This is a genomic window from Amycolatopsis methanolica 239 (assembly GCF_000739085.1).
Lineage (GTDB): Bacteria > Actinomycetota > Actinomycetes > Mycobacteriales > Pseudonocardiaceae > Amycolatopsis_E > Amycolatopsis_E methanolica.
The window spans coordinates 1,292,252-1,348,182 of record NZ_CP009110.1 but is presented as its reverse complement, the minus strand read 5'-3'; the positions used below and the strand labels follow the sequence as shown (position 1 = coordinate 1,348,182).

The 55,931-nt window shown below is 71.9% G+C and carries 55 protein-coding genes and 1 pseudogene (2 of these 56 running past the window's edge); 27 read left to right on the top strand and 29 right to left on the bottom strand.

The window, feature by feature from the left end; genetic code table 11:
• From AMETH_RS06550 to AMETH_RS06535, 4 genes are all read right to left on the bottom strand, one after another.
• Positions 1-604 carry the 5' portion of an ABC transporter ATP-binding protein gene (locus tag AMETH_RS06550; protein WP_223843071.1) on the bottom strand. Its footprint begins 131 nt before the window's first position, so the window shows 604 of its 735 coding nt (coding positions 1-604); its start codon is at positions 602-604; its stop codon lies beyond the left edge, outside the window.
• Positions 601-1,647: a branched-chain amino acid ABC transporter permease gene (locus AMETH_RS06545; RefSeq protein ID WP_017987260.1), complete on the bottom strand. Its 1,047-nt coding sequence runs from the start codon at positions 1,645-1,647 to the stop codon at positions 601-603. Before AMETH_RS06545 ends, AMETH_RS06550 begins: the two co-directional genes overlap by 4 nt.
• 73 nt (positions 1,648-1,720) lie before the next feature.
• Positions 1,721-2,728, bottom strand: coding sequence for a branched-chain amino acid ABC transporter permease (locus tag AMETH_RS06540; RefSeq protein WP_223843070.1), 1,008 nt, complete (start codon positions 2,726-2,728; stop codon positions 1,721-1,723).
• Positions 2,725-3,969: an ABC transporter substrate-binding protein gene (locus tag AMETH_RS06535; protein WP_017987258.1), complete on the bottom strand. Its 1,245-nt coding sequence runs from the start codon at positions 3,967-3,969 to the stop codon at positions 2,725-2,727. Before AMETH_RS06535 ends, AMETH_RS06540 begins: the two co-directional genes overlap by 4 nt.
• A gap of 216 nt (positions 3,970-4,185) precedes the next feature.
• Between AMETH_RS06535 and AMETH_RS06530 the strand changes: the two genes are divergently transcribed.
• From AMETH_RS06530 to AMETH_RS06515, 4 genes are all read left to right on the top strand, one after another.
• Positions 4,186-5,364 carry a CaiB/BaiF CoA transferase family protein gene (locus AMETH_RS06530; protein WP_017987257.1) on the top strand — a complete coding sequence of 393 codons (1,179 nt, stop codon included), beginning with the start codon at positions 4,186-4,188 and terminating at the stop codon, positions 5,362-5,364.
• Positions 5,361-6,170: an HpcH/HpaI aldolase/citrate lyase family protein gene (locus AMETH_RS06525; protein ID WP_017987256.1), complete on the top strand. Its 810-nt coding sequence runs from the start codon at positions 5,361-5,363 to the stop codon at positions 6,168-6,170. The genes AMETH_RS06530 and AMETH_RS06525 overlap by 4 nt, the downstream gene beginning before the upstream one ends.
• On the top strand, positions 6,167-6,982 hold the full coding sequence (locus AMETH_RS06520; RefSeq protein ID WP_017987255.1) for a cyclase family protein: 816 nt from the start codon (positions 6,167-6,169) through the stop codon (positions 6,980-6,982). The genes AMETH_RS06525 and AMETH_RS06520 overlap by 4 nt, the downstream gene beginning before the upstream one ends.
• Positions 6,983-7,061: 79 nt before the next feature.
• Positions 7,062-8,465 (top strand): MmgE/PrpD family protein, encoded by a 1,404-nt coding sequence (locus AMETH_RS06515; RefSeq protein WP_026153870.1) that lies wholly within the window; start codon positions 7,062-7,064, stop codon positions 8,463-8,465.
• 57 nt (positions 8,466-8,522) lie between these two features.
• Here the strand turns inward: AMETH_RS06515 and AMETH_RS41340 are convergent, their stop codons facing one another.
• The 3 genes from AMETH_RS41340 to AMETH_RS39020 form a co-directional block, all read right to left on the bottom strand.
• The gene (locus tag AMETH_RS41340; RefSeq protein ID WP_017987253.1) at positions 8,523-8,852 is read right to left on the bottom strand and encodes an MDR/zinc-dependent alcohol dehydrogenase-like family protein; all 330 of its coding nucleotides are present in this window, start codon (positions 8,850-8,852) and stop codon (positions 8,523-8,525) included.
• A gap of 408 nt (positions 8,853-9,260) precedes the next feature.
• Complete coding sequence (locus AMETH_RS39025; protein WP_026153869.1) at positions 9,261-9,452, bottom strand: alcohol dehydrogenase catalytic domain-containing protein; 192 nt, start codon at positions 9,450-9,452, stop codon at positions 9,261-9,263.
• Complete coding sequence (locus AMETH_RS39020) at positions 9,428-9,571, bottom strand: hypothetical protein (protein WP_209436854.1); 144 nt, start codon at positions 9,569-9,571, stop codon at positions 9,428-9,430. The genes AMETH_RS39025 and AMETH_RS39020 overlap by 25 nt, the downstream gene beginning before the upstream one ends.
• A gap of 131 nt (positions 9,572-9,702) precedes the next feature.
• Here AMETH_RS39020 and AMETH_RS06505 point away from each other — a divergent pair, with 131 nt between their 5' ends.
• Positions 9,703-9,915: a hypothetical protein gene (locus tag AMETH_RS06505; RefSeq protein ID WP_017987252.1), complete on the top strand. Its 213-nt coding sequence runs from the start codon at positions 9,703-9,705 to the stop codon at positions 9,913-9,915.
• Positions 9,916-10,477: 562 nt separating this feature from the next.
• On the opposite strand, the gene AMETH_RS06500 is transcribed toward AMETH_RS06505, so the two are convergent.
• The 6 genes and pseudogenes from AMETH_RS06500 to AMETH_RS06480 form a co-directional block, all read right to left on the bottom strand.
• The gene (locus AMETH_RS06500) at positions 10,478-10,975 is read right to left on the bottom strand and encodes a DUF4262 domain-containing protein (RefSeq protein WP_017987251.1); all 498 of its coding nucleotides are present in this window, start codon (positions 10,973-10,975) and stop codon (positions 10,478-10,480) included.
• Positions 10,976-11,072: 97 nt separating this feature from the next.
• The gene (locus AMETH_RS42880; RefSeq protein ID WP_323807001.1) at positions 11,073-11,396 is read right to left on the bottom strand and encodes an aromatic-ring hydroxylase C-terminal domain-containing protein; all 324 of its coding nucleotides are present in this window, start codon (positions 11,394-11,396) and stop codon (positions 11,073-11,075) included.
• 378 nt (positions 11,397-11,774) lie between these two features.
• Positions 11,775-12,816, bottom strand: a pseudogene (locus AMETH_RS42875) (FAD-dependent oxidoreductase); the annotation flags it as partial.
• A gap of 8 nt (positions 12,817-12,824) precedes the next feature.
• A complete protein-coding gene (locus tag AMETH_RS06490) occupies positions 12,825-14,756 on the bottom strand; it encodes a maleylacetate reductase and hydroxyquinol 1,2-dioxygenase domain-containing protein (protein WP_017987248.1) in 1,932 nt (643 codons plus the stop codon).
• A gap of 353 nt (positions 14,757-15,109) precedes the next feature.
• On the bottom strand, positions 15,110-16,966 hold the full coding sequence (locus AMETH_RS06485) for a glycoside hydrolase family 92 protein (RefSeq protein ID WP_017987247.1): 1,857 nt from the start codon (positions 16,964-16,966) through the stop codon (positions 15,110-15,112).
• Positions 16,967-17,009: 43 nt separating this feature from the next.
• On the bottom strand, positions 17,010-17,237 hold the full coding sequence (locus AMETH_RS06480) for a hypothetical protein (RefSeq protein ID WP_017987246.1): 228 nt from the start codon (positions 17,235-17,237) through the stop codon (positions 17,010-17,012).
• A gap of 86 nt (positions 17,238-17,323) precedes the next feature.
• Between AMETH_RS06480 and AMETH_RS06475 the strand changes: the two genes are divergently transcribed.
• From AMETH_RS06475 to AMETH_RS06440, 8 genes are all read left to right on the top strand, one after another.
• Complete coding sequence (locus AMETH_RS06475) at positions 17,324-18,274, top strand: GlxA family transcriptional regulator (protein ID WP_026153868.1); 951 nt, start codon at positions 17,324-17,326, stop codon at positions 18,272-18,274.
• 15 nt (positions 18,275-18,289) lie between these two features.
• Positions 18,290-19,486 (top strand): cysteine desulfurase-like protein, encoded by a 1,197-nt coding sequence (locus AMETH_RS06470; RefSeq protein ID WP_026153867.1) that lies wholly within the window; start codon positions 18,290-18,292, stop codon positions 19,484-19,486.
• 113 nt (positions 19,487-19,599) lie between these two features.
• A complete protein-coding gene (locus tag AMETH_RS06465; RefSeq protein WP_017987243.1) occupies positions 19,600-20,925 on the top strand; it encodes a purine-cytosine permease family protein in 1,326 nt (441 codons plus the stop codon).
• Positions 20,926-20,940: 15 nt separating this feature from the next.
• On the top strand, positions 20,941-22,491 hold the full coding sequence (locus AMETH_RS06460) for a hydantoinase/oxoprolinase N-terminal domain-containing protein (protein ID WP_017987242.1): 1,551 nt from the start codon (positions 20,941-20,943) through the stop codon (positions 22,489-22,491).
• The gene (locus tag AMETH_RS06455) at positions 22,488-23,564 is read left to right on the top strand and encodes a DUF917 domain-containing protein (protein WP_017987241.1); all 1,077 of its coding nucleotides are present in this window, start codon (positions 22,488-22,490) and stop codon (positions 23,562-23,564) included. The genes AMETH_RS06460 and AMETH_RS06455 overlap by 4 nt, the downstream gene beginning before the upstream one ends.
• Positions 23,561-24,655 carry a DUF917 domain-containing protein gene (locus tag AMETH_RS06450; RefSeq protein ID WP_017987240.1) on the top strand — a complete coding sequence of 365 codons (1,095 nt, stop codon included), beginning with the start codon at positions 23,561-23,563 and terminating at the stop codon, positions 24,653-24,655. Before AMETH_RS06455 ends, AMETH_RS06450 begins: the two co-directional genes overlap by 4 nt.
• The gene (locus tag AMETH_RS06445) at positions 24,652-25,362 is read left to right on the top strand and encodes an SDR family oxidoreductase (protein ID WP_017987239.1); all 711 of its coding nucleotides are present in this window, start codon (positions 24,652-24,654) and stop codon (positions 25,360-25,362) included. The genes AMETH_RS06450 and AMETH_RS06445 overlap by 4 nt, the downstream gene beginning before the upstream one ends.
• Positions 25,363-25,411: 49 nt before the next feature.
• Complete coding sequence (locus tag AMETH_RS06440; RefSeq protein ID WP_017987238.1) at positions 25,412-26,275, top strand: trypsin-like serine protease; 864 nt, start codon at positions 25,412-25,414, stop codon at positions 26,273-26,275.
• Here AMETH_RS06440 and AMETH_RS06435 read toward each other — a convergent pair.
• Positions 26,259-27,038 carry a putative hydro-lyase gene (locus AMETH_RS06435; protein ID WP_017987237.1) on the bottom strand — a complete coding sequence of 260 codons (780 nt, stop codon included), beginning with the start codon at positions 27,036-27,038 and terminating at the stop codon, positions 26,259-26,261. The two genes, AMETH_RS06440 and AMETH_RS06435, sit on opposite strands and share 17 nt — an antisense overlap.
• A gap of 55 nt (positions 27,039-27,093) precedes the next feature.
• Here AMETH_RS06435 and AMETH_RS06430 point away from each other — a divergent pair, with 55 nt between their 5' ends.
• Together AMETH_RS06430 and AMETH_RS06425 are read left to right on the top strand one after the other, a co-directional pair.
• Positions 27,094-28,155, top strand: coding sequence for a DUF917 domain-containing protein (locus tag AMETH_RS06430; RefSeq protein ID WP_017987236.1), 1,062 nt, complete (start codon positions 27,094-27,096; stop codon positions 28,153-28,155).
• On the top strand, positions 28,152-29,645 hold the full coding sequence (locus tag AMETH_RS06425) for a helix-turn-helix domain-containing protein (protein WP_017987235.1): 1,494 nt from the start codon (positions 28,152-28,154) through the stop codon (positions 29,643-29,645). The genes AMETH_RS06430 and AMETH_RS06425 overlap by 4 nt, the downstream gene beginning before the upstream one ends.
• A 14-nt stretch (positions 29,646-29,659) precedes the next feature.
• Here AMETH_RS06425 and AMETH_RS06420 read toward each other — a convergent pair whose 3' ends face one another.
• Positions 29,660-30,067, bottom strand: a complete 408-nt coding sequence (locus tag AMETH_RS06420; protein WP_017987234.1) for a MarR family winged helix-turn-helix transcriptional regulator — start codon at positions 30,065-30,067, stop codon at positions 29,660-29,662.
• Positions 30,064-31,497: an MFS transporter gene (locus AMETH_RS06415; RefSeq protein ID WP_026153865.1), complete on the bottom strand. Its 1,434-nt coding sequence runs from the start codon at positions 31,495-31,497 to the stop codon at positions 30,064-30,066. Before AMETH_RS06415 ends, AMETH_RS06420 begins: the two co-directional genes overlap by 4 nt.
• Positions 31,498-31,646: 149 nt before the next feature.
• Here AMETH_RS06415 and AMETH_RS06410 point away from each other — a divergent pair, with 149 nt between their 5' ends.
• Entirely contained in the window at positions 31,647-33,371 is a 1,725-nt protein-coding gene (locus tag AMETH_RS06410) for an IlvD/Edd family dehydratase (protein ID WP_017987232.1), read from the top strand.
• Positions 33,372-33,501: 130 nt separating this feature from the next.
• On the top strand, positions 33,502-34,407 hold the full coding sequence (locus AMETH_RS36440) for an IS5 family transposase (RefSeq protein WP_026153428.1): 906 nt from the start codon (positions 33,502-33,504) through the stop codon (positions 34,405-34,407).
• Here the strand turns inward: AMETH_RS36440 and AMETH_RS06405 are convergent.
• Entirely contained in the window at positions 34,382-35,197 is an 816-nt protein-coding gene (locus AMETH_RS06405; RefSeq protein WP_017987231.1) for a LysR family transcriptional regulator, read from the bottom strand. The two genes, AMETH_RS36440 and AMETH_RS06405, sit on opposite strands and share 26 nt — an antisense overlap.
• A 61-nt stretch (positions 35,198-35,258) precedes the next feature.
• Here AMETH_RS06405 and AMETH_RS06400 point away from each other — a divergent pair, with 61 nt between their 5' ends.
• Positions 35,259-35,489 (top strand): DoxX family protein, encoded by a 231-nt coding sequence (locus AMETH_RS06400; protein ID WP_017987230.1) that lies wholly within the window; start codon positions 35,259-35,261, stop codon positions 35,487-35,489.
• Here the strand turns inward: AMETH_RS06400 and AMETH_RS06395 are convergent.
• From AMETH_RS06395 to AMETH_RS37750, 8 genes are all read right to left on the bottom strand, one after another.
• Positions 35,479-36,432, bottom strand: coding sequence for a TIGR03557 family F420-dependent LLM class oxidoreductase (locus AMETH_RS06395; RefSeq protein WP_017987229.1), 954 nt, complete (start codon positions 36,430-36,432; stop codon positions 35,479-35,481). The genes AMETH_RS06400 and AMETH_RS06395 overlap by 11 nt on opposite strands.
• 22 nt (positions 36,433-36,454) lie before the next feature.
• Positions 36,455-36,775 (bottom strand): STAS domain-containing protein, encoded by a 321-nt coding sequence (locus tag AMETH_RS06390; protein ID WP_017987228.1) that lies wholly within the window; start codon positions 36,773-36,775, stop codon positions 36,455-36,457.
• Positions 36,772-38,376, bottom strand: coding sequence for an ATP-binding SpoIIE family protein phosphatase (locus AMETH_RS06385; RefSeq protein WP_017987227.1), 1,605 nt, complete (start codon positions 38,374-38,376; stop codon positions 36,772-36,774). The genes AMETH_RS06390 and AMETH_RS06385 overlap by 4 nt, the downstream gene beginning before the upstream one ends.
• A 57-nt stretch (positions 38,377-38,433) precedes the next feature.
• Positions 38,434-39,183, bottom strand: a complete 750-nt coding sequence (locus AMETH_RS06380) for an alpha/beta hydrolase (protein WP_017987226.1) — start codon at positions 39,181-39,183, stop codon at positions 38,434-38,436.
• Between the two features lie 261 nt (positions 39,184-39,444).
• Entirely contained in the window at positions 39,445-41,934 is a 2,490-nt protein-coding gene (locus AMETH_RS06375; protein WP_017987225.1) for a DNA gyrase/topoisomerase IV subunit A, read from the bottom strand.
• Positions 41,935-41,956: 22 nt separating this feature from the next.
• Positions 41,957-44,014, bottom strand: a complete 2,058-nt coding sequence (locus AMETH_RS06370; protein ID WP_026153864.1) for a DNA gyrase/topoisomerase IV subunit B — start codon at positions 44,012-44,014, stop codon at positions 41,957-41,959.
• A gap of 98 nt (positions 44,015-44,112) precedes the next feature.
• Positions 44,113-44,430 carry a hypothetical protein gene (locus AMETH_RS06365; protein ID WP_017987223.1) on the bottom strand — a complete coding sequence of 106 codons (318 nt, stop codon included), beginning with the start codon at positions 44,428-44,430 and terminating at the stop codon, positions 44,113-44,115.
• A gap of 2 nt (positions 44,431-44,432) precedes the next feature.
• Positions 44,433-44,579, bottom strand: coding sequence for a hypothetical protein (locus AMETH_RS37750; RefSeq protein WP_017987222.1), 147 nt, complete (start codon positions 44,577-44,579; stop codon positions 44,433-44,435).
• A 71-nt stretch (positions 44,580-44,650) separates the two neighbouring features.
• On the opposite strand from AMETH_RS37750, the gene AMETH_RS06360 reads away from it, so the two are divergent.
• From AMETH_RS06360 to AMETH_RS06350, 3 genes are all read left to right on the top strand, one after another.
• Complete coding sequence (locus AMETH_RS06360) at positions 44,651-44,848, top strand: hypothetical protein (RefSeq protein ID WP_156131620.1); 198 nt, start codon at positions 44,651-44,653, stop codon at positions 44,846-44,848.
• On the top strand, positions 44,845-45,771 hold the full coding sequence (locus AMETH_RS06355) for a pseudouridine synthase (protein ID WP_017987220.1): 927 nt from the start codon (positions 44,845-44,847) through the stop codon (positions 45,769-45,771). The genes AMETH_RS06360 and AMETH_RS06355 overlap by 4 nt, the downstream gene beginning before the upstream one ends.
• 89 nt (positions 45,772-45,860) lie before the next feature.
• A complete protein-coding gene (locus AMETH_RS06350; protein WP_017987219.1) occupies positions 45,861-46,667 on the top strand; it encodes a class I SAM-dependent methyltransferase in 807 nt (268 codons plus the stop codon).
• Here AMETH_RS06350 and AMETH_RS06345 read toward each other — a convergent pair.
• Complete coding sequence (locus tag AMETH_RS06345) at positions 46,651-47,265, bottom strand: hypothetical protein (RefSeq protein ID WP_017987218.1); 615 nt, start codon at positions 47,263-47,265, stop codon at positions 46,651-46,653. The genes AMETH_RS06350 and AMETH_RS06345 overlap by 17 nt on opposite strands.
• 79 nt (positions 47,266-47,344) lie before the next feature.
• Here AMETH_RS06345 and AMETH_RS06340 point away from each other — a divergent pair, with 79 nt between their 5' ends.
• The 3 genes from AMETH_RS06340 to AMETH_RS06330 are packed head-to-tail and all read left to right on the top strand — an operon-like array spanning position 47,345 to position 52,419.
• Positions 47,345-50,161 (top strand): glycosyltransferase, encoded by a 2,817-nt coding sequence (locus AMETH_RS06340; protein WP_026153863.1) that lies wholly within the window; start codon positions 47,345-47,347, stop codon positions 50,159-50,161.
• Positions 50,162-50,164: 3 nt separating this feature from the next.
• Positions 50,165-51,346 carry an acyltransferase family protein gene (locus tag AMETH_RS06335; protein ID WP_017987216.1) on the top strand — a complete coding sequence of 394 codons (1,182 nt, stop codon included), beginning with the start codon at positions 50,165-50,167 and terminating at the stop codon, positions 51,344-51,346.
• Entirely contained in the window at positions 51,343-52,419 is a 1,077-nt protein-coding gene (locus tag AMETH_RS06330) for a ScyD/ScyE family protein (RefSeq protein WP_017987215.1), read from the top strand. The genes AMETH_RS06335 and AMETH_RS06330 overlap by 4 nt, the downstream gene beginning before the upstream one ends.
• Positions 52,420-52,467: 48 nt before the next feature.
• On the opposite strand, the gene AMETH_RS06325 is transcribed toward AMETH_RS06330, so the two are convergent.
• The gene (locus AMETH_RS06325; protein ID WP_017987214.1) at positions 52,468-53,019 is read right to left on the bottom strand and encodes a hemerythrin domain-containing protein; all 552 of its coding nucleotides are present in this window, start codon (positions 53,017-53,019) and stop codon (positions 52,468-52,470) included.
• A gap of 80 nt (positions 53,020-53,099) precedes the next feature.
• Between AMETH_RS06325 and AMETH_RS06320 the strand changes: the two genes are divergently transcribed.
• Positions 53,100-53,333, top strand: a complete 234-nt coding sequence (locus AMETH_RS06320; protein ID WP_026153862.1) for a hypothetical protein — start codon at positions 53,100-53,102, stop codon at positions 53,331-53,333.
• Positions 53,334-53,347: 14 nt separating this feature from the next.
• Positions 53,348-53,473, top strand: a complete 126-nt coding sequence (locus tag AMETH_RS06315; protein WP_267283475.1) for a multicopper oxidase domain-containing protein — start codon at positions 53,348-53,350, stop codon at positions 53,471-53,473.
• Here AMETH_RS06315 and AMETH_RS06310 read toward each other — a convergent pair.
• A complete protein-coding gene (locus tag AMETH_RS06310) occupies positions 53,466-54,620 on the bottom strand; it encodes a metal-dependent hydrolase family protein (RefSeq protein WP_223843069.1) in 1,155 nt (384 codons plus the stop codon). The genes AMETH_RS06315 and AMETH_RS06310 overlap by 8 nt on opposite strands.
• An 80-nt stretch (positions 54,621-54,700) precedes the next feature.
• Between AMETH_RS06310 and AMETH_RS06305 the strand changes: the two genes are divergently transcribed.
• On the top strand, positions 54,701-55,666 hold the full coding sequence (locus tag AMETH_RS06305) for a lipase family alpha/beta hydrolase (RefSeq protein ID WP_017987212.1): 966 nt from the start codon (positions 54,701-54,703) through the stop codon (positions 55,664-55,666).
• 68 nt (positions 55,667-55,734) lie between these two features.
• On the opposite strand, the gene AMETH_RS06300 is transcribed toward AMETH_RS06305, so the two are convergent.
• Positions 55,735-55,931: the 3' portion of a hypothetical protein gene (locus AMETH_RS06300; RefSeq protein WP_017987211.1), read on the bottom strand. The gene runs 43 nt beyond the window's last position; only the last 197 of its 240 coding nucleotides appear in the window; its start codon lies off the right edge, out of view; the stop codon is at positions 55,735-55,737.

The window sequence follows — 55,931 nt, the reverse complement described above, 5'->3', positions numbered from 1 at the left end:
GCATCACCGCGGCCATGATGTGCTCGATGAACAGCAGGGTCACGCCCTCCTCCTCGCGCAGCCGCGCGAGCAGGTCCAGCACCGGTTCGCGTTCCGCTGGCACCAGACCGGCGAGGACCTCGTCGAGCAGCAGGACCTTCGGCCGCATCGCGAGCGCGCGGGCCAGTTCGAGCCGCTTCAGACCGGCCGTAGGCAGCTCCGGTGCGGCCCGGTGGGCCCACGGCCCGAGCCCGACCCGCTCGACCACCTCCAGCGAGTGCTCGCGCAGCTTGCGCCGCCCGAACCGGTGGTGCTGCGCGGCCAGGCACACGTTCTCCAGCACGGTCATGCTGGAAAACGGCCGCATCAGCTGGAACGTGCGCACCATCCCGGCGCGGGCGATGCGGTCCGGCGCCCGGCCGGTGACGTCCTGCCCGGCGAACGCGACCCGCCCCGTGTCCGGGGCCAGCGCACCGGAGACGACGTTGAACAGGGTGGTCTTGCCCGCGCCGTTCGGCCCGATGATGCCGAGGATCTCCCCCTCGGCCACCTCGAAGTCTACATCGGACAGCGCCCGCAGCCCGCGGAAGGACTTGCCGACCCCGTCGACCCTGACGATGCTCATCGACGCCACCTCGCCGCGATCGTTCCGACGATGCCCTTCGGCAGCAGGCGCACGATCAAGATCAGCAGCACCGCGTACAGCACCACGTCCAGACCGCTGCGCCCCTGCAGGAAGCCCAGGAACTCGGGCGGGGTGCGCAGCAGCGTCGCGGTCACGTCGGTGAGCGAACCGACGATGATCGCGCCGACCACCGGGCCCCAGATCGTGCCGATGCCGCCGATCACCACCGGCACGATCGCCTGGATCGAGACCGCCGAGCCGAAGCCCAGTTCCGGGTTCACGAACAGGTAGTACTGGGTGTAGAAAGTGCCGGCGACCGCGGTGATCGCGGCGGACAGCGCCACCGTCATCAGCTTGTGCCGCATCACCGGCGTGCCGAGCGAGGCCGCGGCCAGCTCGTCGTCCCGGATCGCGGTCACGTACTTCCCGGCGCGGGAATGCAGGAACACGATGCTGATCGCGACCGCCGCACCGGCCAGCACCAGCGCGACCCAGAAGTACGCCGGCGAGTCGGCCTCGAACTGCAGCATCCACAGCGACGAGTCCGGGATCAGCGGAACGGTGAACCCGACCGCCTTGTTGGCGAACGCGCTGCTGGTCACGACCAGCCGCAGCATCTCGGCGAAGGCGAACGTGGCGAGCGCGAAGTACGCGCCCTGCAGCTTGTAGCGGAACGAGAAGTAGCCGATCAGGACGGCGGCCGCGGCGGCCGCCGCCATCCCGGCGACCATCCCGATCCACGGCGACACGTTGTGCTTCACCAGCAGGTAGGCGCTGGTGTACGCGCCGAGCCCGAAGTAGGCCGCGTGCCCGAAGCTGAACATGCCGCCGAACCCGCTCATGATGTTCCAGCCGACGGCCATCAGCAGGAAGATCAGGATCCGCACGGCGACCGCGCCCTGCGCCGGCGGCAGGACGAGCGGCAGCGGGATCGCGACCAGCACCAGCACGGCGAGGATCGCGAGCTGCCGGTTCTGCGGGCGCAGCGGCGGCGCCTTGACCTTCTCGGCGCCGGCCGGCCCGGCGATGGTGATGGTGCTCATGCGCGCACCTCGCTGACGCTCGGCGCGGCATTCGCCGAGTGCGCAGTGTCCAATGATTCGCTCGCAAGCTCGCTCATGCGCTCCTCCTTCCGAACAGGCCCTGCGGGCGCAGGAAGAGCACGAGGATGAACACCACGAACACGCCCAGCAGCGAGGACTGCCCGCCGAGGTAGATCGTGGTGAGCTGCTCGACCAGCCCGATCAGCAGGCCGCCGACGAGCGCGCCGACGACGTTGCCCATCCCGCCGAGCACCACCACGACGAACGCGGTGATGTTGAACTGCTCGCCGAGTGTCGGGGTCACGGTGACCAGCGGTCCGGCCAGCGCGGCGGCCGCACCGGCGCACGCCGTGCCGATCGCGAAGGTGAGCGTGTGGATCCGGCGGACGTTGATGCCGACCAGTTCCGCACCCGGCCCGTGCGCGGCGACCGCGCGGATCGCGGTGCCCAGCCGGGTGCGGCGCAGCAGCCAGTACAGCAGCGCGCCGAGCAGGATCGCGCCGAGGAACGCGTAGAGCCGCGACCCCGCGACGACCGCGCCCAGCAGCGGGAACTGGAAGTCGCTGGGCAGCGCGATGGTCTTGGGCTCGGCGCCGAAGAGCATCAGCAGCCCGTTCTCCAGCAGCAGCGACAGGCCCAGCGTGATGAGCAGCTGGTTCTCCAGCGAGCTGCCGCCGGTGCCGGACAGCAGTCCACGGTGGACGGCCGCGCCGATCAGGAACAACACCGGGATGGCGATGACCAGCGACAGGTAGGGGTGCATGCCGGTGGCCTGCACCATGCCGAAGGAGATGAACATCGCGACCGCGAGCAACGCGCCGTGCGCGAAGTTGACGATGTCCAGCACGCCGAAGATCAGCGTCAGGCCCATCGCGATCAGGCCGTACAGACCGCCGGTCAGCAGGCCGGTGACGACCGACTGCCAGACCACCAGCCCGCTGCCCGACTGCAGCAGCGCGACGACGATCGCGACGACGAGGACACCGCCGACGACGCCGGCGCGGCCGAGGAAACCGCGGTCCTTCTTCTGGGGTGGGGAGACTTCGGGGGCGAGCGCCGCCCGCTGTGCTGTTTCACTCATGGCCGCCACGTCACCTGGTACTCGGGCCGGGATTCGGCTTTCTCCGGGGGATAGACCTGCTTGACCTGGCCGTCCTGGATCTGCATCAGGACCGCCATGGCGTTGCGGTTGTCGCCGTTGGGGGCGAACTGGATCGGGCCCGCGCCCACGGTCAGGGGTGCGACCTGGGCGGCGGCGATGGCATCGCGGACCAGTTTCGGATCGGTGCTGGCGGCCTTCTCGACCGCCTGCGCGATCACCTGGACCGCGTCGTAGGACAGCACCGCGCCGGTCCGCATCGGATCGCCGTACGTGCGCTGGTACTGCTCGCGCAGCGCGGCGGTCTGCGGGTTGGTCGCGTCGTAGTGGTAGTTGGTGCTGAAGTACAGCGCGCCGAGATCACCGGCGTCGGTGACGAACTTCGGCTGGTCGAAGGCGCCGTTGGACACGCCCCAGACCGCGTTGAGATCCGGCTTGACCGAGGCGATCGCCTTGGCGGCCAGCAGGCTGTCGCGGTAGTAGCCCGCCACCGCCAGCACGTCCGCGCCGGACGCCTTGACCTGCGTGACCTGCGCGGTCAGGTCGCTGACGCTCGCCGCGTCGTAGCTGATGTTCGGGCCGACCTCGATGCCCAGCTGCCGGGCGGCTTGGGTGAAGGCGTCCGCCGCGCCGCTGCCGAAATCGCTCTGCTCGTGCAGGAACGCGACCTTCTTGACGGGCTTGCCCGCCTGCTGCGACACCTGCTGGAGGTACTGCGCGGCGGCCGTCGCGATGACCTTGCTGCCCGGCTGCACGCGGAACACGTACTTGTAGCCGTGGGCGTAGATCGCGTCGGACGCGGTCACGTCCGCGACGAACGGGACGCGGTTGCGTTCCGCCACCACGGCGACGTTCGTGCTGACCGCGCTCTGGTAGGTGCCGACCAGGCCGACCGCACCGGCCGAGATCAGCCGCTGCGCCTCGCTCTGGCCGATGTCGGCCTTGCCCTGGGTGTCCCCCGTGACCAGCTCGACCTTGCGGCCGCCGAGGGACTTGATGCCGCCTGCCGCGTTGATGGCGTCCACCGCCATCTGGGCGCCGCGGCGCATCTGCTGCCCGTCCACCGCATTGGACCCGCTGACCGGGTGCAACGCGCCGATCTTCACCGGGCCCTCGTCGCGTCCGGCGGCCGCGCCGGCGGCCCCCATCGGAGCCGAGCCCCCGCAACCGGTCGCGAGCAGGGCGCACGCACCGAGCGTGGCGATGAGCTTTCGCGCGGACATGTCACCTCGTTCCGCTTAGAGAAACATTGGGAGTGATGCGGGCTATCGTGACACCCGCCTCCACGTCAGGTCAATATCCAGTCATAACTTGACGGAGCGCCGTTATCAGTGCGAACTTGGTGACCAGCGCGATGCGTCGGCGACGAAACAGGATGTTTACCGATGTTCCTCCTGGCGAAACGACGCTCGCCGGGACGAGAAAGGCAGGTACGCCCCATGACGGGCGCATTGTCCGGGATCCGGGTACTCGACACGGCCACCCTCTTCGCCGGGCCACTGGCGGCGACGCTGCTCGGCGACTTCGGCGCCGAGGTGATCAAGATCGAGCACCCGAAGGGCGATCCGGTCCGCAGCCACGGCGCCCAGCGCGACGGTGTCGGCCTGTGGTGGAAGATGCTCGGCCGCGGCAAGAAGGCCATCACCCTGTACCTCGGCGCGTCCGAGGGGCAGGAAGTGTTCCGGAAGATGGTCGCTGACGCCGACGTGGTGATCGAGAACTTCCGGCCGGGCACGCTGGAACGCTGGGGCCTGGGGTACGACGAGCTGCGCGAGATCAACCCGGGCCTGGTGCTCGCGCGCGTCACCGGGTTCGGCCAGATCGGGCCGTACGCCAAGCGGCCGGGATTCGGCACGCTGGCCGAGGCGATGAGCGGGTTCGCGGCCATCACCGGCGAGCCGGACGGCCCGCCGACGCTGCCGCCGTTCGGGCTCGCCGACGGGATCGCGGCCCTGACCACGGCCTACGCGATCTTGACCGCGCTGCGGGCGCGGGAGCAGACCGGGCGCGGACAGGTCGTCGACCTGGCGATCATCGAGCCGATCCTGACGCTGCTCGGGCCGCAGATCATCGCCTACGACCAGCTCGGGCAGCTGCAGGAGCGCACCGGGAACCGGTCGGTGAACAACGCGCCGCGCAACACCTACCGCACGCGCGACGGCAGCTGGGTGGCGATCTCCACCAGCGCGCAGACGATCGCGGAACGGGTCATGCGGCTCGTCGGGCGTCCCGAGCTGATCGACGAGCCGTGGTTCGCGTCCGGTGCGGAACGGGCGCGGCACGCCGATCTGCTCGACGAGGCGGTCGGTTCGTGGATCGCGCAGCGGGACCGCGACGAGGTGGTCAAGGCCTTCGAGGAAGCCGAGGCAGCGGTCGCGCCGATCTACACGGCAGCGGACGTGATGAACGACCCGCAGTTCGCGGCGCTCGGCACGATCGCGACGGTCGACGACGACGAGCTCGGGCCGGTGAAGATGCAGAACGTGTTGTTCCGGCTGTCCGAGACCCCGGGGCGGATCACCTCGGCCGGTGCCCCACTCGGCGCGCACACCGAGGAGGTCCTGGGCCGGTACGGGGTGGATGTGGCCGCGTTGCGGGAAAAGGGCGTCGTGAAGTGATCCCCCGCAGCTGGCTGTACGTGCCGGGCGACCGGCCGGACCGCATCGGCAAGGCACTGGCCGGGCCCGCGGACGCGGTGATCCTCGACCTGGAGGACGCGGTGTCCGCTGCTGCCAAGGACTTCGCGCGGCGGACCGTGCTGGAGACGCTGGCGTCCGCGCCGGCTTTCGTGCGAATCAACGCGCCCGGGACCTCCCCCGGTGAGGCGGACATCCGCGCGCTGGCGGCGGTCGAGGGGCTCGCCGGTGTGCGGGTGCCGAAGGCGGAGGATCCGGGCGAGCTGCGCCGGGTCGCCGACAGGCTCGGGGTGCCGGTGTTCCCCGTGCTGGAGTCGGCGCTGGGGGTGGAGAACGCGCTGGTGCTGGCGACAGCGCACCCCCTGGTGGCGGGGATTTCCCTCGGGGAGGCCGATTTGATGGCGGACCTGCGGGTGCGGGATTCCGGCGCGCTGGCGTGGCCCCGTTCGCGGGTCGTGGTGGCGGCGCGGGCGGCCGGGTTGCCAAGCCCGGTGCAGAGCGTGTGGACGGCGGTGCGTGACCTGGACGGTCTGCGCGCCTCGACGGTCGAGGGGCGGGACGCCGGGTTCTTCGGCCGGTCGGTGATCCACCCCGCGCAGATCCCGGTGGTGCACGAGGTGTGTGCCCCCAACCCGGCCGAAACGGCGTGGGCGCGCGAAGTGCTCGCCGCGGAGGAGTCGGCCTGGATCGACCACAACGGACAGTTCGTGGACGCCGCGATCGTGGCGCGCGCCCGGTGGGTGCTCGAGATCGCGGACCAGTACGTGAAGGAAGGCAAGGGTTCATGACACAGGATGCGTTGCTGGCGGCGGTGTCCGGCGGGGTGCGGTTGATCGAGCTGGGTCAGCCGTTCTTCACCGGCATGCCGACCTCGCCGAACCATCCCGGGTTCCGGATGACGCTGATCCGCAGGCACGGGGACATGCAGCGGGCGGACGGCGGTTCGGCGGCCAACGAGATCATCGTGACCGGCGGGCACGTCGGCACGCACATCGACGCGTTGTCGCACGTGAGTCATTGCGGGAAGCTGCACGGCGACGTGGACGCGGCGGAGGCCCAGCAGGGCGGCGTGTTCAAGACCCACGGCGCGGAAAACCTGCCCGGCCTGCTGCGGCGCGCGGTGCTGCTGGACGTCGCGGCGGTGCACGGCGTGCCGGTGCTGGAGCCGGGCTACGGCGTGACGGCGGAGGACCTGGAGGCAGCGGCGAAGCTGGCCGGCGCCGAGCCGGGCCCCGGTGACGTGGCGCTGATCCGGACGGGCTGGGCGCGGAACTTCTCGGACCCGGTGGCGTACATGGGCAAGGAGTCGGGCGTGCCAGGCGCGGACGTGTCGGCAGCGTCGTGGCTGGCCTCGCGCGGAATCGTCGCGACCGGCGCGGACACGACGGCGTACGAGCAAATCCCAGCCGGCGCGGGGCACGCGGTGCTGCCGGTGCACCGGGTGCTGCTGGTCGAGTCGGGGATCTTCATCATGGAGCACCTGAACCTGGAGGCGATCGCCGAGTCGGGCGTGCGGGAGTTCGTCTTCATGCTCGCGCCGTTGCGCATCGTCGGCGGAACGGGCTCGCCGATCCGCCCCCTCGCGGCGGTGGCGGCATGAGGCGCTCGTTCCTGCCCACCCCACGCCCCATCCTCGACACCACCGGCACGCCGGTACAACCCACCACGGCGGTGACGGCATGATACGAACAATCGTGCAGCGGCTGGCGGAGTTCGCCGCTTCGGTGCGGGCGAAGGGCCTGCCGTCCGAGCTGCGGGACGATGCGGCGCGGCGGGTGCTGGACGTGCTGGGCAACAGCCTCGCCGCCACTTCCGAGCGTCCGGCCGCCGCGGTCGGCGCCCTCGTTCGCGAGTGGGGCGGGTCCGGCCGGGCGACGGCCATCGGGTCGGGTGATCGGCGGCCGGAGCCCAGTGCGGCCCTGGTCAACGGGACACTGGCCCACTCGCTGGACTTCGACGACACCCACCTGCCGTCCGTCCTGCACCCGTCCGCGTCGGTGGTGCCCGCGGCGCTCGCGGTCGCGGAGGCGCGTGGCTGCTCGGGCGCGCAGCTGCTGGACGCGATCGGCGTCGGCGTCGAGATCACCGTGCGGCTCGGCATGGCCGGGTACGACTCGGAGCTGGGCAACTCGGTGTTCTTCGAGCGCGGCCTGCACGCCACGGCGATCTGCGGCGCGCTGGGCGCGGCGGTGGCGTGCGCCATGCTGTCCGAAGTGGACGAAGACGGAATCGCGGACGCACTGGGGATCGCGTCGAGCATGGGGTCCGGCCTGCTGGAGGCCAACCGCACCGGCGGCACCGTGAAGCGCGTGCACTGCGGGTGGGCCGCGCACGCGGCGGTGACGGCGGCAGGCATGGCGCGGCACGGCATCACCGGTCCGCCGACCGTGCTGGAGGGCCGGTTCGGGCTGCTGCAGGCGTTCTGCGGTGACCAGACCGACGTGGACGCGATCACCCGCGGGCTCGGCGAGGAGTGGGAGCTGCCCGGCATCTTCTTCAAGCCTTACCCGTGCAACCACTTCACGCACGCCGGGATCGACGCCGCACGGCGGTTGCGGGAGCGGGGCGTGGCGGTCGAGGAGATCGAGTCGCTGGAACTCGGCGCGCCGACCGCGGTGCTGCGCACGATCGGTGAGCCGCGGGAGGACAAGATCCGCCCGCGGTCCGGCTACCACGCCGCGTTCTCCGGCCCGTACACGGTGGCTGCAGGCTTCCTCGGCGGCGGCGGGCTGGGCGTCTTCCACGACGACTTCACCGACGCCGCTGCGGCTTCCCCGGAGCGGCTGGCGTTGGCGGCGAAGGTGACCTGCGTGCCGGACGCGCGGTGCGACGAGATCTTCCCGCACCAGTTCCCGGCGGTGCTGCGCGCGCACCTGCGGGACGGCCGCACGCTGGAGGAACGGGTGGACGCCAACCGCGGCGGGGCGGCGAACCCGCTGTCCGCCGAGGAGCTGGCGCTGAAGTTCCGCCTGAACGCGACGCGCGTGGTGTCCGCGGACGCGGCGGAGCGGATCACCGAGCTGACGTACGGTCTCGCCGGGCTCACTGACCTCGGTGAGCTGACCCGCCTCCTGCGGGCGTGACCCGGCGCCGTCCGCGCCGTCCCTGCGGCGAGCTTGCCGCAGGCCCGGCGCGGGCGGTCAGGGAACCAAGACGAGGCGAATCGGGTTGCCCTCCTTGCGTTCCAGGTGCTCGACGGCCGTCGCGGCGTCGGCGAGCGGGTAGGTGCCGCTGATGGAGCGGCTCCATTCCAGGCGGTGGTAGCGCGCTAGCTCGATGAGCTGCTCGACCGCGCCCGGCTGGGAGCCGTAGTGGCCGATTAGGCGCTGGCCGCGGTAGCTGAATCCGATGCCGTCGGTGACCGTGAGCGGTTTCGGGGTCAGGCCGACGAGGACGAGGCGCCCGCCGAGGCCGACGCAGCTCACCGCCTGTTCCCGCACCGGCGGCACACCGGCCATGTCGAACGCCACGTCCAGTCCGGAGCCCCCCGGTGAGGGCGAGGATCTGCTCGCGCAGGGTGGGGTCGCCCGGGTCCAGGGCAAGGTCGGCGCCGAATTCGAGTGCCCGTTCCCCCCGCTTCGAGCGGGTCCACCGCGACGATCGGGGCGGCTCCGATCAGCCGGAGCAGCTGCACCCCGTGCGCGCCGAGCCCGCCCGCACCCCACACGCCCGCCGGCCGGGCAGGCTGGGCCTGCCGGTGCCGGTGACCGCCCCCGCGGCGTGAACACGGCGTCCGGCACGATCGCGGCCTGCACGAACGGCAGGTCGTCGAGGATCGGGATGAGGGTGTGCTGGCCGGCGAGGGCGTACTCGGCCCAGCCCCCGTCGTAGTCGACGCCGCGGGTGCGGACCTGCAGGCACGGGTCGCGGAAGCGGACTCAGTTCGGGCACTGGCCGCACCGCTCCCCCGCCTCCAGGGCGACGCGCTGGCCCTCCCGCCACCGGCCCGGCACGTCGGGGCCGATCGCGTCAATCTCGCCCGCCACCTCCTGGCCCAGGGTGACCTCGGGGGTTTCGAGGAAGAGCGGCGTGAGGGTGCCGTCGATCAGGTGGACGTCGGACAGGCACACCCCCGGCCCGCGCGCACCTTGATCCGGACCTGGCCCGGCCCGGGTTCGGGGACCGGCACCTCCCGGACGTCGAACTTGCGCGAGCTGATCTCCAGCCCGCCGGCCAGCATGGTGGCCATGCGGGTCCTCACGTCGTCGCGGCGGCGTTACCCCACATGGTGTCCCAGGCGCGTGGCTCTCACACGTGACTTCCTCCTTCTTGGCACGATCGGTGGCAGAATCGGAGCTGACCGGACTGGGGAGGTCGCTCATGGTGCTCCTGGTGGTTTTCGTCGGCATCATCGGTTTGCTGTTGGTCGCCGCGGGCGTGCACGACCTGCGCACCCGGCGGAAGCGCCCGGTGAAGCCCTGGGCGACGGACGAGCTCATCGAGCACCGCCGCGACCTGCACGCGGCGCAGGGTGTGAACTTCCGGGTGCGCGACTTCGGCTGGATGGCCGTGCGACGCCGCAAGCCGCGGTGATTCTTCGTGGCCGCCGCCGGATGGGTGCTGGGGCGGGTATCGGGCGTTGCGAAACAGCGGCAGTGGGTCGGGTGCTGCGCCCAGGGCGAGTGGACTGAGCAGCCATTGAAGGCAGCTGGCTGCCCGGGGGCGGGCGCGGGCGCGACCACCTGCCACTGTGGCCCGGCGAGTGGACTGAGCGCGCCACCACCGCCAGAGCGAGTCACTGCAGGCACGCACCATAAACGAGGGCCGGCTGGCTGCCTTGAGCGGCTGCCGCGGCCCGGGGCCTGCCTGCACTACATGCAGGGCGAGCCGGCTCAGCGCGCCCCTGCGGACCGGGCGAGGCGACTCAGCACACCCCTGCAACCAGCGCGAGTGGGCTCAGACACCCCTACGACCAGGGCGAGCCGGCTCAGCGCGCCCCTGCAACCAGGCGAGTCGGCTCAGTGCACCGTTGCAACCAGGCGAGTCGGCTCAGTGCACCGTTGCGACAAGGGCGAGTCGGCTAAACGCACCGGTGCGGGCGGCGAAGTGCGCTGAGCGCGCTACTACGCTCAGGGCGCGTGGGCGGACCGTGCCACTAAGGCCAGGGCGGAGTGGCCGCCTCCATGAGGAGGGCTCCGGCGCGGGGACCCAGTACCGGTTGGCGTCCGCCGGGGCCTTGCCAGCCTGCGCGCCATGGCCAGCGGCCTTGCGCGTCCGCGTGGACGAGTTGCGTCGCGCGCACCTCGGGGCCGTACAGGTCGACCGCGGTGCGCAGGTGCACCGATGGCACCTCGACCGTCACAGCCTCCATCAGCAGGTTGCCCGGGCCCGGTAGGCGCTCCCCCGGCGCCAGGTCGGGCTCGCCCGTTCGGAGCAGGTGCGCGGCGATCTCGTTGAGCACGTCGCGCGCCCGGTGGGGCTCCATCGCGGTCACCACCAGCTCCGGTCTGCCCCGCCCCGTCAGGCCCGCCGTGTAGGCCCACGGCGGCCGATATCCGTTGCCCTCGAACGAGATCACCGCCCAGCCGTGCTCGGCGATGATCTCGCACAGGTGTCGCAGGTGCCCGCCCGGCCGGTCGCACTTTCCGGACATCTTCTCCCCCTCGGAGTTCGGTTGCTGTGCGATCGACTATGCAGGGCGGCACCGACAAAAAGACAGTCCCAGCCCCGGCGCATTCACCCGATCGTGGCTAACTGGGGGGAAATTTACGGTGCAGCACCCGGTTCAGCACGTCACGGAGAACCCCAACATGCCCGGACGGCACATCCGACACGGATCGCCAGGCCACGTGACCATCCGGACGAACCAGGAGACAACCGGCCTCGTCGAGGTCCGATACCCGGCGCCAGTCTCCGTAGGCATCACGGACGCCGGCATCACCGATACGCACCGCGCGCAACGACAGCTCCTCGGCAGCGGAAACCCAGGCACCGCCTGCAAGACCGGTCACCACGGTGAACTCGCCACGACCTACCAGATCCAAAGTAGACAGACGTTCGCCGTGCTCGTCCACCAGCCACGCGTGCGGCAGCTTCGCCCCGGGCCTGGTCGTGGGCTGGTGGAACAGCTCCGGATCCCGCTCCCACACCTCCGGCGGAGCGTCGTCCGGGATCACCGCTCCCGACGAGTACCGCTGGTTCAGCTCGACGCCGTGCGCGTTGAACTCGTAGTTCTTCAGCTCGATCGCCTCGTGCAGAGCCTGCCGCCGCTTGACGCCCTCCGCATCGTCCGCGCGGCACGCCGCCAGCCCGGCCACGATGCCCTCGTCGTCGCCACCACCGGCGATACCCAGCGCGGCGAAGATCGGCCCGAACTGGTCGCGGCTCAGGTTCGCGCGGTCCACGATCTGCCTGCCCACCGGCGCCCGCTCTGCCGTGTACGTGTCGAGCAGCCCCGGCCCCGCCTCGCCGCGCAGCACCATCGCCAGCTTCCACGCCAGGTTGTAGGAGTCCTGGATGGACGTGTTCGACCCGAGCCCGTTCGACGGCGGGTGCCGGTGCACCGCGTCGCCCGCGCAGAAGACCCGGCCGCGCGAATACTCGGTGGCGTAGGAGTGGTTGACCGTCCACAGTGAAGTCGAGGTGATCTCGACGTCGATCGTGGTGTCGCCGACCAGGTCGTGCACGATGTCCCGCGCGGTCGCCTCGTCGACCTCCGGCGGCGGCTGGTCGATGTCGTAACCCCAGGTCAGTAGCCATTCGTCCCACGGCCGCACCATCCGCACCAGCCCCATCCCGATGCCGCCGAGGTGCGCGCCGGGCCGCATCACCCAGTACAGCACGCTCGGCCGGTGCGCAACGTGCCGCGACAGGTCGGCCCGGAACACGATGTTCATGCTCCCGGCCTTGCCGCTCTGCCCGGCGATCGGCAGCCCGATCTGCTCGGCCACCAGGCTGCGCCCGCCGTCCGCGCCGATCAGGTACCGCGCGCACGGTGAACTCGTCGCCCCGCACCCGGTCGAGCAGCCGCGCGGTCACGCCGTCCGCGTCCTGTTCCAGGCACAGGAATTCGGTGTCGAACCGCACCTTCGCGCCACGGGCCGCGGCGTTGCCGATCAGGATGGGTTCCAGGTAGGTCTGCGGCAGGTCGATCATGCCGCACGGGCTGGCCGCCGCGTATTCGCTGAGCGACCGCGGCCCGGTGCCCCAGGTGGGGATCCGGCCGATCTCGTCACCGGCCAGCGACGTGCACAACACGGTGTCGCCCATCAGTTCCTGCGGGGTGCCCGCGGCGAGCGCTTCCTTCTCGACCCCGGCGTCCCGCAGCACCTCCAGCGTGCGCTGGTTGGTGATGTGGGCACGCGGGGTGTTCGCGACCCAGCCGTACTTGCTGACGAGCAGCGTGTCCACGCCGTAGCCGGCGAGCAGCAGGGCCGCCGATCCGCCCGCGGGTCCGCTGCCCACGACCAGGACGTCGGTGTCGTAGGTCTGCATGGGAACTCCTAGCGCGCGATGCGGAAGGTGAATTCGAGCAACCGCCACTCGCCGTCGACGGCCCGTCCGTCCGGGGCCGGGCCGTGCCGCGGGACGAAGTCCACGACGAGGGAGTCCTTGACGCCGAAGACGGTGTCGCCGCGCCCGGACGAGGTGTCCAGGTACGGCCCGCCCCGCACGAACAGCTGCGTGATGAGCTGCTGGTGGCCCGGCGCCTTGATCATGAAGTGCACGTGCGGCGCCCGCCACGGGTGCCGTCCGGTGGCCGCGAGCATCTGCCCGACCGGGCCGTCCTCCGGGATCGGGTACTCCTTGGGAAGGATCGACCAGAACCGCACCCGGCCGTCGGCGTCGCTGCGGAAGCGGGCCCGCAGGACCGGCCCGTCGAGGTCGGGCAGCTGGACGTCGTAGTAGCCGTCCTCGTTGGACTGCCAGACGTCGACAACGGCGTCGGGAACGGGCTCGCCGTCCGGGCCGGTGACGCGGATGTCGGCCCACATCGGCGTTCCCGGCAGGCCACCGGAGATGTCGCTGCCGTGCTCGGCGGCCGGTGGTCCCTCGACGTAGAACGGGCCGAGCACCGCCGACGGCGTGGTGTCCGGGGTGCGGGAGTTGGTCAGGAGGTCGACCGCGCTGGACACCCCGAGTACGTCGGACAGCAGCACGAACTCCTGCCGCGTGTCGGTGGTGATGTGGCCCGCGCGGGTCAGGAAGTCGATGGCGTACTGCCATTCGTCCTGGGTGACGTCGTTGGCGGTGACGTAGTGGTGCAGGCGCCGCACCAGGTCGGTGACCAGCTGTTTCGCGCGCGGGTCGGGGGTCTGGTCGAAGCTCGCGACGACCTGCCGGGTGAGCCAGCCCAGGTCCGGCACGGCGCGTCCGCCACCCGGGCGAGTGCCGTGCCACGCCTGCCGCAGGAGGTCCTCGATACCCTCGCGGGTCAGCTCGCGCGGGTTCGGGTACGGCTTGGCGGTGGCGAGTTCGGCCGCGTGCGGGACGTCGTCGAGGCTCATGCCCAGCTCCCGCAGCGACGTCGGCCCGCCGCAGCGGACGACGAGGTCGTGCACGCCGCTGGGCGCGTCGGTGGTGCCGAGCGCCGCCGCGATGCGGGTCATGACCTCGGTCGCGGCCGGGGCGTTGTAGGCCATGACGTGCGGGAGGATCACCGTGTGCGTCTCGGCGTGCGGCAGGTCGAACGAGCCGCCGAGGGTGTGGCAGAGTTTGTGGTGCAGGCCCATCCCAACGGTGGCCAGGCAGGTGCCGGCGAGCCACGCGGCCTGCAGCAGGTCCGCCCGCGCGTCCACATCGGACGGATCGTCGACGAGAGCGGGCAGTGACCGGGCGATGCGGGTGATCGCGTCCAGGGCCATCCCGTCGACGATCGGGTTCGCCTGCGGTGCGTACAGCGCCTCGACCGCGTGGGCCATCGCGTTGACGCCGCTGGTGACCGACACGGCGACGGGCAGCCCGAGGGTCAGATCTACGTCGTAGATGACCGTCTCCGGCAGGATGGCGGGTGAGGACCGAGTGGTCTTGCGACCGTTGTCGGTCTCGCCCAGGACCGGCGTGACCTCCGAGCCCGCGTAGGTGGTCGGCAGGATGACCTGCGGCAGGTCGGTGCGCACGGCGAGCGCTTTGGCCAGCCCGGTGGTGGAGCCGCCGCCGATCGCGACCAGGCAGTCCGCCTCGTGTTCGGCCAGCACTTCGAGAGCCTGCCCGGTGACCTCGACGGGGGTGTGCATGGCGGCGCCGTCGAACTCCGCAGCGAGCAGCGGCCCGAGCGCGTCCCGCACCGGCTGGGCGGCATCGCGCACGGACGGCCCGGACAGCAACAACACCCGCTTGCCACCCAGCCGCGCCACCTCCTCGCGCACCTGAGCCACCGTCCCCGAGCCGAACACGACCCGAACCGGATGAGCCGAGTAGACGAAGCCCCGCATCGCGCTCCACTCCCTTGTCACCGACGTGTTGACCAGTATCGGGGTTACCGGAGGCAGGCGCCTGCATGGATTGAGCATCCTTCGGCACGAAAGAGGCGCGAAGCGGCTTTTGATCTTTGAACAACACCCGAGCCGGGTGGTCATCCCGGGGCCTGCCCGTCCGGCGACGACTCTTTTGATCTTTTTCCTGCGCTTCGCGCAGGAGCGCCTCACGGCCCGCTCGAAGGGTCACCTTCGACCACCACCGATGCCTGATTGTGTTTCAGTCGCCGACCAAAGATCGGCTGTGGACCGGGGGCGGGGGAGGTCTGGTTGGGGTAGTCGGTGCTGTTGCGTGGCCGGGCGGGGGTTTGCTAGTCGTGGACGTGGTCCACTGGGAGTTCCTTGCCCCACTTGGTGTTCGGTGTGGCCCCGACCGTCACCGTGCCGTCGTTGCGCTTGATCCAGGCCTCTTCGAACATCGGGCTGGACAGCAGCATCTCCGCGCGGCTCGGCGTCTGCGGGTACATGCCGAGCGCGGCGAACACGTACCAGGCCGACATGGTGCCCAGGTCGTCGTTCCCGGGCAGGCCGCTCGGACCCGTCCGGTACACCAACGATGCCATCGCCCGCACGGTTTCCTGCGTCTTCCACGGCTGGCCCAGCGCGTTGTACAACCAGGGCGTGTGGATGCCGGGCTCGTTCGTCGGGTCGTAGCGGAAACCGTCGCCGCCCGTGGCCCATGAGCCGTCGGGGCGGTGGAAGAACGCGTCGAGCCGTGCCGCCGCCAGGCCGGACACGTCGTGCTGCACCATCCACGTGTACGTCGCGCTGGTGCCCTGCGCGAAACCCACATCCGAAGTCGCCGAGAACGGCTGCACCCAGTTGCCGTTCGCGAGCCGGGCCTGCTGGTAACCGCCCTCGGGGGTGGCCGCCGGGTTGAACGTGTTGCGCCACCAGCTCGCCCGCGGTATCAGCTCGCGGGACTCGGCGCCGCGCCCCAGCCGCGACGCCCAGTCCGCCAAGGCGAAATCAGCGGTCGCGTCCTCCAGCGTCTCCGCCGCGCCGCCCCAGCAGTGGCACGTGTCCTGCGGCGCGTACCCGAGCCGCTCGTACTCCGCCAGGTTCGGCCGCTGCCCCTCGCACTGACCGGGGCAACCCGCGTCGGACAACCCCGACGGGTGCGGCACCGTCGCCTGGCGCACCAGCGAGTCGAACGCGCCACGCACGTCGAAGTTCCGCACACCCATCGCGTAGAACCCGGCGAGCGTCGGCGCGGACGGGTCACCGGTCATGACGTGCGTGGGGCCGTTGACGTGCACCCACCGGTCCCACACGCCGCCGTTCTGCTGCGCCAGGTTGTACAACGACTGCGCGAAATCCCCCGCCACCCCGGGTTCCAGCAGCGCGAGCAGCTGCGTGTGCGCCCGGTACTGGTCCCAGCCGGAGAAGTTGCCGTACTGCGTCCGATGCCCGCGCGCGAGCCGGTGCACCGCGAAGTCGCTGCCGAAGTAGGTTCCGTCGACGTCGCTGGCGATGTTCGGCTGCAGGAACGAGTGGTAGAGCGCGGTGTAGAACGTGGTGCGCTGGTCCTCGGTGCCGCCGGCGATCTCGATCGACCGCAGCTGCTTCGACCACGCCGCCCGCGCGTCCGCGGCCACCGACTCGACGTCGTCCTTCGGCTTGACCTCGGCGGACAGGTTCTTCCGCGCCGCGTCGAGGCTCGTGTAGGAGATGCCGACCTTCATCGTGACGTCGGTGTCCGCGAAGCTGACGTACCCGCCCGATCCCCGGCCCGCGCGGTCGGCGCCGGTGGCGTAGCCCTCGCCACCGCTGGCGGTCGTCGTACCCGGCCGCAGGCCGGCGAGGTGGTCGACGTAGGTCCGGGCCGTCGGCCGCCTCGCGCAGCACCGAGTCGGGCAGGTAGGCGTGCACGGTCCGCAGCTTCCCGCCGAGTTCCACGGTGAGACCGCGCGCCCGGCGGGGTGGAGGAACAGCCCGCCGGCGGGGATGTGCGCCACCTGGTGCCGCCCGCGGCGCACGGTCACCGGGCCGTCGAGGTGCAGTATCACCAGGTGGGTCCCCGCCGAGTCGAAGCTCGCGCGGTAGGGCGCTTCGGCCTGCGTCGAGACGTAGAGCCGGTCCCACCCGAGGCCCGCGCTGGAGCGGGCCGGGTGGATCCACGGCTGGCGCAGGATGCCGTTGGTGTCGGCCAGGCTCAGCTCGGGCACGCGTCCTCCTCGGCGTCGAGGTCGTGCCCGGTCTAGGTGGCGGTCAGGCGCGGGAAAGGTGGTGACGAGTCCGCGGAGCCGTGGCGGTCCGGATCTCCGGGCGCGCGGCCTCCAGCCGGCGGGCGGCCACCTCGCCGCGGATCCGGAGCGCGTCGCGGTCTTCGATGTCGAAACTGCCGAACATCCGCGACGGTGCCTGACGGCGGTGGTTGCGGTTGAGGCCCCACACGGTCAGGGCGATGAGCAGGAGGAACATCAGCAATTCGGTCATGGCAGAAATTATTCGCTCCGCCAGAAGCTGCCAGAAGTGGCAGAACAGTCCTTGTCCGGCAAAATTCTGCCAGCTACTCTGACGGGATGCTCCGCACTGTGGCCGCTGTGCTGGTCGATCGCGCCGCCGTCTTCGAGTTCGGCGTCGTCTGCGAGGTCTTCGGCATCGACCGGACCGAGGACGGCGTGCCGCCCATCGAGTTCCGCGTGTGCGGCGAACGGCCGGGCGAACCCATCCGGGCCGGCGTCGGCGTCCAGTTCATCCCCGAGCGCGGCCTCGACGGGCTCGAAGGCGCCGACCTGGTCGCCATCCCGGCGGCCGCCGTCCGCGACGACTACCCGCCCGCGGTGCTCGACGCCATCCGGCGGGCCCACGCGAACGGCGCCACCCTCCTGACCGTCTGCAGCGGCGCGTTCCTGCTCGGCGCCACCGGCCTGCTCAACGGCCGCCCGTGCACCACGCACTGGAAGCACATCGAGGACTTCAAGCAGCGCTTCCCCGAGGCAATCCTCGATCCGGACGTGCTGTTCGTCGACGACGGCGACATCATCACCAGCGCGGGCACCGCGGCCGGGATCGACGCGAGCCTGCACCTCGTCCGCCGCGAGCTGGGCTCGGCGGTGGCCACCGCGATCGCGCGCCGCATGGTCGTGCCCCCGCAGCGCGACGGCGGTCAGCGGCAGTTCGTCGAGCTGCCGATGCCGGAGTCCACCGCGGACAGTCTGGAACCGGTGCTGACGTGGATGGTCGAGAACCTCGCCGAGGAGCACACGGTCCCGGCGCTGGCCCGGCGCGCCCAGATGTCGGAGCGGACCTTCGCCCGCCGGTTCGCCGCGGAAACCGGGACCACGCCGGTGAAGTGGCTGACCACGCAACGCGTCCTGCACGCCCGCACCCTGCTGGAGACCACGCGGCTGAGCATCGAGGAGATCGCCCGCGAGTGCGGGTTCAGCACGGGAGCCCTGCTCCGGCACCACTTCCACCGGGTGATCGGGGTGTCCCCGCACGACTACCGGCGCACGTTCGCCGGTTCGTGAGGCATGCTGGGCCGCGTGGCCTATGACGTAACCGCAGTACGCAAGCACTTCCCCGCGCTCGACGAGGGCGCGGCGCACTTCGACGGCCCCGGCGGCTCGCAGGTGCCGGACGTGGTCGGCGAGGCCGTCGCCAGGACGGTGTGCGCCGCGATCGCCAACCGCGGCTCGGTCACCGCGGCCGAGCGCCGCGCCGACGCGATCGTCACCGAGGCGCGCCAGGCCGCCGCCGATCTGCTCGGCGCCCAGCCCGGCGGCGTCGTGTTCGGGCGCAGCATGACCCAGCTGACCTACGACTTCTCCCGCGCGCTGGCGAAGACCTGGCAGCCCGGCGACGAGGTCGTGGTGACCCGCCTCGACCACGACGCGAACATCCGCCCATGGGTGCAGGCGGCGGAGGCCCGCGGAGTCGCGGTGCGGTGGGCGGACTTCGACCCGGCGACCGGTGAGCTGCCGGCCGGGGCCGTGACCGGGTTGCTGTCGGACCGCACCCGCCTGGTCGCGGTGACCGCGGCGTCCAACCTGCTCGGCACGCGCCCGGACATCCCGGCGATCGCCGCGGCGGTGCACGAAACCCCAGCGCTGCTCTACGTGGACGGTGTGCACCTCACGCCGCACGCGCCGGTCGACGTCACGGCGCTGGGCGCGGACTTCTACGGCTGCTCGCCGTACAAGTTCCTCGGCCCGCACCTGGGGCTGGTCGCGGCCGCACCGGAGCTACTGGAGAGCCTGCACCCGGACAAGCTGGCGCCATCGACGAACGCCGTGCCGGAGCGGTTCGAGCTGGGCACGCTGCCGTACGAACTGCTCGCCGGCACCACCGCGGCGATCGACTTCCTCGCGGACCTGGTGCCCGGCGACGGCACGCGGCGGCAGCGGCTGCAGCGGTCGCTGACCGAGCTGGAGGAGCACGAGCAGGCCCTGCTCGACCGCCTCGACGCGGGCCTCGCGGACATCCGCGGCGTGACCCAGTACGGCTCCCCCGCCCGGCGCCGCACTCCCACCGTCCTGTTCTCCGTCGAGGGCATCCCGTCGCAGGTGGTCTACGAGCGGCTCGGCGCACAGGGCGTGAACGCGCCCGCGGGCAGCTTCTACGCGCTGGAATGTTCCCGCCACCTGGGGCTGGGCGACACCGGGGCGGTCCGGGCCGGCATCGCCCCCTACACGACGGTCGCCGAGGTCGACCGGCTGCTCGACGGGGTCCGGAGCCTCTGACTGTGCGAGGTGCACAGGCCCGACGGCGAGCCTGTGCACCTCGCACAGTGACCCGGGCGTTGGCGCTGTTTACGGTGCTGGGAACCGTTTCTTCTCCGGATAAGGAGGTCGGCATGGCCTCGTCAGTCGGTGTCGACGACTACGCCCTCACCAGAGTCCCGGACAGCGCCCGCTACTCGTGGTGGTCCGTCGCGATCCAACGGTTCGGCCAGGTGTCCGCTCTGTCGCAGTTCCTGCTCGGCGCGACCGTCGGCTTCGGGATGGGCTTCTGGCAGGCGTTCCTGGCGTTCACCCTGGGCTCGGTCATCCTCGAGCTCATCACAATCCTCGTCGGCGTGATCGGCATGCGGGAAGGCCTGTCGACGTCGATGATCGCCCGCTGGACCGGCTTCGGCCGCGGCGGGTCGGCGCTGATCGGGCTCGCGATCGGCATCAGCCTCATCGGCTGGTTCGGCATCCAGTCCGCGGTGTCGGCGCAGGGCCTCGTCTCGCTCATCGGCGGCCTGCCGGAGTGGGCGTGGGCGCTGGTGTTCGGCCTGGTCGTGACCGCGATCGTGGTGCGCGGCTTCCACTCGATGGCGTGGACTGCGTACCTGACCGTGCCCGCGTTCCTGATCCTGGTCGGCTGGTCGATCATCTCCGAGCTGTCCGGCCACGACGTCGGCGCGCTGGTGTCGTCGGCGCCGCCAGGTCCGCAGCTCAGCCTGCTGGAGGGCACGACACTCGTCGCGGGCGGGTTCATCGTCGGCGCGGTGATCACGCCGGACATGACGCGGTTCAACCGCACCACCGGGGACGTCGTCAAGCAGACGCTGGTCGGCATCACGCTAGGCGAGTACGTGATCGGCATGGCCGGTGTGCTCCTGGCGCACGCGGTGAAGTCGGCCGAGATCACGACCATCGTCACGTCGTCGGTCGGCTGGGTCGGCCTGCTGATCGTGATCGCCGGGACCATCAAGATCAACGACTGGAACCTGTACTCGTCCGGGCTCGGCGTGGTGAACTTCATCGGCACCGTGTCCGGCCGCAAGGCCCACCGCGGCCTGATCACCGCCGTGCTCGGCATCGTCGGCAGCATTCTCGCGGCGGCCGGGATACTCGGGGCGTTCAGCGACTTCCTCACCCTGCTCGGCGTCGCGTTCCCGCCGATCGCCGGGATCATGGTGGCCGAGTACTTCGTGGTCAAGAAGTGGCGCGGCGAGCTGGAAGCCGCGCGCGCCAAGGGAACCGTGCCCGAGGACGCCCCGGTGTGGGTGCCCGCCACCATCGTGGTCTGGGTCGCCGGCGCGCTGATCGGCAAGTTCGTCGAGTGGGGCCTGCCCAGCATCAACTCGCTCGTCGTGGCATTCGTGCTCTACGTGGTTGCGGGCAAGCTCGGCTTGGTGCGCGGCATCGGCCGCAGCCGCACCGCCGACGCCGACCCCGTTCCCGCCGTCTAAGAAAGGAATTCCCCAGTGCGCATCGGCATCGACGTCGGCGGCACCAACACCGACGCGGTCCTGCTGGACGGGCGGCAGGTGCTCGCCTCGATCAAGACCAGCACCACCGAGGACGTCACATCCGGCATCGTCGCCGCGATCAACGGCCTGCAGCAGCAGCGCGCGTTCGACCCGGCCGCGGTGCAGGCGGTGATGATCGGCACCACCCACTTCATCAATGCGCTCGTCGAGGCGCACCGGCTCGCGCCGACCGCCGCGGTGCGGCTCAGCCTGCCCGCCGGCGCGTCGCTGCCGCCGATGGTGGACTGGCCGCAGCGGCTCGTCGACGCGGTGTCCGGGCGCAGCTACCTGGTGCACGGCGGGCACGAGTTCGACGGCCGCCACATCGCCGAGCTCGACGAGTCCGAGCTGCGCAAGGCGGCCGAGGACATGGGCGCCAACGGGGTGCGCAGCGTCGCGATCACCTCGGTCTTCTCCCCCGTGAACGCCGAGTTCGAGGCGCGCGCGGCGGAGATCATCGCCGCCCAGCTGCCGGACGTGGCGATCTCGCTGTCCCACGAGATCGGCCGCATCGGGCTGCTGGAGCGGGAGAACGCGACCGTCATCAACGCCGCGCTGCGCGAGCTGGCCGCGCACATCGTGGACGGCCTCGCGGCGTCGGTGTCCGGCGCCGGCATCACCGCGCCGCTGTACCTGAGCCAGAACGACGGCACGCTGATGGACGTCGACTTCGCCCGCCGCTACCCGGTGGCGACGTTCGCGTCCGGCCCGACCAACTCGATGCGCGGCGCCGCCGTGCTGTCCGGTTTGGACACCTGCGCGGTGGTCGACGTCGGCGGCACGACCAGCGACGTCGGCGTGCTGCGGCAGGGCTTCCCGCGCGAGGCGACGACGGACGTCAGCGTCGCCGGGATCCGCACCAACTTCCGCATGCCGGACGTGCTGTCGATCGGCATCGGCGGCGGCAGCCGGGTCCGCGGCGGCGCGGGTGACGTCACGGTCGGGCCGGACTCGGTGGGCTACGAACTGACCTCGAAGGCCCTGGTCTTCGGCGGCGACACGCTCACCGCGACCGACCTCGCGGTGGCCGCGGGCCGCGCCGAGATCGGCGACCCGAGCCTGGTCGCCCACCTCGACCGCGACCTGGTGCGGGCCGCGCTGGACAGGGTCGCGGCGGACGTCTCCGACGTCGTCGAGCGGATGCGCACCTCGGCCGAGCCGCTGCCGGTGGTCGCGGTCGGCGGTGGTTCGGTGCTGCTGCCGGACGAGCTGGCCGACGCCGGCAAGGTGCACCGGCCGGAGAACTACGCGGTCGCCAACGCGATCGGCGCGGCCATCGCGCAGATCGGCGGCGAGGTCGACCGGGTGTACGCGATCGAGCCGGGCCGCCGCGAAGCCGTGGTGGAGGAGGCGAAGCAGGAGGCCGTGGACCGCGCGATCGCCGCCGGGGCCAGCCCGGCGTCGGTCGGGATCGTCGACTTCGACGAGGTGCCCATCCCCTACCTGCCCGGCAACGCCACCCGCATCCGCGTCAAGGCCGTCGGCGACCTGCAGCTGGGAGCGTGACGATGCGCGAGATCACGATCGACCACCTCGACGACATCGCCCGCGGCGCCGCGATCCTCGGCACCGGCGGCGGTGGCGACCCCTACATCGGGCGCCTGCTGGCGTCCTCCGCCGTCCGCGACCACGGCCCGGTCGCGCTGGTGCCGCTGGGTGAGGTCGGCGACGACGCCGTGGTCCTGCCCGTCGCGATGATGGGCGCGCCGACGGTGATGGTCGAGAAGCTGCCCTCGGCCGAGCAGGTCGGGCTGGCCGCCCGCACCCTGGCCACCTACCTGGGCAAGGAGCTGACCCACATCGCGTGTGCCGAGGCCGGCGGGGTCAACTCGCTGATCCCGGTGGTCGCGGCTGCGCAGCTGGGCCTGCCGCTGGTGGACGCCGACGGCATGGGCCGCGCGTTCCCCGAGCTGCAGATGGTGCTGCCCACGCTGTACGGCATCCGCGCGACGCCGATGTCGATCGCCGACGAGAAGGGCAACCGGGGCGTGCTGGACACCGTGGACAACCACTGGGCGGAGCGGCTGGCGCGGTCGGCGACGATCGACATGGGCTGCTCGGCGATGATCAGCAACTACGCGATGTCCGGCGCGCAGGCCCGCGAATCACTGGTGCCCGGCACGCTCAGCCTGTGCGCCGAGCTGGGCTCCGCCGTGCGGCAGGCGCGGGCCGAGCACGGCGATCCCGTCGCGCGGGTGGTCGAGCGGCTGGGCGGCCGGAAGCTGTTCACCGGCAAGGTCGTCGACGTCGCCCGGCGCACCGTCACCGGCTTCGCCCGCGGTGAGGCGAAGCTGTCCGGAATGGACGGTGATGCCGGCAGCGAGATGGTGCTGAAGTTCCAGAACGAGCACCTGGTCGCCGAGCGGGACGGGGTCCCGCAAGCGTCCGTGCCGGACTTGATCTGCTGCCTCGACCGCGAATCGGGTGAAGCCGTGACGACCGAGGGCCTGCGGTACGGCCAGCGCGTCACGGTGATCGCCGCGCCCGCGGACCCGCGCTGGCACACGCCGGAGGGCATCGACCTGGCCGGGCCGCGCTACTTCGGATACGACATCGACCCGGTCGGGGTGCCCGCGTGAGCTGGACACTGACCGAGGACCACCTGGAAGACCTCGCGCGGGGCGCGGCCGTGCTCGGCACCGGGGGCGGCGGCGACCCGTACGTCGGCCGGCTGCTGGTGCGGCAGGCGATCCGCGAGCACGGGCCGATCACGATCCTCGACCCCTCCGAGGTCGGCGACCACGACCTGGTCGTGCCCACCGCGCAGATGGGCGCGCCGACCGTCGTGCACGAGAAGCTGCCCAGCGGCGAGGAACCCGTGCTGGCGCTGCGCACCCTGGAGAAGCACCTGGGCAAGCGGGCGAGCGCGACGATGCCGATCGAGTGCGGCGGCATCAACTCGATGATCCCGCTGGTCGTCGGCGCGCGGCTGGGCCTGCCGGTGGTCGACGCGGACGGGATGGGCCGCGCGTTCCCCGAGCTGCAGATGGAGACCTTCGGCGTCTACGGCGTGCCCGGCTCGCCGATGGCGATCGGCGGCGAGCGCGGCGAGACCACGGTCATCGACACCGGCTCGGACAACCGGCGGATGGAGTGGCTGGCCCGCGGTGTCACGATCCGGCTCGGCGGGGTCGCGCACATCGCCGAGTACACGATGAGCGGGGCGGAGGTCAAGCGCACCGCGGTGCCGCGCACGTTGTCGCTGGCGCTGACGGTGGGCAGGACGATCCGCGAGGCGCGGGAGAACAACCTGGACCCGATCGCGGCGTTGTCGGAGGCGTTGCGCGAGACGCTGTACCGGAACCTGCGGGTGCTGTTCCGCGGCAAGGTGTCCGATGTGGAGCGCCGCACGGAGGCGGGCTTCGCGCGCGGGCGGGCGCAGGCGGTGTCGTTCGACGGCGAACACAAGCTGGAGCTGCTGTTCCAGAACGAGAACCTGCTCGCACTGGTCGACGGCGAGGTGCGGTGCCTGGTGCCGGACCTGATCTGCGTGCTGGAGTCCGAGTCGGCCGAGCCGATCACGACCGAAACGCTGCGCTACGGCCAGCGGGTGGTGGTGATCGGCATCTCGACGCCGGACCTGATGCGCACACCGGAGGCGCTGGCCACGTTCGGGCCGTCCGCGTTCGGGTTGTCTTACGGGTTCACACCGGTGGAGGAGTTGGTATGAGCCTGGCGGCTCGGGTCGTGGTGATCATCGGCGGCGGTTCGGGAATCGGGTTCGAGGTGGCGCGGCGGGCGGCCGACGCCGGAGCTCAGGTGTTCCTGGGCGGCCGAACCGCGTCCACACTGGAGGCCGCGGCGGCGAAGATCGGCGCGCAGTGGCACGTCGTGGACAACACGGACTCCGACTCGCTGGCCGAGTTCTTCGGCGCCGTGCCGCGGGTGGACCACCTGTTCACGCCCGGCGCGTCGTACCGGACCGGGCCGATGCGCGAGTTGTCCGACGAGGACGCGGCGAGCCCGTTCGTGACGAAGTTCTGGGGCCAGTACCACGCGGTCAAGCACGCGGCGCCGAAGCTGTCCCGCGACGGTTCGGTGGTGCTGATGTCCGGCGCGGCGAGCGTCCGCCCGCCCGGGCCCGCGCCCGCTTACGTCGCGTGCAACGCCGCGATCGAGGGGCTCGGCCGCGGGCTGGCGGTGGAGCTGGCGCCGGTGCGGGTCAACGTCGTCGCGCCCGGCACGATCGACGGGAACCTGTGGTCGCAGCGGCGCGCCGACGTCCGCGAGGCGAGCTTCGCGCAGTACCGCTCGGACACGGTGCTGCACCGCGTCGGCACCGAGTCCGAAGTGGCCGACGCGGTGCTCTACCTGTTCGGCGCCACCTTCACGACGGGCTCGACGCTCTACCCGGACGGCGGCTACTCGTTCCGGTAGAGCCGTTGGTCGGGTGTTTTTCGCGCCTCCGTGAGGTTGACTCTCCCGGATGAGAGCAGCACTCGCATCGGCCGCCGCCGTCGCCGCGATCCTGGCGACGGCGGCCCCGGCCTCGGCCATCAACTCCTACAACGCGACCCCGGCGCCTGAGCGCACCGAGGTCGGCGCCCTCGTCGCAACCTGGGACAACGACGCGAACCCAGCCACGCCGGACCGGGTGGACTGGGTGTGCTCGGGCACCATGGTCGACCGCGACACCTTCCTCACCGCGGCGCACTGCACCAGCGACTGGCCCGCCGGCGTGCGGTTCTACGTGTCGCTCGACCAGGACGTGCAGTCCGGCCTCGACGCCTCCGCCCAGCAGTACCCGGGCGATCCCGCCGCGGTGGCACGGGCGGTCGCGGTGGAAGGCGTGGCGCACTCCGACCCGGCCTACCCGGGCAACTCGGCGGACGCGCACGACATCGCGGTCATCCAGCTGCCCGCGCAGCAGGTCGCCGCACGGTGGTCGTTCACGCCGACGCAGTTGCCCACCGCCGGGCAGCTGGACCAGCTCGGTCCGCGCGGCCTGAACAGCACGCCGTTCGTCGTCGCCGGCTACGGGACGCAGGAGGCGGTCAACGGCCCCGGCGGGCAGACCCACCCGGGCGGCGGCGTCCGGGTGAAGGCGCCGGTCACCTTCGACGCGCTGAACAAGACGTGGGTGCGCCTGGCGATGACCGCACCACAGGGCAACGGGGGCGCCTGCTACGGCGACTCCGGCGGGCCGAACTTCGCCACGATCGGCGGCACCCGCACGCTGGTGTCCACGACGATCACCGGTGACGCGCCCTGCTACGCCACCAACGTGACCTACCGTCTGGACACCCCGTCCGCCCGCACGTTCCTGGCGCCGTTCACCGCGCTGCCGTAGGCACCCGGTACTCGCTGTCCCTGCGGTCGGTGATGAACATGTGCCCCGGCGAGTGGGTGATCGCGAACGGCGGTTTCGACGCCATCAGCGCCGCCTGCGGGGTGACCCCGCACGCCCAGAACACCGGCACGTCACCGGGTTCCGCCTCGACCGGGTCGCCGAAGTCGGGGCGCGTCAGGTCGGCGATCCCGAGCCCGGCGGGGTCGCCGACGTGCACCGGCGCGCCGTGCACCGCGGGCATCGCGCCGCTGATCGCGATCGCCTCGTCGACCCGGCCCGCCGGGATCGGGCGCATCGACACGACCATCGGTCCGTACAGCCGCCCGGCCGGCCGGCACTCGCGGTTCGTCACGTACATCGACACGTTGCGGCCCTGCTCCAGATGCCGCAGCGGGATCCCGGCCGCGAGCAGCCCGGTCTCGAACGTGAAGCTGCACCCGATCGAAAACGCGACCAGGTTCTCCTGCCACAGGCCGCTGACGTCGTCGACCTCCTCGGCCAGCTCACCGTGCCGCCACACGCGGTAGCGCGGCAGGTCGCGGCTCAGATCGGCGCCGGGGGCGAGCGTGGTCGCGGTGCTGCCCGGGTCGGTGACGTCGAGCACCGGGCACGGCTGCGGGTTGCGCTGGCAGAACAGCAGCACGTCGTAGGCCCAGTCGCGCGGCACCGCGATCAGGTTGGTCTGCGTGAAACCGGTCGCCCACCCCGACGTCGGCGCCACGGTTCCGGCGCGGAACGCCGCCCGCGCCTGTTCCGGGGTCATGGTGGCTGGATCGTCTACCCTGGTCATACCTCCAGCTCAGCACATGAAGGCAAGCATGCGCATCACCGTGGCGGACGTGCCCGCGCTCGAACGGGGCGTCGCGCTGCTCGGGTCGGGTGGTGGGGGCGACACGATGACGGCCGCGGCGCTGTTGCGGCAGCATGTCACCCACGGGCGTGAACCCGACATCTCCGGCGCGCTGGATCCGAACACGCTGGTGATGCCGGTCGGGATCGTCGGCGCGACCGCCGCCTTCACCGAGAAACTGCCCAGCGGCGCGGAGTTCGCGACCGCGGTGTCGGCGATCGAGCGCTGGACCGGCGCCCGCGCCGGCGCGCTGGTGTCGATCGAGATCGGCGGGCTCAACGGGCTGATGCCGCTGGTGGCCGCCGTCGAGCTGGGCCTGCCGTGCGCCGACGCCGACCTGTCCGGACGCGGCCTGCCGCGGCTGGACCAGCTGTCGATCGCCGCGGCCGGCCGCGGGCTGGCGCCTGCCGCGCTCGCCGAGCCGGGCGGTCAGGTGCTGGTGCTGGCGGCCGGTTCGGACGAGTCGGTCGAACGCGGCGCCCGCGCGTTCCTGGCCAGCTCCGGCGGGTGGGCGGCGATGGCGTTCGCCCCGGTGCCCGCGGGCGACCTGCCGCGGTGCGCGGTGATGGGCAGCGTCACCGGCGCGCTCGAACTGGGCAGGCGGGTGCTCGCGGCCGGGGAGGGCCCGGAGCCGGACCGGCTCGCCGAGGCCTCCGGCGGGCGGGTGCTCGCGATGGGCCGCGTGCTCGAGGTGTCCCGGCACCCCGGTCCCGGAGCGCACGGCCGCGCCGGGTTCGGGCGCGGCAGCGCGACGCTGACCGACCACCGCACCGGGGCGCTGCTCCGGCTGGAGATGGAGAACGAGTACCTGCTGGCGCTGCGGGACGGCCATCCGGTGGCGTCCACCCCGGACGTGCTGGCCGTGGTCGACCACCGCACCGGCGCCCCGGTGCCGTGTGACGCCATCCGCGCCGGGATCGAGGTCGACGTGCTGCAGCTCGCCGCGGCGCCGTTCTGGACCGATCCGCGACGGCTGCCGGTGCTGCAGCCCCGCGCGTACGGCATCGACTCGGATCCGGTGCTCGCATGATCCTGCGCCGCCTGCTGGCCCTGCCGTCGTGGGCCGGCGTCCGGGTCGCCGCCGGCGAATCTGGCTTGGACCGTCCACTGGAGACGGTGCGGGCCACCCTCGACGCCGGGGACAGCCCGGGCCCGGGTGAGCTGCTGGTGCTGGCGCGGGAGCTGCGCGGCACGGACTGGCAGATCGACGCCCTGCTGCGCCGCGGGGTGGACAGCGGCGCGGCGGGCCTGCTCCTGCCGGAGGTCGAACCGCTGACCGCGACCAGGTTGCTGGCCGACCGGCTCGCGATGCCGCTGCTGGTGACGGCGGCCCGGCCGCTGGACCTGCTCGTCGACGCCCGACTGATGCTCGCCGCGCCGGAGCTGGACCGCGCGAACCTCGTGCTGGCGACGCACCGGGCGCTCGGCGAACGGCTGCGCTCGCCGGAGGAGGTGGTCACCGCGCTGCGCGGGCTGCTGCGGTCGCCGGTCGCGTTGCTCGACGACCGGGGCGAGCCGGTGGCCGGGGACCTGCCGTCGGCGGGGCGGATCCGGGTCGGCGAGCCGGTGCCGCAGCGGGTGGACCTCGACGACGGCGTCCTGCTGGCGCACCCCGCGCTGCTGGCAGGCCCGGTGCTGTGGGTGGCGGCCGAGCTGACCGGCGTGGAGGCCGCGCGGGCGGACGTGGTGCCGCCGGCGCTGGCGGTCGCGGCCGGGGCGGTGCAGCGATGGCTGCTGGCGAACCGGCTGGAGCTGGAACGGGACGCCCGGTCACGCACCGCGCTGCTCGGCGACCTGCTGCGGCTGGACGCCGAGCCGGGCGCGGACCTGCGCCGCCGGGCGGCCGACGCGGGGTGGCGGCTGGGCGGCTGGCACGTCGGGCTGCGCATCGGCGTCGCGTCCAGTGTGGACACGGTGGCGCGGACGACCGAGGTGGTGCGTGCGCTGCGGGCCGAACAGATCGCCGCGGTGGTCGTCGAGCACGGCGACGGCTGGACCGGGTGGGTGACGTTCGACCAGGAGCCGACGGCCGAGCGGGTCCGCACGCTGGCCGCCGGGCTGCGGGCGGCGCACAAGGCGCTGCGGCGGACGCTCGGCGCGCATCTCGGGGTCGGCCGCCCGCACCCGCGCCCGGACGGCCTCGCCGCGACGATCGCCGAGGCCACCGACGCCGCGCGCCTGGCCGCGACCCGGCCGGAGTCGGGGCACTTCCTGCACGTCGACCAGCTGGGGATGGCGCAGCTGCTGCTGGAATGGACGCGGACGGACACCTTCGAACCGGCGGCCCGCGCGCTGATCGCCCCGCTGCGCAACGCGCCCGGTGACCTGGTGCGCACGCTGGCGGTGTACCTGGACGCCGAGTCCTCGATCGCCGAGACCGCGGCGGTGCTCGGCGTGCACCGCAACACGGTCACCGCCCGCGTTGCCCGGATCGAGCAGTTGCTGGGGGTGGACCTGTCCCGCCCGGACGACCGGCTGGCCCTGCACCTGGCCTCCCGGGCCATCACCCTGGCCGACTGAGCGTTGTGCCTGAGTCAGGCGGTGGTGGTGAGCTTCGTCAGGAGGCGGTCCAGTTCGGCGAGCTCGTCGGCGTCGAGGGCGGCCAGTGACGCCGGCGGCTCCTTGAGGATCCGCTCCGCCGTGGCCGCCGCCTCGGCACCCGCGGGCGTGACCGCGACCAGCTTGCGCCGCCGGTCCGCCGGGTGCACCGTCCGCGACACCAGTCCGCGGTGTTCCAGGTCGTCCACCACCAACGTCACGTACGGGCGGTCGGTGTTGAGCCGCTCCGCCAGGTCGGCCAGGGTCAGCGGCCCGGACGCCAGCCGCCGCAGCGCCTTGATCTTGATGAAGCTCAGCCCGAGCGCTTCGGTGACCGCCTTGCGCCGGTCGTGCCTGCCCAGGACGTCCTGCATCCGCTCCCAGACCCGCTCCGCGGCGGTCACGTCCGCACTCCGGCCGGCTCGTCGAACAGCACCGTCGCCCGCCGGGCCGTCGCCATCGCCCACGGGGACGTCGTCAGCACGCCCAGGGCCATCACCACCACGCCGCATCCGGCCATGATCCACCACGCGATGTGGCTCGCCGCGGGAAAGCCCGTCGTGAACGCGCCGGTGATGTGCGTGGTGACCACCGCGCCGAGCACCGCGACCCCGAGTGACGCCCCGACCTGCCTGCTCGTCGACGCCACCGCCGCCGCCACCCCGGCCTGGGCGCGCGGCATGCCGGACACCGCGGTGTTGGTGATCGGCGGGTTGAGCATCCCGAACCCGGCGCCGAACACGACGTAGGTAACCACCAGCCACCCGATCCCGGTGTCCGCGCCCAGCCGGGTCAGCAGCACGCCGCTGACCGCGAGCCCCAGTCCCCCGGTCACCAGCGGGATCCGCGAGCCGCGCGTGGCGACCAGCCGACCGGACAGCGGCGCGAGCGCGAAGATCGCCAGCGCGCTGGGCAACGTCAGCAACCCGGCGTGCAGCGGCGTGAACCCGCGGACGTTCTGCAGGTACAGCGCGTTGAGGAACAGGAACCCGCTCAGCCCGGCGAACCCGCACACCGCGATCACGGTCGCCCCGGAGAACGGCGCACTCGCGAAGAACCGCGGGTCCAGCAACGGTTCCGCCCGCCGCCGCTCGTAGACGACGAGCCCGGCCGCAGCGGCGGCCGCCACCACGAAACACGCCACGGTCAGCCCGGACAGCCAGCCGTGGTGCGGCGCCTCGATGATCCCGTACGTCAGGCTCGCCAGCGCCACCACGACCAGCAGCTGCCCGACCGGGTCGAGCCGCCGCGCCCGTGGCGCCTTCGACTCCGGCACGAACAACGCGGTCAGCACGAGCGCGGCGACCCCGACCGGAATGTTGATCCAGAAGATCGACCGCCACCCTACGGCGTCCACCAGCAGGCCGCCGACCACCGGGCCCAGCGCCATGCTGAGCCCGACGACCGCGCCCCAGATCCCGATCGCGCGCGCCCGTTCGCGCGCGTCGGTGAAGGTGTTGGTAATGATCGACATGGCGACCGGGTTCAGCATGCTGCCGCCGACCGCCTGCACCATCCGGAAGGCGATGAGCAGCCCGATGTTCGGCGCGACGCTGCACAGCAGGGAGCCGAGCGTGAACAGCACCAGCCCGGCCTGGAACGTGCGGCGCCGCCCGATCCGGTCCGCGGTCGAGCCGGACAGCATCAGCAAGCTGGCCAGCACAAGCGTGTAGGCGTCGATCGTCCACTGCAGACTCGACACGCCGGCGGAGAAGTCGCGCTCGATCGACGGCAGCGCGAGGTTGACGATCGTGGTGTCCATCGAGACGACGAAGAGGCTCAGGCAGCAGATCGCCAGCACCAGGAGCCGACGTCGCTGGGACAGTTCCGGCACGCACACCCCAAACGTTGTACTTCTATAACAGTTTAGACTGTACAACTTTCTGGCCAGCGGAAGCACTGTGATCTCCAACGCCCCTGGACTTGAATCATCTAATGATTTAACGTTCGGAACGCACGTACTCGACGGAGAGGAACAGGCTCGTGACGGGGCAGAGGCGCAGCGCGGCGTGGTTCGGGGCGACCGGCCGCGCGGGGATGATCTACCGGTCCTGGATGCGCAACCAGGGCTTCGGGGCCGAGGTGTTCGACGGCAGGCCGGTCATCGGCATCGCGACCAGCGCGTCGGAACTGGCGCCGTGCAACGCGCACCTGACCCGCGTCGCGGAGGCGGTCAAGCGCGGGGTGTGGCAGGCGGGCGGGTTCCCGCTGGAGTTCCCGACGATGGCCACCGGCGAGACGCTGATGCGCCCGACCGCGATGCTCTACCGCAACCTGATGGCGATGGAGGTCGAGGAGCTGATCCGCGCCAACCCGCTCGACGGTGTGGTGCTGCTCTCCGGCTGCGACAAGACGACCCCGGCGATGCTGATGGCCGCCGCGAGCGTCGACCTGCCCGCTGTGATGGTCACCGGCGGCCCGATGCTCAACGGCAAGTACCGCGGCGCGGACGTCGGCTCCGGCACGCACGTCTGGAAGTTCGAGGAGGAACTCAAGGCTGGGCGCATGACCCAGGAGGAGTGCTTTTTCGCCGAGGGCTGCATGGCGCGGTCGAATGGGCACTGCATGACGATGGGCACCGCGTCGACGATGGCGTGCATGGCCGAGGCGCTCGGGATGCAACTGCCCGGCTCGGCGACCTGGCCCGCGGTCGACGCGCGCCGGTTCGAGATCGGGCAGTCCGCCGGGCAGCGGATCGTGGAGATGGCCGAGGAGGACCTGCGCCCGTCGCACATCCTCACCCGCGAGGCGTTCGAGAACGCGATCCGGGTCAACGCCGCGATCGGCGGGTCGACGAACGCGATCATCCACCTGCTCGCGATCGCCGGGCGCGCCGAGGTGGACCTCACGCTCGACGACTTCGACACGCTCATCCGCGACGTCCCGACGCTGGTGAACCTGATGCCGTCGGGCAAGTACCTGATGGAGGACTTCTGCTACGCCGGCGGTCTGCCGGTGGTGATGCGGCAGCTCGCCGAAGCGGGGCTGCTGCACACCGGCAGTGTGTCGGTGACCGGCAAGCCGGTCGGTGAGAACGTGGCCGCAGCGGAGAACTTCAACACCGACGTGATCACGACCGTCGAGGAGCCGTTCCAGCCCGCCGGCAACGGCACCGCGGTGCTGCGTGGCAACCTGTGCCCGGGTGGCGCGGTGATCAAGCAGTCGGCCGCGTCCCCGCACCTGCTCAAGCACCAGGGGCGGGCGCTGGTGTTCGACACGGTCGAGGACTACCACGCCGTCGCCGACGACCCGGACCTCGACGTGGACGAGACGAGCATCCTGGTGATCCGCGGCGCCGGGCCGAAGGGCTACCCGGGCATGCCGGAGGTCTCGAACGTCGCGCTGCCTGCCAAGCTGCTGAAGGCGGGCGTGACGGACATGATCCGGATCTGCGACGGGCGGATGAGCGGCACCGGGTACGGCACGGTCGTGCTGCACGTGACGCCGGAGTCCGCAGCGGGCGGGCCGCTCGCACTGGTGCGCACCGGCGACCTGATCACGCTGGACGTGGCGGCGCGGACGCTGAACGTCGAGGTCTCCGACGAGGAGCTGGCGGCGCGGCGGGCGTCCTGGCGGGCGCCGGGATCGCCGTACACCAGCGGGTACACGTGGCTCTACACCGAGCACGTGCTGCAGGCCGACCAGGGCGCGGACTTCGACTTCCTGCGCGGGTCCCGGGGCCACTCGGTCCCGCGCGACTCCCACTAGGGCCTGTTTCAATGCGCTGATCTGGGAAGGTCTTCGGCAGTGTGGGTGTCGCGGCGTGTCGTTGATCAAATAAGTGAGGTCTCCGGTAGATCGATCAGCGACTAAGAAGATCGAGAACACCGGAGACCTCGTGGCTAGCGTAGCGGCGGCGGGGCGAGCCGATCTGACCGACGCGCAGTGGGCGGTGCTGGAACCACTGCTGCCGGTCGGCCAGAAGCCGGGTCGCCCACCGAAGTGGACCAAGCGTCAACTCCTCGACGGAATTCGGTGGCGAGTGCGTGTGGGCTCTCCCTGGCGCGATGTCCCACCGGTGTATGGGTGCTGGCAGACGGTCTATGGGTTGTTCCGGCGCTGGCAGCGCGCGGGTGTGTGGGCGGTGATCCTGGCGGCCTTGCAGAGCAGGGCCGACGCCGCTGGGGTGATCACCTGGGACGTGAGCGTGGATAGCACGATCAACCGAGCGCATCAGCATGCGGCGGGCGCGCGGACCGAGAGTGAGGTGCAGAAGGAACCACCGGGTGGGGTGGGCGCGCCCGAACCCGCTGATCACGCATTGGGCCGGTCTCGGGGTGGATGGACCACCAAGCTGCATCTGGCGACTGAACAGGGGCAGAAACCGCTGTCGCTGCTGGTCACGGCGGGGCAGCGTGGGGACAGCCCGGAGTTCGAGGCGGTACTGGCCGGAATCCGGGTCGCCCGAATCGGCGGTGGACAAGCCCGGACCCGACCGGATCGGGTGCTGGCGGATAAGGCCTACAGTTCCCGCGCCAACCGGGCCCACCTGCGCAGGCGCGGGATCGCGTGCACCATCCCCCAGCCCGCTGATCAGATCCGGCATCGCCGCAACCGTGGACCAGACGGTGGCCGGCCACCAGCCTTCGACCCGCACACCTACAAACAGCGACACGCGGTCGAGTGCGGGATCAACCGCCTCAAACGTCACCGAGCCCTCGCCACCCGATACGACAAGCTCGCCGTCCGCTACGAAGCCACAATCCACATCGCCGCGATCAACGAGTGGCTACCTCGCTTATGAAACAGGCCCTAGCGGCGTCGAGGCAGCAGGCGACGAAGTCGGCGACGACCGGGTTGTCGTCGTCGGGCGGGTGCCACGCGATGCCGTAGCCGTTGGCGATCGCGCTCAGCCACTCGTCCGGCTGGTCGGTCACCGCGCCGACGCGCGGCTCCCCTTCGCGTTCGTCCGTGCCCAGCCAGTGGTCGCGCCACCAGTCGGTCTCGGCCGGGGCGGCGACGAACGGCTCGTCCCACAGCTCGCGGAAGTCGATCTGGTCGCGGCGGGCGAGCGGGTGGGACGCGGGCAGCGCGACCCAGCGGGGTTCGCTGAACAGCTCCCGCACGCGGAGTTCGTCCTGTCCGGGAAACGGCAGGCGCAACAGCGCGACGTCGACGTCGGCCGCGGCCAGCCCGGCGGTCGGGTCCGACCAGGCGGCCTGCCGCATGTCGACCCGCCACCCCGGACGGCGGCGGCCGAACGCGGCGATGATGGCCGGCGTCGCCTCGTTGGCGGCGCTGGCCAGGAAGCCGACGCGCAGCACGCGGCCGCCCGCCGCGCGGGTCTCGCGGCACGCCCGGTCCCACCCGTCGAGCAGGGCGGGCACCCGGTCCGCCAGCACCCGGCCCGCGTCGGTGAGGGCCATCCCGCGGCGGGAGCGGGTGAACAACGTCGTGCCGAGCTGCGCTTCGAGCTGCTTGATCTGCTTGGTGAGCGCGGGCTGGGACACGAAGAGCCGCTCCGCCGCGCGCGTCAGGTGCCCCTCCTCGGCGACGGCGGCGAAGTAGCGGAGCAGGCGCGTGTCCACGTCCATGCCACCAGGTTATGGAAGCGGGTATTGGACGCGCCGCTGCCGCCGCCCGAACCTGGTGGTCATGTACGTGACGGTGACTGTGCTGACGATCGTGCTCAATGCGGCGATCGCGGTCGCGGACTTCGCCAGGGCGCGGTTCGTGCTGGCCAACTCCGCGGCGGTGGACGTGCCGGAGTCGTGGCTGCCCGCGCTCGGCGCGCTCAAGGCCGCCGGCGCACTCGGGCTGCAGATCGGGCTCCTCGGCGTGCGGTGGATCGGACTCGCCGCGGCGAGCCTCGCGCTCAGCCCTTGACCTGCGGCAGCACCTTCGACGACCAGGCGTCGAAGAACTTGTCCTGCTCCGGGCCGATCTGCGACACGTACACCTCGTCGAACCCGGCGTCGGCGAACTGGCGCACCGCCTGGGCGTGCGCGTCGGCGTCCGGGCCGCACGGGATCTGGCCCGCGACCTGCTCCTCGGTCACCACCGGCACGGCCTGCTCGAAGTCCCGCGGCGTCGGCAGGATCCGGCCGAGGCTGCCGGGCAGCAGGTCGCTCGCCCACAGCCGGTGCGCGGTCTCCCGCGCCTCCTCCGCCGAATCGGCCCAGCACACCTTGAACCCGCCCTGGATCGGCCCCCGCCCGCCGGCTTCGCGGTAGGAGTGGACCAGCTCGCCGTCGGGCATCACCGTCGCGAAACCGTCCGCGATCTTCGCGATCCGGCGGGCGGTCTTCGGCCCGAACGCCGACACGTAGATCGGCACCGGCTGCTCCGGCAACGTGTAGATGCGCGCCTGCTCGACCGTGTAGTGCTTGCCGTAGTGGGTGACCTGCTCGCCGGTGTGCAGCTTGCGGATCACCTCGACGGCCTCCTCCAGCATCTCCAGCCGCCGCGGGCCGGGCGGCCACGGGTCGCCGAAGATGTGCTCGTTGAGCGCCTCACCCGAGCCGACCCCGAGCACGAACCGGCCCTCGCACTGCACGGCCGCCGTCGCCGCGGCCTGCGCGATGATCGCGGGGTGGATCCGCACGGTCGGGCAGGTCACCGCCGTCGTGATCGGCAGCGAGACCGCCTGGGACAGCGCGCCGATCACCGACCACACGAACGGGCTGTTGCCCTGTTCACCGGTCCACGGGTGGAAGTGGTCGGAGATCCACAACCGCTCGAACCCGGCCTGTTCCGCCTTCTTCGCCTGCTCCACCAGCTCGCGAGGCCCGTGCTCCTCGCTGGACAGGAAGTATCCGACGCTCACCATGTGTCGTGACTACCCACGGAGGTCAACCCTCACGCACCGCGGCCAGCGGTTCGAACCCGGACATCTCCAGCACCCGCCGCACCGGCGACACGGGCGCGACGACCAGGTCCAGCTCCATCTGCAGCACCTTGAGCCGCCCGGCGAGGGTGAACAGCACACGCAGTCCCGAACTGTCCAAGTAGGTCACATCGGTGAGGTCGATCGAGACGCGCACGGCGTCGTTGTCGATCGCGGTGAAGATCTGGTCCTGGACGACGGACGCGTTCGCGAGGTCGATCTCGCCGCTGATCCGCAGCAGGACGTGACCGCCGTCGTTTTCGGCGTCGATGGTGGCCGTCGTCATTCCGCGGGCCCGATCGTCCGGCGGATCATGACTTCCGTCCCCTGCGGGCGGTGGTCGATGCGGACCTCGTCCCCGCATCTGTGCATCAGCAGCGTTCCCCGGCCGCGGTTCTCGCCGCGCGGCGGCCGCCAGCGGCCCTCGTCGCACACGGTGGCGATCACGTCCTGCCCCCGCAGTTCCAGCCGCACCTTGACCACGCCGCCCGCAGGCCCGTAGGCGTGCTCCACGGCGTTGGAGGTCGCCTCGCCGACCGCGACCAGCAGGTCGGCCGTGGCGTCCGCGCTCGCGTCGACGACGGTCAGCCACCGCCGCATCGCGGACCGGACCTCCTTCAGCGACTCCGGCACCGCGGGCACGGTGAGCTCCAGCGGGCCGACGTCCGCGCCGTTCTGGCGGCGCACGGTCAGCAGCGCCACGTCGTCGTCCGGGGTGTCCTCGCCGATCAGCTCGGCCATCACGTCTGCGCAGACGGTCTGGGCCTGGGCCGGGTGCACGACCCCGCAGAGGCGGTCGAGCTTGTCGTCGAGCGCGACGCCACGCCGCTCGACCAGGCCGTCGGTGTAGAAGCAGACCACCGAGCCCGGCGGCATCTCCGCCACCGTGACGCGGCGGCGCACGTCCCGCAGGGCGCCGATCGGCGGGTCGACGGCGACGTCGAGCAGCCTGGCCCGTTCGCCCTCGCGGCCCTGCACGGGCACCAGGTGACCGGCCGAGGACACGTGCAGCCGCTCGAAGTTCGGCTCGATCAGCGCGTACAGCACGGTGGCCATCATGCCCGGCTCGAAGTGCTGCATCTTGCGGTCGAGGTTGGCGAGCACTTCGGCGGGGTCGCCGCCTTCCAGCGCGAAGGCCCGCAGCGCACTGCGCATCCGGCCCATCACGATCGCCGCGGGCAGGCCGTGGCCGACCACGTCGCCGATCACCACGCCGAGCCAGCCGTTGGGCAGGAGGAACACGTCGTACCAGTCGCCCGCGATGGCGCCCTCGTCACCGGGCACGTACCGCGCGGCGAGTTCGATGCCGGGCACGACCGGCAGCTGGGTCGGCAGGAGACTGCGCTGCAGCTCGGCCGCCGCCGCGCGCTCGGCCTTGGAACGCTGGGCATGGGCGGCGAGCGCTATCCGGTCGGCGGCCAGCTGGAGCAGCTCGACGTCCTCCGGCGTGAACTCCCGTGGCGAGAGCGAGCCGACATGCAGCACGCCCATGGCCTCGCCGCCGACCAGCAACGGGACGCCCAGCAGGGTCTGCAGGCCCTTCTCCCAGAGCAGCCGGTTGACCACCGTCGTCGAGTCGACCCGCTGCAGCTGCACCGGCTCGCGGCGCGCGACGACCTGACCGGCGAAGCCCTTCCCGACCGGGACGCGGACGCCCTGCGCCACCTCGGTCTCGATGCCGCGCGCCGCGACCGCGACCAGTTCACGACCACCCGGTTCGAGCAGCAGCACGGCGGCGGTGTCGGAACGCAGGACCTGGCGGACGCGGTCCAGGAGCTCGGTGAGCAGATCCTCGGCGGCGAGGTGGGCGAGCGCGCTGTCGCTGACGAGACCGATGCGCTGGAGCTTGTGCTCAGCTTGCAGTCGCGCGCTGGCCGATGTGGACATGATGCGAGACTAGCCCCTGCCCAGGTCGGAGAAACCTGCGGTTTCCGAGGATTCGGGTCATTCCCGCCACGGTTCCGCCTGAGTTGCCGGGGCGAGCAAAGTCGACGATACCGCAGGCCAGGCGGTGCTGTCCGGGTCGATCAACGCGAAATGCCCCGCGCCGCAGACGACGGTCAGGCGCGCGTCGGGGTGCACTTCACGGTAGGCGCGGGAGAGCTCGACGGGCACCACCTCGTCCGCGTCGCCGTGCACGAGGACGACGGGCCCGGCCGATGACGGCAGCCGCGCCGGGTCGAGTCCGTCCGGCGGGACGTCGCCGAGGAACGCGCGGGCGGCGCCGTCGCCGAGGCCGAGCCGCGCGGCCAGGGCGAGGTCGGCGACCGGCGCCAGCGCGACGGTGGCGGCGAGGCCTGGCGGGGGCGCGGTGGCCGCGGCCAGCAGGGCGAGGTGCGCGCCCGCGGAATGCCCGGTCAGCACCACCCGGCCGTCGAACCGCCCGGCGAGTTTCACCGGCAGGTCGCGCAGCGCGGCGGCGACGTCGGCGGTGGCGAGGCGGGGCTCGCCGGGGACACGGCGGTACTCGATCGAGAGGACGTTCGCGCCCGTCCGCGCCAGGGCGGACGCCATCGGCCGGGTGTGCCGCCGATCGAAGGCGGGCCGCCAGAAGCCCCCGTGCACGACGACGATCAAGGGCGCTTGGGGACGGCCCCGCCAGTGGTCGGCAACCTGGTCGGGCTCCGGGCCGTAGCGGAGCTGACCGTCCGGCTCCGGCGCCGAGCGGGTGAGGACCGAACGATCTTCCGTCATGGGCCGGCCGCCTCTCGAAAATCACTCGTTCGGGTGGCCCGGGCGCGCCAGCGCTCCGGGCCCGGTGTTGTGGACCTGGTGTTGCCGGGCCTGATGTTGCCCGGCCCGGTGTTGCTAGCCCGGCCGTGCCGGCCGGCCCGTGTTGCGGGCGCGGTGTTGCCGGCCCCGGTTGCGGGCCTGGCCTTGCCTGCCCCACTTACGCGCGCCCCACTTGCGGCCCCCACTCGCGGGCCCCACTCGGGAGCGCGGCCCGCGGCGGTGTCAGCCGCGCTCGATGAGGTGTCCGATGACGTCCGGGCCGGGGTGCGGGGCCCCCGAGGCGTCGCGGCGGAGGGTGGGCTCCGGGAGCTCCACCGGGTCCCCGTTCTTCGACGCTCCGGCAGGCCGCGGGCCCACCCAGCCGACCGTCAGGCGCGTCTCCCCCTTCAGGAAGCGCTGCGCCCGTACCCCGCCGGTCGCGCGGCCCTTCGCCGGGTACTCGGCGAACGGCGTCATCTTCACGCTCGCGCCGGTGGCCGTCACCACCATCGGCTCGCCGTGCTCCGCGTCGTCCGTGCGGATCGCACCGAAGAACACCACCTCGGCGTCCGCGGCAAGCTTGATGCCCGCCATGCCGCCGCCCTTGAGGCCCTGCGGCCGCACCAGCGAAGCCGGGAACCGCAGCAGCGAGGCGTCCGACGTGACGAACGCGAACGTCTCCTCACCATCAGCCAGCCACGCCGCGCCGACGACCTCGTCGCCGTCCTTCAACCCGATGATCTCGAACTCGTCGGACCGCACCGGCCAGTCCGGCGCCACCACCTTCACCACGCCCTGCCGCGTGCCGAGCGCGAGCCCCGGCGACCCGGCGGCCTGCTCGCCCAGCGGCGCGATGCCGATGACCTTCTCGCCCTTGTCCAGCGGCACCAGCTCCCGCGCGGCCATCCCGCCGCGCAGCGACACCGTGCCGGACTGCTCCGGCAGCACGGGCAACGGCAGCACGTCCGTCTTGAACGCCCGGCCCCGGCTCGTGACCAGCAACACCTGCCCGCGCGCGGTCGAGTGCACCATCGCCGCGACCGCGTCGTGCTTCACCCGGCCGCTGCGGCGGCGGCCCTCCGGCGCCTCCTCCGACTCGGCCGCCGTGCGGGCGACCAGGCCGGTGGCGGACAGGATCACCTGGCACGGGTCGTCGGCGACCTCCAGCGGCCCGGCCGGCTTGGACGCGGCCAGCACCTCCTTGAGGTCGCCGTCGATCAACGCGGTGCGCCGCTCGGTCTTGAAGTCCTTCGCGATCTTGGCCAGCTCGTTGGAGACGACCTTCTTCAGTTCCTTGTCGTCCTCGAGGATCTTGGTCAGCTCGGCGATCTCCGCGCGCAGCTTCTCCTGCTCGTCCTCGAGTTCGAGCTTGTCGTACTTGGTGAGCCGGCGCAGCGGCGTGTCCAGGATGTAGGTGGCCTGGATCTCGGACAGCTTGAACCGCTTCATCAGGCCGTCCTTGGCCTGCGCGGCGTCGTCGCTGTTGCGGATCAGCCGGATCACCTTGTCGATGTCCAGCAGCGCGATCAGCAGGCCCTCGACCAGGTGCAGCCGCTCCTCGCGCTTGCGGCGCCGGTACTTCGTGCGCCGCGTGACCACGTCGTAGCGGTGCTCCAGGAACACCTCGAGCAGCTGCTTGAGCCCGAGCGTCTGCGGCTGGCCGTCGACCAGCACCAGGTTGTTGATGCCGAACGACTGCTCCAGCGGCGTGAGCCGGTAGAGGTCGGCCAGCAGCGGGTTCGGGTTGACGCCCACCTTGCACTCGATGACCAGCCGGGTGCCGTTCTCGCGGTCGGTGAGGTCCTTGACGTCGGCGATCCCGGTCAGCCGCTTGGACTTGTTGACCTCCTCGGTGATCTTCTCGATCACCTTCTCCGGCCCGACGCCGTAGGGCAGCTCGGTGACCGTGATCGCCTGGCGGCCGCGGCTGCCCGGCAGCGGGCCGATCTCGACCTTCGCCCGCATCCGCACCACGCCGCGACCAGTCTCGTACGCCTTGCGCACCTCGTCCAGGCCCAGCAGCATCCCGCCGGTCGGCAGGTCGGGGCCCGGCACGAACTCCATCAGCTTGTCCAGGGTGGCGCCGGGGTGGTTGATCAGCCACCGCGCGGCCGCGATGACCTCGCCCATGTTGTGCGGGATCATGTTGGTCGCCATGCCGACCGCGATGCCGGACGTGCCGTTGACCAGCAGGTTCGGGTACGCGGCAGGCAGCACCGACGGCTCCATCAGCGAACCGTCGTAGTTCGGCCGGAAGTCGACCGTCTCCTCGCCCAGCTCGCCGACGAGCAGCATCGCCTCGGGCGACATGCGCGCCTCGGTGTACCGCGACGCGGCCGGGCCGTCGTCTGGGCTGCCGAAGTTGCCGTGGCCGTCGATGAGCGGCGCGTTCATCGAGAAGTCCTGCGCCAGGCGGACCATCGCGTCGTAGATCGCGGTGTCGCCGTGCGGGTGGTAGCGGCCCATCACGTCGCCGACCACGCGCGAGGACTTCACGTACGCGTGGTTGGGCCGGTAGCCGGCCTCGTTCATCGAGAACAGGATCCGGCGGTGCACCGGCTTGAGGCCGTCGCGCGCGTCGGGCAGTGCGCGGGAGTGGATGACCGAGTAGGCGTACTCCAGGTAGGAGTCCTCGATCTCGGTCTTCACCGGGTTCTCGAAGACCTGCGCGCCGGCCTGGTCGAACGCTGCCGGATCGACCCGGGTGACGGCTGTCTTGGATCGGCGTGCCATTGCTGTTGTCTCCTAGGGGAACTCAGACGTCGATCGCTTCGCGGTCCACGCGGGCGGCGGATTCGACGAGCCAGTTGCGCCGGGGTTCGACCTTCTCCCCCATCAGCAGCTCCAGCGCGGCCTCCGCGGCCTCCGCGTCGTCCAGCGTGATGCGGCGGACCGAGCGGGTCGCCGGGTTCATCGTGGTCTCCCACAGCTCGTCGGCGTCCATCTCGCCGAGGCCCTTGAACCGCGGGACCGGCTTGACGATCTGCTTGCCGGCGGCCTCCAGCTCGGCGACCTTCTGCTCCATCTCGCGCTGCGTGAAGGTGAAGATGGTCTCGGGGTTGCGGCCCTTCGTGACGATCTTGTGCAGCGGCGGCATCGCGGCGAACAGCCTGCCGTCCTCGATCACCGGCCGCATGTACTTCGCGAACAGGGTGATCAGCAGCGTCCGGATGTGCGAGCCGTCGACGTCGGCGTCGGCCATCAGGATGACGCGACCGTAGCGCATCGCGGACAGGTCGAAGGTGCGGCCGGTGCCCGCGCCGAGCACCTGCACGATCGAGGCGATCTCGGCGTTCTTCAACGTGTCGCCGAGCGAAGCCTTCTGCACGTTCAGGATCTTGCCGCGCAACGGCAGCAGCGCCTGGTACTCCGACACGCGCGCCATGCGGGCCGACCCGAGCGCGCTGTCACCCTCGACGAGGAACAGCTCGCTGCGGGAGATGCCGGTGGTGCGGCAGTCGACGAGCTTCGGCGGCATCGCCGCGCCCTCCAGCGCGGTCTTGCGGCGCGCCGCGTCCTTCTGCTGCTTCTGCGTCAGCCGCACCCGCGCGGCGTCGACGATCTTCTGCAGCACGACCTTGGCCTCGGCCTTGGTCTTGCGGTTCTCCGTCCACTCCTTGAGGTGCCGCTCGACGATGCCCTGCACCACGCGGGTGATGCCGGACGTGGACAGCTCGTCCTTGGTCTGCGAGGTGAACTGCGGCTCCGGGATGCGCACGTGGACGACCGCCGTCATGCCCTCGAGCACGTCGTCGAGCGTCGGCAGGTCCTCCTTGGCCTTCAGCAGGCCGCGGGTGCGGGAAATGGCTTCCTGCAACGCCTTTGTCGCCCCGCGGTCGAAGCCGCGGCGGTGGGTGCCGCCGTGCACGTTGCGGATGGTGTTGGTGAAGCACTCGACCGTGCGCTCGTACCCGGTGCCCCAGCGCAGCGCGATCTCGACCTCGGCATGACGCTCCACATTGGACCGCATGACCCCGTTGGCGTCGGCCGCGTTCTCCTTGTACGAACCCTCGCCGCGGATGATCAGCGTGCCGGACACCGGCTTCTCATCCGACGGCGCGAGGAACTCCACCATGTCCGCGAGGCCGTTGGGGAAGTGGAAGGTCTCCTCGCTGATCGACCCCTCGGTGGCGGTGCGCAGCACGTACGTGACGCCCGGCACGAGGAACGCGGTGTTGCGCAGCTTCGTGCGCACCTGCTCGACGTCGAGCTCCGCGCCCTTCTCGAAGTACCGCGCGTCGTGCCAGTAGCGGATCGACGTGCCGGTGCGCTCACCGCGCTTCATCTTGCCCTTGACGCGCAACCCGGGCTGCGGCGTGAACTTCGCCTTCGGGCCGGGACCGTCGAACACGCCCGGCGTGCCGTGCGCGAAGGACATCTCGTGCACCTTGCCGCCGTTGCGGACGGTGACGTCGAAGCGGTGCGACAACGCGTTGACCGCCGAGGCGCCGACGCCGTGCAGGCCGCCGGAGGTCTTGTAGCCGGAGCCGCCGAACTTGCCGCCCGCGTGCAGCCGGGTGAGCACCAGCTCGACACCGGACAGACCGGACTTGGCGTGCACGCCGGTCGGGATGCCGCGGCCGTCGTCGTCGACCTGGACGCTGCCGTCCGCGTGCAACGTGACGACCACCTTCGTGGCGTGACCTGCGACACCCTCGTCCGTCGAGTTGTCGACGATCTCGGTGAACAGGTGGTTCACGCCGCGGCTGTCGGTCGACCCGATGTACATGCCGGGGCGCTTCCGGACCGCTTCCAGGCCTTCCAGGTGGGTAAGGTCGTCGGCCCCGTAGAGAGGCTCAGCAGAAGCAGTCACAGGATCTTCTCTCCCAGTAGCGATTGGGGTGGGGCGGCACCAGGGCGCCGCGCGTATGCAGGGTAACGGAGGGCACCGACAACCCCGGGGATTGTGGCCTACTGCCGCCGTGCGGCGTGGATCGCGCCGACGAGCAGGTCGAACTCCGCGTCGAAGACCTCGTCGGCGGTGACGGCGCGCAGGTGCGGTACCAGTGCTTTCAGTGTAGGCGCTGCCGAGCTCGCCCGTGCGGCCTCGAAGATCCCGGCGTTGCGTTCCGGCGTGGCCGGGTCGCCGTGCACCTCGCGGTGGGCGCGGCCCAGCACGACGTCCAGGAAGACCAGGTAGAAGCACGCCTGGGCCGGTTCGTCCAGGCCGGCGGCCGCGAGGACCTCCGCGAGACGCAGCCCGCCGGGGCCGTGGTTGCCGCGGGTCATGATCAGCTCGGCGAAGCCGGCACGGTCGCCTGCGCGCTGAGCCGGCCGTTCCCGGCGCTGCGGCCGCGGCGCCCCAGGCCGTCCGCGGTGGCGGCCGTGAACGGCGTCACCGCGGTCGTCGCGGCGGCCATGTTCGGCGCGGTGACCATGCCGCCCGGCTCGTGCAGGACCCGGCGGTGTTCGAGAAGTCCGCGACGCGGCGGGGCTGGTGCTGGTGCCGATGGCGGTCGTGATGCTGGTCGCGCCCTCGCTCTCGCCGCAGCTCGGCGCGAGCTCGTCCCCGCGGGTCAGCGACGAGCTCGCGGTAGGGGCGCAGCTGGCCGCGGCGCCTGCCTACTCGGCGGGGTTCGTGCTGCTCGCCGCGGTGGCGGTGGTCGCGGCGGGCGCGGTCGCGCCTCGCTACAGTGCTGACCGATGAGACGCAAGCCGCCCCCGTCCCCGCTGCCGCCGCGCGACGGGGTCAACGCGGCGCGCATCCGGACCCCGCCGGACGGCCCGTGGGACACCATCCGCGACTACCTGGTCCGCAAGCTGACCAAGCTGGACCCGGCGGTGATCGACGGGATGCTGGCCGAGGGCGCGATCGTCGGGGTGGACGGGCCGATCGACGCCCGCACACCGTTCACGCCCAGCACCTTCCTGTGGTTCCACCGGGACCGCGGCGACGAGGTGCCGGTGCCGTTCGAGCTGACGGTGCTGCACGAGGACGACGTCCTGCTGGTGGTCGACAAGCCGCACTTCCTGGCCACCACACCGCGCGGCGGGCACGTCCGGGAGACCGCGCTGGTGCGCCTGCGGCACACGCGGGACCTGCCGGACCTCTCCCCCGCGCACCGCCTGGACCGGCTCACGGCGGGTGTGCTGATGTTCGTCAAGACCGCGGCGCACCGCAGCGCTTACCAGAACCTGTTCCGGGATCGCCTGGTGCACAAGGAGTACGAGGCGATCGCGCCCTACTCGCCGGAGCTGGCGCTGCCGCGGACCGTGGAGAGCCGGATCGTGAAGAAGCGCGGCGTGCTGACCGCGCGCGAACTGCCGGGGCCGGTGAACGCGCGGACGCACGTGGAGCTGATCGAGCACCGCGACGGGCTGGGCCGCTACCGGCTGGTGCCGGAAACCGGCCGCACGCACCAGCTGCGCGTGCACCTGAACTCGCTGGGCATCCCGATCCTGGGCGATCCGCTGTACCCGGAGGTCCGGGAGGTGCCGCCCGGCGACTTCCGTCGTCCGCTGCAGCTGCTCGCGAAGGTTCTCGCGTTCACCGATCCGCTCACCGGCGCGGAGCACCGCTTCGAGAGCGCGCTTCGCTTGCGCGCCTGGGAATCGCACCCGGACTGGTAGCACCGTCCACACCGGATCGTGATCGGGCAGCCCTTCCGGAATCGACTTTTCTGTGCTATACTCCCGAAGTTGTACGATAACGTGGATGCATGCCAGCCAGCAGAACCGCGCTCACCGCGGCCGCGGCCCGAGCCGCCCACCTCCACGTCGACTCCGAACCGCTCCTGTTCCGGGACACGCTCGCCGAACGCCTCCTCGGCGAGCACGCGACCGAACTCCTCGGCTACCACCTGGCACACGGCGACCACCCGGTCCTGGCCGGCGCCCGCGTGCAGACCACGCTGCGCAGCCGCATCGCCGAGGACCGCCTGCACGCCTCGGGCCTGCGCCAGTACGTGGTCCTCGGCGCCGGGCTCGACACCTTCGCCCAGCGCGACGGCCGCGTCCGCACCTTCGAAGTCGACCACCCGGCGAGCCAGTCCGCGAAACGCGAACTCCTCGCCGCGGCCGGGATTCCCGAGGCGGCCACCCACGTCCCGCTCGACCTCGCCAAAGCCGACCTCGACCTGACACCGCACGGTCTCGCGCCGGAGCCGGCGTTCGTCAGCTGGCTCGGCGTGCTCATGTACCTCGACGCCACAGCGCTCGACGCCACCCTGACCGCCCTCGCCCGGCTCGCCGCGGGCAGCGAGCTCGTCGCCGACTACCTGCTGCCGTCCCACCTGCGTGACGAGGCGGGCAACACCTACGTCGAAGCCGTCGGCGCGATGACCGCGGGCCGGGGTGAGCCGTGGCGCACGTTCCTCGACCCGGACGAGATCCGCGCGCTACTCCTCAAGCACGGGTTCGACGTCGTGGAAGACCTCGGCCAGCACGACTTCCTCGCCGGCCGCGTGGACAGCCTGCGCCCCGCCCACCTGTCCCGCGTCGTGCGCGCCGTCAGGAGCGGTCGCTAGGCGGCGCCAGCTCGATCTGCCGGTCCAGCGTCGTCCGGAACACGTCGTGCGCCGCGTCGCCCTGGCCCGCCGTCTCGACGACCACCACGCGGTCGTAGAGCACGTACGCCGCGCCGAAGCGGGCCAGCGGGGCGCCCACCGGCGTGCCGTACGCCATGACGCCCTCCAGCGACAGGTCCCGGTCGGCGGCCAGCCCCTGCAGCTCCACGCCCGCGCCGTACGCCCGCACCGCGCCTCGCGGATCACCCGTCGCCAGCGCGTACAGACCGATCGTCACCCCGGCCCGCACCGCGGTCTTGCGCATCCCGTCGCTCATCCCGGCCGCGGTCAGCACGTCGACCATCGGCTGCGGCAGCGACACGGTGCTGCGGAGCGCGGCGAGGGTGAACGGCCCGCTCGGACCGGGCGCGCCGGGCGGTTCGACGAGGGCCAGCGCGCTGTGCTCAGGCGCCGGCTTCGCGTCCGGCGGATCGGCCAGGCCGGCATTGCGGGTGAGCAGGTACCCGGTGGCGGACACGGCGAGACCCAGCGCCAGCACCACGATGATCGCGATCCCGAGGGTCATCTCCCGGCGCTGCCGGCGGACGTCACTGGTCACCGTGAGAAATTCCCTCCCCGCCGCAGATTACCGGGCATCAGTATCACCCGGGGGCCCAGTACCGGTAGCCTTCCGGCCCATGGTGGGACCTCGGGGGATCGACTGGACGGGCGAGCGCTGCGTGCCCTGGACGGACGACATCCAGGTGATCTACGAGCACTACCACCGCTACGCCCTCGCCGCCCGCTACGCCCTCGGGCGGCGCGTCCTCGACCTCGCCAGCGGCGAGGGCTACGGCAGCGCGCTGCTGGCCGCCCACGCGTCCGAGGTGGTCGGCGTCGACATCGACGAAGCCAGCGTCGAGCACGCCCGCGCGCGCTACTGCGGACAGCCGAACCTGCGGTTCACCACCGGCTCGATGACCGACCCGGACCTGCTCGCCGACGCCGGGACGTTCGACGTCATCACCTGTTTCGAGGCGCTCGAGCACGTCGCGGAGCAGGACGAGCTGTTGGCGCTGGTGCGCGCCCGGCTCGCGCCCGGCGGGGTGTTCTTCACCAGCACGCCGGACGTCCTCGTCTACACGCACGAGCACGGCAACGAAAACCCCTTCCACGTCAAGGAGCTGACCGAGCCGCAGTTCCGCGCGCTGCTCGGCGCGTCGTTCCGGCACGTGACCGTGCTGCGGCAGAACGTGGCGGTCGGCTCGGTGCTCACCAGCGATCGCGAGCACGGCCCGGTGCTGTCGCAGCAGCTGCGCCGCACGGGCGAGGACAGCTGGTCGGTCGGCACCGGCGCGCCGCACACCTACCTGATCGGCGTCGCCTCCGACAACCCGGTGGAGGTGCCCGCCGCGGCGACGATGCTGGACCCGCAGCTCACGTTGCCCGGCGCGGCCGCCGAACGCGCCGCCGCCCCGCTGCGCGCCGAGATCGAACGGCTCACCACCGACGAAAACGGCCCGAAGTACCGCAAGGTCATCGAGCGCTACCGGCCGCGGCGGCGCGCCACCGAAGGCCCGGTCGCGGTGTCGACCAGCGACGAACCGCTCGTCAGCATCATCGTCCCGGTGCACGGGCAGTGGAGCTACACGCGCCGCTGCCTGCGGTCGATCGAGGACAGCGGCACGCGCGTGCCGTTCGAGGTCGTGGTGGTCGACGACGCCTCGCCGGACGATTCGGCCGAGCAGCTCGCCGCCTGCCCGGGTGTCCGGCTCGTGCGCGCCCCGGAGAACCTGGGGTTCCTGCGCGCCGTGAACCTCGGCGCCGCGCAGGCCCGCGGTGAGCTGCTGGTGCTGCTCAACAACGACACCGAGGTCCGGCCCGGCTGGCTGGACGCGCTCACCGAGGTCGTCCGCGGCGACGAGAGCATCGGCCTGGCCGGGGCGAGGCTGGTCTACCCGGACGGCAGGCTGCAGGAGTGTGGCGGCATCGTGTTCGCCGACGGCAGCGCCGCCAACTACGGGCACGGCGACAACCCGGAAGACCCGCGTTACCAGGCGGTCCGCGACGTCGACTACTGCTCGGGCGCGGCGATCCTCGTGCGCCGGGACCTGTGGGAGCGGCTGGGCGGGTTCGACGAGCGCTACTCGCCCGCCTACTACGAGGACACCGACCTGGCGTTCGCGGTCCGCGCCGCGGGCCACCGCGTGGTGGTGGTCCCGGACGCGGTGGTCGTCCACCACGAGGGTGTCTCGCACGGCACCGACGTCACGCAGGGCGTCAAGCGGTACCAGGAGGTCAACCGCGAGGTCTTCACGGCGAAGTGGGCGGACGCCCTCGCGGAGCAGGCCGACCCGGGCACGCCGCTGTGGATCGCCCGCCAGCGCGTGCCCGGCCGGACCCAGCGCGACGGCGACCTGGTGCTGGTCGCCGACGTCACCGTGCCCACCCCGGACCGCGACTCCGGGTCGGTGCGGTTGCGGTGCCTCCTGGACGAGCTGGTCGCGCTCGGTCACCGCGTGGTGTTCTGCCCGATGGGGCCGCCCGCGGACCCGGCGTACCTGGACCAGCTGCACCGCGCGAGGATCACCGTGCTCACCGACAACGGCCTGCGCGAGCAGTTCCTGCACGAGGCGGGCAAGCACATCCGGCTGGCGCTGCTGTCCCGGCCGACCGTGGCCTGGCACCTCGCCGACCGGCTGCGGATCTGCGCGCCGCGGGCGCGGATCGTGTTCGACACCGTCGACCTGCACTTCGTGCGCCTGTCCAGGGAGGCCGAGCTGGTGGAGCGGCTCGGCGGCGCGCCGGAGACGTCGACGATGCTGCACCAGCGCGCGAAGCTCTACCGCGAGCTGGAGCTGGCGCTGGTGCGGGCCTGCGACCGCACGCTGGTGGTGTCGGAGGCCGAACGCGACCTGCTGGCCGACCTCGCGCCGGGCGCGCCGGTCAGCGTGCTGTCCAATGTGCACACCCCGGGTCCGGAGGCGAGCCCCGATGGGCGGCCCGGCGTGTTGTTCGTGGGAAGTTTCGAGCACCCGCCCAACCGCGACGCGGCGTACTGGCTGGCCGGGGAGATCTGGCCGCTGGTGCGCAGGCAGGTGCCGGACGCGGTGCTCGACCTGGTCGGCCACGACCCGACGAACGAGCTGCGCACGCTCGACGGTCACGGCGTGAAGTTCCGCGGCTGGGTGCCCGCCCTCGACGCGCTCTACGAGACGGCCCGGCTGTCGGTGGCGCCGCTGCGGTTCGGCGCCGGCGTCAAGGGCAAGGTCGGCGAGAGCCTGGCCGCGGGTGTCCCGGTGGTCGGCACGACGCTGGCGTTCGAGGGCATGCGGTTGCGGCACGGCGCGGAGGTGCTCGCCGGGGACAAGGCCGACGAGATCGCCGCCGGGATCGTGTCACTGCTGACGGACGACGCGCTCTGGCTGCGGCTGTCCCGGGCCGGGCAGGCCGCGGTGGCCGCGCAGTTCGGGCCGGACGTCGCGCGCGCCGCGCTGACCGAGCTGCTGGGCTGAGCGGTGCCGCGGGACAACTCGGCGGAGCGCACGCAGCAGATCCGCCCCGTCAAGTACGCCAAGGCCGAGACCGGGTTCGCGTGGCTGCGGCTCGTCGGCGCGAGCATGGTCGTCGTCGAGCATTCGTTCCCGCTCGTCGACCCGCAACGGCTGACGATCCTGCCGGCGAGCTGGGACCTGTCCCCCGGTTACTTCGCGCTCATGGGCTTCTTCGCGATGAGCGGGTTCCAGATCACCGACAGCTGGGCGCGCGACGCGTCGTGGTGGCGGTACGCCGCCAAGCGCGTGCTGCGGATCTGGCCGCCACTGCTCGTCGTCGTCATGTTCACCGCGTTCGTGATCGGCCCACTGGTCACCGTGCTCGACGCCGGCGAGTACTGGACGGACACCGCGACCTGGGGTTACGTGGTGCACAACGCGGCGCTGTACCCGTTGCAGCACCTGCTTCCCGGGGTGTTCGCGGAGAACCCGTACCCGTGGTCGGCGAATGGCTCACTGTGGACTCTGCCGATGGAGACCACCGGGTACGCGCTGGTTCTCGTCGCGGGACTGACCGGTCTGCTCGGCCGCGCCCGGGCCGGCCTGTTCGCGCTGCTGGCCGCGATCGTCGTGCTCGACGGTTTCCTCGGCGCCACCTACACCTTCCAGGGCCGCGGCGGGTCGTTGCTGTCCGTGCCGGTCGGCGCGATGGTCGCGTTCGGCGTCGCGTTCGTCATCGGCATGGTGATGCACCGTTACCACGGCACGATCCCCCTGTCGCGGGCCGCCGCATACGCCGGCGTGGCCGGGTACCTGGTGGTCAACTTCGTGCCCGTCCTGCAGCCCTGCGCGCGGATCGTACTGCCGTTCGCCGCCGGGTACGGCGCGATCGTATGGGCGCACCACTGGCCGCGGCGGCTGGCGCGTTACGACAAGTGGGTCTACGGCAGTTACGGCATGTACATCTGGGCGATGCCGGTGCAGCAACTCATCGTGTTCGCCGGGGTGCGGAACTCGTACCTGCTGATGGCGCTGGCGTTGCCGCTGGCCTACGCGTGCGGGCTGCTGTCCTGGCAGCTCGTGGAAATCCCGACGCAACGGCTGCGCGTTTACTTGCGCCCTCAACCGAAATCTCCTCGTAACGCCCGTCCACGCGATTCCGTCTCCGGAAGGGGGGCACATCGTCGTGAAAGGACGGGCCTATGAAAACATCCCGAATCCTGCTGACAGCCGCCACCGCGCTCGCGGTGACACTGGTTCCGCTCGGCGCCGAGGCCGGCGGCAAGGTGTCCACAGTGGCCGGCGGCCTGGACAGCCCACGCGGGCTGTCGTTCTCGCCTGACGGAGCCCTGTACGTCGCGGAAGCCGGCCGCGGCGGCGCTGGTCCGTGCATGGCGGGGCCCGAGGGCGAGGCGTGCTACGGCGAATCCGGCGCCCTCACGCGGATCGACCGCGGGCAGCAGAAACGCGTGCTGAGCGGCCTGCCGTCGCTCGCCGCACGCGACGGTTCCGGCGCGATCGGCCCGTCGGACGTCTCGTTCCTCGGCAAGGGCAACATGTACGTCACCGTCGGTCTGGGGGCGAACCCCGCGGTGCGCACGAACCTGCCGCCGAAGGGCCAGCAGTTCATGGGGTGGTTGCTGCGCAACGGAAAACCGGTCGCCGACATCGCCGGTTACGAGGCAACGGCCAACCCCGACGGTGGTGAGCCGGACAGCAACCCCAACTCGGTCCTCGCCCTGCCCGGCGGCCGCGTGGTGGCCGACGCGGGCGGCAACTCCCTGCTGTGGGTCCCGGACAAGGGCCGCATCCAGACGATCGCCACGTTCCCGACGCGGATGGCGACGGGGCCGGACGGCTCGCAGATCCCGATGCAGTCGGTGCCGACCTCGGTCGCGCTCGGCCCGGACGGCGCGCTGTACGTCGGCGAGCTGACCGGCTTCCCGTTCCCGAAGGGCGCGGCGCGGGTGTACCGGGTGGTGCCGGGCAAGGCGCCGCAGGTGTACGCGGAGGGCTTCACCAACATCATCGACATCGGCTTCGCGCACGGGAAGCTGTACGTGCTGGAAATCGCGCACAACGGCCTGCTCAGCGGCGACCCGGCGGGCGCGTTGATCCAGGTCGGCAAGGACGGCGCGCAGCACATCGTGACGCAGCAGCTGACGATGCCCGGTGGGCTGGCACTGCGCGACGGCAAGGCGTACGTGTCGAACTGCAGCGCCTGCCCGAACCCGCCGGGCGCACCCGGCAGCGGCAGCGTGGTGCGGGTCGGTCTGTGACGCGGAACCGGCCGCCTGCCGTTCGGCGGGCGGCCGGCTTCCGGGGCGTCAGTGTTTGAGTACGTTCCGGATGGCGTCGCGGGCTCGGTCCATGAGTGCGGCCGGCGGACCGAGCAGCATGTTCTTCGCGGCGCTTTCCGTTCCCGGGTGCGGGCGCGTCGGGGCCACGACCTCGGCCGCCCGCACCGTGTCGGCCATCGCCGCCAGCCGCTTGCTGTCGCACGCCTGGCGCAGCAGCGGGAACTCCGACCGCTCCTCGTGCTCAGCGTGGGCGAGCACGTCGTCCCGGAGCTGGATCAGCAGGGTGTCGAAGCCCTCCGCGTCCGGGCCTATATCGTCCAATGTGGACAGCAGTTCCTTGGCCCGGTGCTCCTCGCCGAGGCGGGCCTCGACGACCGGCTCGCCGCCGTCGTGGCGCCGCACCTCGGGGTGGACCAGTTCCTCCTCCGCGGTCTCGTGGACCGACAGCAGCCGCACGAGGTCGCGGAAGGCGTCCTCGCGCTCGTCCCCCTTCGCGCGTTCGACCACGACGAACAGGCGGCGGATCTCCTGGTGCTGGTCCTCCAGCAACGCGATGACGTCCTTCTTGTCCGTCGACACGAATCGGCGCCGACCAGGGACTGCTCGCCACGCCGGTCACGCACTCGACGCTGCCGGTCGCGCCCGCCGAACGCTACGACGTGATCGTCGACTTCGCCGGCGTTCCAGTCGGCGGCCGCGTCCGGATCCGGAACCGGCTGGGGTCGGGCCGTACGCGGGACGTGATGGCGTTCCGCGTCGCCCGCCGCGCCACCGACGACAGCCGGATCCCCGGCGTGCTCTCGGCCGGCCTGCCGGGCTGGCAGCGGTCCGACGCGGTGCGGGTGCGTGAGTTCGCCTTCCGCGCGGGACGGACGCACGGCCACCACGGCTGAAGGACACGGTCTCGTTGCGGCCGGGGGAATCGGTGGAGATCATCACCCGGTTCGACGGCTACCGCGGCCGGTACCTCTTCCACTGCCACAACGCCGAACACGAGGACATGGGCATGATGGCCAACCTGGAGATCATCTAGCCGTGCCGGCCAGCCACACCTGCGCCGGGCGCGCCAGCGCCGTGATGTCGGTCAGCGGGTCGCCGTCCACCAGCAGCAGGTCGGCGTCGAAACCGGGGCGGATGCGGCCCTTGCGGTCCAGGCCCGCGACCTCGGCGGCCAGCGACGTCGCCGAAGCCAACGCGGCCTCCGCCGGGATTCCGCCGTCCACCAGCCACTCCACCGAGGTGGCGAGCATCCCGTGCGGCTTGCCCGGGGAGATGCCGGAATCGCCGCCGGACACGATCCGCACGCCAGCGTCGGCCATCCGCGCGACCTGGCCGATCCGGTCGCGGATCGTGGAACCCGTCCGTTCCAGGAACTCACGCAACGCGGGCGGCGGGGTCATCTCGCCGACCGCGCCGAGCGTGGGGCACACGGTGATCCCGCGCGCGGCGATCGCGGCGGCCAGCTCGTCGCTCATCCGGATGCCCTCGGGCGTGAAGCAGCTGCAGTGCTCGATGCCGTCCACCCCCGCAGCGACCGCCTGTTCCACCGAAGGCGTGCCGTGCGCGTGCGCGGTCACCGGCAGCCCGGCCGCGTGGGCCTCCTCGACGATCAGCCGCAGCTCGTCGAGGGTGAACTGGCAGGCCATGATGTCGGTGCCCGGCGTCATGCCGCCGCCGCTGGCCATGACCTTCACGACGTCCACGCCGCGCTCGGCCCGCTCGGCGACGGCCGCGCGCAGGCCGTCGGCGCCGCTCGCCTCGCCGCCCATGTTCCAGCAGTGCCCGCGGGGACTGGTGATCGGCGGCCCCGCGGCGACGATCGACGGCAGGCCGGGGCGGCCCCGCCAGCGCAGGGTGGCGTACCGGCGATCGCCGAGGTCGCGCACGCTGGTCACCCCGGCGGCCAGCTGGGCTCGCAGCGCCCGCTCAATCACGCCGTCCAGCTCGTCCTCGGAGTAGTCCGCGAGCCGGTCGAGCGCGCCGAAACCGCCGTCGCCGGACAGGTGCGTGTGCATGTCGATCAGTCCGGGCAGCAACGTGCCGGGCGAGTCGACCACCGGCCAGTCCGGCACCGGGCCGCCGAGCCGCGCGATGGCGCCGTCCAGGACGAGAACCGGCAGGTCGCGGTGGGTGCGTTCGCCGTCGAAGACCTGGCCGGCGCGGATCACGAAGGCGTTCACCACCGTGAAGTCGCTTCCCCGGCCGCCCGCGTGACAAGATCCCCTCGGTCCACACGACGGAGTGTGCCGGAAGGACGGTCATGAAGCGCTCGTTGCTCGCCCTGCTGGTCCTCGTGGGCGCGGTGCTGGCGCCCACGTCCGCCGAAGCCGCGGACGGCCCCGCGCTGCGTGTCCCGGAGGCCGCCCTCGACGCGGCGCTGGTGTGTTCGGGTGACGTCGGCGGGTCCGCGCACAACCCGATCCTGCTGATCGCCGGGACGACGCTGACGCCGGAGGTCTTCGTCTGGAACTACGGGCCCGCGCTGACCGCGCTGGGGCGTCCGTTCTGCACGGTCGCCCTGCCGGACAACGGGATGGCCGACATCCAGGTCGCCGCCGAGTACGTCGTGCACGCGATCCGCGCGGTCAGCGCCGCGTCCGGGCGGGACGTCGACATCGTCGGGCACAGCCAGGGCGGCATGGTTCCGCGCTGGGCGCTCAAGTACTGGCCGGACACGCGCGCCCGGGTGGGGGACGTGATCGGGCTGGCGCCGTCGAACCACGGCACGGTCGTGGCTTCGGCCGTCTGCCGGCCGGGCTGCGCGCCCGCGTTCTGGCAGCAGCGCACCGGGTCGGCGTTCCTGACCGCGCTGAACAGCGGCGCGGAAACCTGGGCGGGCGTCGACTACACGAACGTCTACACGGTGCTCGACGAGGTGGTCGCGCCCAACCTGAACGACCACGGCAGCAGCTCGCTGCACACCGGGCAGGGGCGGATCAGCAACGTCGGGCTGCAGGACGTGTGCCCCGCGCACGTGGCCGACCACCTGACGACCGGCACCACCGACGGCGTCGCGTTCGCGCTCGTGGTGGACGCCCTCACGCACGACGGCCCGGCCGACCCCGCGCGGCTGCCCGCGGACGCCTGCACGCGGCTGCTGATGCCCGGCGTGGACCCGGTGTTCCTCGCCGTGAACGAGGCCCGCATGGCAACGGTGGTGGCGACCCAGGTCGCGCTGTACCCGCACGTTCCGGCGGAACCCGCGCTGGCGGAGTACGCCCGCTGAAACCGAGGACAGCCGAGGTGCGGTGACCGAGCGCGGCCGGCTCCTCAGCAGCCGTGGCCATGTAGCGATCAAGCGCCGAGGGTGTCGATCTGGGTAGAGAGGATCGCGGCCTGTTCGTCGAGCTCGCGCTCCTCCGGCTGCTCCCCCACCCGCTGCCGCAGCGTCTCGCGCTCGATGACCGTCAGCGCGCCCTCGTGCCCGGGCAGCTCCTCGGCAGGCAACACCGCGACGCTGCCCTCCTGCAGGACCAGCTGCGCGCCGTTCC

Bases quoted from the DNA above. Each gene is read 5' to 3' on its own strand.
- AMETH_RS06380 (WP_017987226.1), bottom strand. From the start codon at position 39,183: ATGACGGAAGATCGTTCGGTCCTCACCCGCTCGGCGCCGGAGCCGGAC.
- AMETH_RS06330 (WP_017987215.1), top strand. From the start codon at position 51,343: ATGAAAACATCCCGAATCCTGCTGACAGCCGCCACCGCGCTCGCGGTG.
- AMETH_RS06375 (WP_017987225.1), bottom strand. From the start codon at position 41,934: ATGGCACGCCGATCCAAGACAGCCGTCACCCGGGTCGATCCGGCAGCG.
- AMETH_RS06355 (WP_017987220.1), top strand. From the start codon at position 44,845: ATGAGACGCAAGCCGCCCCCGTCCCCGCTGCCGCCGCGCGACGGGGTC.
- AMETH_RS06400 (WP_017987230.1), top strand. From the start codon at position 35,259: ATGTACGTGACGGTGACTGTGCTGACGATCGTGCTCAATGCGGCGATC.
- AMETH_RS06520 (WP_017987255.1), top strand. From the start codon at position 6,167: ATGACACAGGATGCGTTGCTGGCGGCGGTGTCCGGCGGGGTGCGGTTG.
- AMETH_RS06390 (WP_017987228.1), bottom strand. From the start codon at position 36,775: ATGACGACGGCCACCATCGACGCCGAAAACGACGGCGGTCACGTCCTG.
- AMETH_RS06385 (WP_017987227.1), bottom strand. From the start codon at position 38,376: ATGTCCACATCGGCCAGCGCGCGACTGCAAGCTGAGCACAAGCTCCAG.
- AMETH_RS06540 (WP_223843070.1), bottom strand. From the start codon at position 2,728: ATGAGTGAAACAGCACAGCGGGCGGCGCTCGCCCCCGAAGTCTCCCCA.
- AMETH_RS06350 (WP_017987219.1), top strand. From the start codon at position 45,861: ATGCCAGCCAGCAGAACCGCGCTCACCGCGGCCGCGGCCCGAGCCGCC.
- AMETH_RS06440 (WP_017987238.1), top strand. From the start codon at position 25,412: ATGAGAGCAGCACTCGCATCGGCCGCCGCCGTCGCCGCGATCCTGGCG.
- AMETH_RS06430 (WP_017987236.1), top strand. From the start codon at position 27,094: ATGCGCATCACCGTGGCGGACGTGCCCGCGCTCGAACGGGGCGTCGCG.
- AMETH_RS06530 (WP_017987257.1), top strand. From the start codon at position 4,186: ATGACGGGCGCATTGTCCGGGATCCGGGTACTCGACACGGCCACCCTC.
- AMETH_RS39020 (WP_209436854.1), bottom strand. From the start codon at position 9,571: ATGGCCACCATGCTGGCCGGCGGGCTGGAGATCAGCTCGCGCAAGTTC.
- AMETH_RS06500 (WP_017987251.1), bottom strand. From the start codon at position 10,975: ATGTCCGGAAAGTGCGACCGGCCGGGCGGGCACCTGCGACACCTGTGC.
- AMETH_RS06425 (WP_017987235.1), top strand. From the start codon at position 28,152: ATGATCCTGCGCCGCCTGCTGGCCCTGCCGTCGTGGGCCGGCGTCCGG.
- AMETH_RS37750 (WP_017987222.1), bottom strand. From the start codon at position 44,579: ATGGTCACCGCGCCGAACATGGCCGCCGCGACGACCGCGGTGACGCCG.
- AMETH_RS06515 (WP_026153870.1), top strand. From the start codon at position 7,062: ATGATACGAACAATCGTGCAGCGGCTGGCGGAGTTCGCCGCTTCGGTG.
- AMETH_RS06505 (WP_017987252.1), top strand. From the start codon at position 9,703: ATGGTGCTCCTGGTGGTTTTCGTCGGCATCATCGGTTTGCTGTTGGTC.
- AMETH_RS06480 (WP_017987246.1), bottom strand. From the start codon at position 17,237: ATGACCGAATTGCTGATGTTCCTCCTGCTCATCGCCCTGACCGTGTGG.
- AMETH_RS06535 (WP_017987258.1), bottom strand. From the start codon at position 3,969: ATGTCCGCGCGAAAGCTCATCGCCACGCTCGGTGCGTGCGCCCTGCTC.
- AMETH_RS06475 (WP_026153868.1), top strand. From the start codon at position 17,324: ATGCTCCGCACTGTGGCCGCTGTGCTGGTCGATCGCGCCGCCGTCTTC.
- AMETH_RS06465 (WP_017987243.1), top strand. From the start codon at position 19,600: ATGGCCTCGTCAGTCGGTGTCGACGACTACGCCCTCACCAGAGTCCCG.
- AMETH_RS06490 (WP_017987248.1), bottom strand. From the start codon at position 14,756: ATGCGGGGCTTCGTCTACTCGGCTCATCCGGTTCGGGTCGTGTTCGGC.
- AMETH_RS06395 (WP_017987229.1), bottom strand. From the start codon at position 36,432: ATGGTGAGCGTCGGATACTTCCTGTCCAGCGAGGAGCACGGGCCTCGC.
- AMETH_RS06360 (WP_156131620.1), top strand. From the start codon at position 44,651: ATGGCGGTCGTGATGCTGGTCGCGCCCTCGCTCTCGCCGCAGCTCGGC.
- AMETH_RS06435 (WP_017987237.1), bottom strand. From the start codon at position 27,038: ATGACCCCGGAACAGGCGCGGGCGGCGTTCCGCGCCGGAACCGTGGCG.
- AMETH_RS06365 (WP_017987223.1), bottom strand. From the start codon at position 44,430: ATGACCCGCGGCAACCACGGCCCCGGCGGGCTGCGTCTCGCGGAGGTC.
- AMETH_RS06340 (WP_026153863.1), top strand. From the start codon at position 47,345: ATGGTGGGACCTCGGGGGATCGACTGGACGGGCGAGCGCTGCGTGCCC.
- AMETH_RS06305 (WP_017987212.1), top strand. From the start codon at position 54,701: ATGAAGCGCTCGTTGCTCGCCCTGCTGGTCCTCGTGGGCGCGGTGCTG.
- AMETH_RS06405 (WP_017987231.1), bottom strand. From the start codon at position 35,197: ATGGACGTGGACACGCGCCTGCTCCGCTACTTCGCCGCCGTCGCCGAG.
- AMETH_RS06545 (WP_017987260.1), bottom strand. From the start codon at position 1,647: ATGAGCACCATCACCATCGCCGGGCCGGCCGGCGCCGAGAAGGTCAAG.
- AMETH_RS06445 (WP_017987239.1), top strand. From the start codon at position 24,652: ATGAGCCTGGCGGCTCGGGTCGTGGTGATCATCGGCGGCGGTTCGGGA.